This is a genomic window from Aeromonas sp. QDB18, assembly GCF_027705325.1.
GTDB lineage: Bacteria > Pseudomonadota > Gammaproteobacteria > Enterobacterales > Aeromonadaceae > Aeromonas > Aeromonas caviae.
On the sequence record NZ_JAPDBQ010000014.1, the window covers coordinates 1 to 44,383 of the forward strand.

The following is a 44,383-nucleotide window of genomic DNA, read 5'->3' on the forward strand; positions in this document are numbered from 1 at the left end:
ATCGGCTCAAACATGAAGAAATGAAATGACTGAGTCAGCCGAGAAGAATTTCCCCGCTTATTCGCACCTTCCCTAGAGTGTAGGCATCAAGATCTGTCACCCTGGAGCAATGGATATGCGCACCCAAATCATCGACAAAACCGTGGTCGTCTCTTCCGTAGAAGGCAACGTTCAGATCCTGCTTGCCGATGGCAGCAGTCGCCCTCTCCAGCCTGGCGAGATACTGCAGCCTGGCGCCAGACTCAATATCGCTGATGATGCCAAATTGATGCTGGCGCCCTACGATGACAAACCTGCAGAGGGCAATGGTGTCCCGGCAGGGACAGAGATGCCTCCAGAGGGGCAATCTTCCTCATCGGTTGCCAATCATCAGCAAGGCTCGCCTGAAGTGTCGCCAGAAATTGCGGCGTTGCAACAATCCATCCTGCAAGGGGTTGACCCGACCAAGAACTTCGAAGCCTCTGCTGCCGGTGGGGCACCTGCCGCCGGTGGTGGTGGCGGTATCGGCGGGGTCGCTGGGGCCAGTGGCAATGGTGGTTTTGTTGTCATAGATCGCATCGGAGATGCGACCATAGCCGAGGCCGGATTCGATACCGGCTATGACACGTTGATCGATCAGAATGTGCTGCAGGAAGACGATCTTCTGCCCGAGAATCAGCTCGATGATCAGGATGAGTCCGCTGTTACCCAGGAAGATCAGGCTATCAGTGGCAATGTGCTCGACAACAGCAACAATCCGGATGGTCCCCTTGATACGTCTGTCATTTCCTATAGCTGGGGCAGCAATCAGGGAATTGCTGCCGGCGTTGAGAGCACGCTGGATGGGATTGGTACGCTGATCATCAATGCCGACGGCTCCTATACCTTTACCCCTGCGCTGAACTACACAGGCCCTGTACCTGCGGTCAATTACACCGTAACGGATGGGGATGATACCAACGACTCCACTCTGACCATCACCATCACCCCTGTAGATGAGCCTGTCTCGCTGAATGGATTGCAGGTCGAGGGTGGTGAGCTTGTCCTTGAAGAAGCCGCATTGCCGGATGGCTCAGCCCCCGATGGCGCCGCCTTGACCAAGAGCAGTACCTTTACATTTAATGCGGCAGATGGAGTACAAAGCCTGACACTGGGAGGTGTGACGCTGATCAGCAATGGCCAGGTCTTGACCACCTTCCCCCAGGGGATCCCCAGTCCTTTGGGAAATCAACTGCTGGTGACCGGCGTCAGCTACAACCCGGTGACAGGGGTTGGCAGCGTGACCTACAGCTACACCCTGAACGATAACGAAACACATAACAAACCTGCAAATGATGGGGCTCTGACGGAGAGCTTCAATGTCGTGTTGACGGACCTCGATGGCGACACGACCAGTGCAGGGCTGGATGTCGTGGTGCTGGATGACGTGCCGACGGCGGTGAGCGACGTCAACCTGACGGTAGCGAGCGAGAACAACCTGGTCCTCAATGGCAACGTCATCACCAACGACGTGCAGGGGGCGGATGGCGCGGCGGTGACCGCGGGCACCCTGAGCGGGACCTACGGCAGCCTGGTGCTCAATGCCAACGGCACCTACACCTACACCCTCAACCCGAACGACGGTGACTTCAAGGCGCTGACCGGGGGCGGGGTGGGCAGCGAAGTGTTCACCTACACCCTGACGGATGCGGACGGAGACGTGAGCACGGCGACCCTGACCCTGACCATCAAGAACGACGATGACGGGGTGACCATCACCAACCTGACGCCCAAGGGCGAGGGCGGGGATGCGAAGGTGTACGAGGACGACCTGCTGGCGACCCGCGGCGCGAATGAGTCGGCGGGGTCGGACAGCAGCAAGGAGTCGACCACGGTGACAGGGGACTTCACCATCAGCGCGCCGGACGGGGTGAAGACCCTGAGCGTGGGTGGCATCAACATCGTGGTGAACGGGGTGGTGGCGGGCTTCCCGCTGAGCGGGGTGACCACGCCGCTGGGCAACACCCTGACCATCACCGGGTACAACCCGGCGACCGGGCTGGTGAGCTACAGCTACACCCTGAACGACAACGAGGCGCACCCGACGGCGAACGGCAACAACAGCCTGTTCGAAGACTTCGCGGTGAGCCTGGTGGACAGCGACGGGGATTCGGCCTCGAACACCCTGAGCGTGCAGATCGTGGATGACGTGCCGACGGCGAAGGATAACAGCGTTACGGTGACGGAAGCCGGGTTGCCTCCATTCAACCTCGTCTTGGTGATCGATACTTCGGGCAGCATGCTCTGGAAGATAGGCACGACCACTAATGGATCCCCGAATCGTCTGGAACTGGCCAAGAGTGCGTTGAACCACATGATTGACTCTTATGTGGCTCTGGGGGTTCCCCTGACCATCACAGTAATCGATTTTGCCAGTGGTGCTTTGCTGATCCCGCAGACGAGCGATCCCGACGTGGCCAAGGCCAGCATCTCCGGCCTGCCAACAGATGGCGGTGGTACCAACTACAATGCGCCTCTTGTATTAGCACAGAACCAATTGACAGCCGATCTAGCCAATCCGGCATTGGCTGGTTACGAAACCAAGGTCTACTTCCTGTCGGATGGTGCACCCAATGAGGGCAACGTTCCGGCAGGCTGGACAAGCTTTGTGAACAACAACAACGTGGAGGTCTATGCCGTTGGCCTCAACGTCAGTGGCAACGCATCGGCCATTTCGCAACTGGCCCTGGTGGAGGATAACGGTGACACCGTGACTCTGGTCGATAATATCAATGACCTGGATGCCACCTTGCAAGCCACAGTGCCGCCACCGGCAACCGGCAACGTGATCACCGACGTAGATGGCAGTGCTGGTGTGGATGTTGCGGGTGCCGATGGCCCCGTGACCGTAGTGCAGATCAGCTTTACTGTCACCAATCCGGCTGTTTATGCCGGGGTGGCCGACAGCATCAACGGCAATGTCGTGACCTTCCTGGTGCAAGGCGGCACAACGGGTCCCATCCCGACGCCGGCAGGGGGCCGACTGACCGTGAATGCGGACGGTTCCTACTCCTACTCACCCCCCAATGATGTGGCGGCTCATACCCAGGAGGTCTTCACCTACACCATCGTGGATTCGGACGGCGATACCTCCAGCGCCCAGCTGAAAATCCTGGTACTGGATACGTCCCCCATCGTCGCCTCCGTGTTTGAAGACGGCCTGCCCACAGGCTTGCCAGGCAACAATCCTCTGCTGACGACGGTCAGTGGGTCTCTGGCGCAAATGGTGGCGGATAGCGTGGGGGTTAGCTTTGGCATGGGGTCGACGGCAGGGCTGCCTGCACTGACCTCGGGGGGCGTGGCGATCACCTATAGCATCACTCATGGTGCCGGGGTCGATACGCTGGTTGCCATGGCTGGTAGCAAACCCATCTTCACCCTGCAGGTGGAGAGTGATGGGGATTACACCTTCACCCTGCAAGGCTCCATTGATCATCCCCAGGGAGATGGAAACGATCTGGAGCTGAAGGCCCTCAACCTGTCCAGCGTGATCAGCGCACATGAAGGCGTGGACAATGTCGCATTGATCCGCAACTTCATCGTCCAGGTGGAAGATGATGTGCCCTTCGTGATGACGCCCGCCATGGGGGTCATGTTGAACCAATCGGGCGTGACCGGCACCTTCTTGCTGGATGGTGATGGTACCTTGTCAAACAACTATGGTGCGGATGGTGGGAGCATCCGCTTTGACAGTGCACTTAATGGCAGCAACAGCGGACTGACGTCCGGTGGCTTGCCCATTACTTATTCATTATCCTCAAACGGAACAGTGCTCACGGCTGCCACGGCTGCAGGGACTGTCTTCATCGCGACCTTGCAGCCTGCCTCTGCCACTTACCAAGTCCAGATGATAGGAGAGGTTGATGGTGGTCAGACCACGATAGACTTTAATGGTGGTGGCTATAACTTCGTCGGTGGCAACGGTCCTTGGGCTGGATTCACCGCTGTGGCTAATGACAGCAAGGATCTGCTGTTGACGGCGATGACGGGTGGGGTGGACGGCGGTACCGTTAATACCACAGCCAATACCGGGGGGATCAGTGGTGGAGCATCTATCGGCCTCGGTGAGGCTATGCGGATCGACTTTGTTGTCGATCTTACAGGTTCTCCTGGGAGTAGTGGGTCTTATGGCGACCCAGCCACACATGCCTTTGAGGCACACTACGACGTCAATGGTGCCTCGGCTCTGTTTACCGCAATCGGCAGTAGTGGATCCAGCGTGAAGATCGTTGCCCGTCAGGATGTAGACAATGACAACGATATAGGCGATGGAAACAAGGAGTCGTTGACAGCGGTGGCCATCAGCTTCAACGGCTCGACTAAGGTTGTCAGCATAGCTGCAGGCATGTCGCAGATTGTCTCCGTGGGAGGGCGAAACTTTACGGTGAACTTCAGTGATGATGATCCCGGTGCTGGTGTGGCCTATGTCGCAACCGTGGTGGGGGTGGTGAGCAATACCAAGTTGGCTGCCTACACGGCGGATGGGCATAACAGCCTAGAATTCCACTACGCTGCGGGCAGTGACTTCAAGATAGGGGACTTTGGTTCCAGCGTTGCCACTCCTGGGATCCCGGTCAGTCTGCAACTGCCAGTCACACTGATTGACGGGGACGGCGATGCAGTCCACAGCAATATCGGACTAAGCCTGTTGCCGGAAGCCCCGTTCACAGCAGACTATGATGCCGCCGCCAGCGCTGTGAATGTGACCTTCAACAGCACGCAAGGGCATGCCATCGGCTCCGATTTTGGGGACAGCATAACAGGGAACAGTCTGGACAATATCTTGTCGGGTGGCGCCGGTGATGATCTGCTCTTAGGAGCTGGCGGCAAGGATACCTTGGTCGGGGGAACCGGAAACGACCAGCTGGATGGAGGCAGTGGTAACGATACCTTGCTCGGAGAGTCCGGCAACGACACTCTGACGGGTGGCCTTGGCAACGACATCCTGCTGGGGGGGGATGGCAATGACCTGCTGATTGGGGGTATCGGCAGTGATACCCTGACTGGTGGGGCTGGCAAGGATACCTTCAAATGGATGGCAGGTGATGCAGGAGGCACGGATACCATCAAAGACTTCACCACGGGGGCCAATGGAGATGTTCTGGACCTGAGTGAACTGCTCAGTGGTGAGCATGCCGATGCGAGCACACTGGATCACTATCTTACCTTTGCTCCTGGTCCGGGCAGTGGCAAGTCGACACTGACCATTGATCTGGATGGAGCGGGAAGTGGCACCACGACTCATACCATCCTCTTTGACAACGTGGATCTGACGGCTGGCAAATCCAATCTGCAGATCATTCAGGATCTGCTGGATCAGGGCAACCTCAAGGTCGATCCGTAAGCAGGGTATGGGGGCCGGGTGTGCCCGGCCCCTGTTATTTGATGGAGTGGGCAGATAAGATAGCTGCAGTATCAGGAGAGGGTCACCATGCAGTCATTCAACTGGGTCGACATCGACGGCATTCGCTATAGCTGGAACGGGCAGGACAATATCGTCTGCACCGGCCGCTTTGGCTATCAGGCCACGATGACGGGTGACACGCTCAACGGTCTGGAGCTGGAGAGCGAAGATGGTGAGGTGGCGGGGTTGCTGAATGTGGACTTTGCCGCTTCTCGTATCAGCTTCACGCCGGCAGAGGATGCGCCCCTGCCCCATATGATGGTGCTGGTCGGCCATGAGTGGGGGCAGCAGGAGTATTCGTTGCAGAGCCTGAGCGATACCTCCTTGCAGGGGCTGCTCAGCCACGGCGAGGAGCTTGACTGGGGTGCGCTGGCCGTCGTGACGACGTCCGAGCCGAATCTGCCATCACAAGGTCATGTTCTGTCGTGGGATTCGTTCCACTTTGAGGATGAATCGCTGTTTGGCAGCCAGGCGCCTGCTCCCGTGATGACAAGCCATGGCAATTCAGGAGGAGGGGAGATCAGCATCAATATCGACATGACCAATCAGGTGCTGGACCAGATCCCGCCGACACACGATATATGAATCCCAATCGACGACATGCATAATGACCTCCATCTAAATGATGGAGGTTTTTTTATGTGGCGTCCCCTTCTTACCCTGTCCGTGCTGGTTGTCAGTGCTCCGTTGCTTGCCATCGAGGTTCCTCAGGCCCCCCATCTGGTCGTCAGTGGCTATGCGGAGCAGAAGGCTGAACCAGACATGCTGACGCTCAATGTCGCCGTCACGGCACTGGAGAAGCAGGGCATCAAGGCCAAACAGCAGGTAGATACCAAGGTAGCAGCCTTCTTTGGCCAGCTGGAGAGCCTCGGCATCAAGCGCAGCGACGTGGAGGCTGGCAATCTGGTGATCTCCCCCGAGTACCAGTACCCCCAGAACAAGCAACCCGAAATGGTGGGTTACCGTGCCCAGCGTCAGCTGGCGGTCAAACTCTACCAGCTCGACAAGTTGAGCCAGCTGATGGACACCGCCCTCAAGGCGGGTCTGGAGTCCGTGACCCAGATAGAGTACGGCCTGAAGTCACCACAGGTCATCAAGGAGCAGGCCCGGCTTGGTGCTGTTGCTGATGCCACGAGCAAGGCGGAATCCCTGGCCAAGGCTTTCGGCATGAAGCTTGGCAAGGTGTATAGCGTTGAATACCGCAACAGTTCCCCCATGCCGGTCTATACCCGTGCCATGAAGGCTGCGGCAGCCCCTGCCGCCGACATGATGGAAAACAGCTATCAACAGCAGCAGATCAGCATCACTGACAATGTAGAAGCCGTCTTCCTGCTGGAATAACACAGCCCCTTTGTCCATCACTCAAACCCGAGGCAACCCCTCGGGTTTGTCATTGCAGGGGCTGGCAGGACAAGTGAGCCGCGAATTGGGTCAGGTGAAACGGGAATGGAATAAAAAATGCCGGTCAGTGACCGCAATGCTGTTCAGATAAGCACATTTTTGACTAATTATTCATAAATGCGACTTGAGTTGGGGGAGCAAGGCTGTTTCCAGTCGATGTTCCTTCAGCCTTTATCCAGCGTGGCTTGCAATAGAAAGAGGGAGGCATCATGCCTCCCTCATTTTTTAGCCCTGATACTACGTGGACTGGAACTCAAATTCTCTTAAGTGAACAGCATTGCGGTCAGTGACCGGCATTTTTGCTGGAGAGGGATGATGCCTAGCCCAGGTTGGTAGCCAGCTTGCGTTGGCTCTTCTGTTTGAGCAGATAGCCGATACCGAGTACCAGGACCCAGGCCGGGATCAGCTCGACCGAGATGCGGGTGCCGTCGTTCATGTACATGATCACCAGGATGGCGGCCATGAAGGCGAGGCAGAGGTAGTTTCCAAACGGGCTCCACAGTGCCTTGAACTTGGTGGTGACACCTTCTGCGGCCTTCACCTTGCGGAACTTGAGGTGCGCCAGGCTGATCATGGCCCAGTTGATGACCAGGGCGGAGACCACCAGGGACATCAGCAGACCAAAGGCCTTGCCCGGGATCAGGTAGTTGATGAGCACACACAGCAGGGTGGCCGCGGCCGAGATGGTGATGGCGGTCAGGGGCACGCCGCTCTTGTTGGTCTTGAGCAGGGCCTTGGGGCCGTTGCCCTGCTTGGCCAGGCCAAACAGCATGCGGCTGTTGCAGTAGACGCAGCTGTTGTACACCGACAGCGCGGCGGTCAGCACCACCAGGTTAAGTACATTGGCTACCAGGTTGCTGTCGAGCGCATGGAAGATCATCACGAACGGGCTGCCGCCTTCCACTACCTTGCCCCAGGGATAGAGGGAGAGCAGTACGGTGAGGGCGCCGATGTAGAAGATGAGGATGCGGTAGATCACCTGGTTGGTGGCCTTGGGGATGCTCTTCTCGGGATTGTCCGCTTCCGCTGCCGTGATGCCGACCAGCTCCAGACCGCCGAAGGAGAACATGATGAAGGCCATTGCCATCACCAGCCCGCCGACGCCGTTGGGGAAGAAGCCACCCTGGGCCCAGAGGTTGCTGACCGTGGCCTCGGGGCCGCCGCTGCCGGAGAACAGCATCCAGCCGCCGAATCCGATCATGCCGAGAATGGCGATCACCTTGATGATGGCGAACCAGAACTCCATCTCGCCGAACGCCTTGACGTTGGAGAGGTTGATGGCGTTGATCAGCACGAAGAAGAAAGCCGCCGACATCCAGGTCGGGATCTCGGGCCACCAGTACTGGACATAGATACCGACTGCCGTCAGCTCGGCCATGCTCACCAGCACATAGAGCACCCAGTAGTTCCAGCCGGAGGCGAAGCCGGCGAAGTCACCCCAGTACTTGTAGGCAAAATGGCTGAATGAGCCGGCAACCGGCTCTTCCACCACCATCTCGCCCAGCTGGCGCATGATGAGGAAGGCGATGAAGCCGCCGATGGCATAGCCCAGCAGCACCGCAGGGCCCGCCATCTTGATGGTGTCGGCAATGCCGAGGAACAGGCCTGTACCGATGGCACCGCCCAGTGCGATAAGCTGGATATGGCGGTTTTTCAGACCGCGCTTGAGCTCGTCGCCGTGTTGTTGAAGATCCATGCATCCTTCCTTACGTCGCTGAAATCACTCGGCTCGCGTCCCGTCAGCCACAGCACGTCCTCTGCCTGGCGCGGCATCTTGTGCCGAAAACGTGACGAAACCCGTATTTATATCGTTACGGTTTGCCGCTGGCTGTTTTTTGTAGCGGCTACCAACCCGAGCAGAATAGTGATAATCGACCATTCATGCACCTGTTTTCCTCATCATTGGCTGCTATTTTGTGCGACATGCAGGTTTTTCATGACCTAGAAAGGGGGTTTGAGAGTGGTTGCTGGTTTTGTGTTCTGATGGATTTCTATCTATTGACTCAGTCCGGTTTTCATGTTCTTGTTGCCCTTTGATAAAAAGGGACTCATATGATGGAGCGTATTGTGGGTGGCCTGGTGATGGTCGTGCTCTGGCTCGGGATCTGGCTATCCCCCATGTTGCTGACGATGGCGATGAGCAGCCTTGTTGTCTGGGGCTGGTTGGGAGCGGATTACCTGGTGAACCACATCGCCATGGTGCTCATCCTTGCTGCCGGGATGGGGCTGGTGCCAGCTTGCTGGCTGAGCGAGCGAGTCCGCAAGGGCAGGGGACTCATTAATTTTCACGGCATGTTGATGAACAACAAGGAACTCAACAAGCCCTGAGCCTGATTGCCCCGCGAGTGATGGGATGCCAGCGATGATGCTGGCATTATTTTTTCATCCTGTTCTTCTGTTTCGTTATCTTGCCACTCCTCTGTCTCATGGTGCGTTGTGCTGTCGCAGCCTTGCAGGTTAGCAGAGCTGGCGGCGAAGGCCGGTCGCTTCCAGGATCTTGGCGCTGATCTCCTCGACCGAGTGGGAGCTGGTATCGAGGAAGCGGATCGCCTCCTGGCGGAACAGCCTCTCGACGCTGGCCAGCTCCTGTTTGCATTGATCAAGCGAGGAGTAGCGGCTGTTGGCGCGGCGCTGGTTGCGGATCTCGTGCAGCCGCTGCGGCATGATGGTGAGGCCGAACAATTTGTGGCGATTGGCCTTGAGGGCGGCGGGCAGCTCCAGCGATCCCATGTCCTGCTCGATAAAGGGATAGTTGGCGGCGCGAATGCCAAATTGCAGTGCCAGATAGAGGCTGGTCGGTGTCTTGCCGCAACGGGAGACCCCGATGAGGATGATGTCTGCCTCGTCATACTCCCTGGTGGTGATGCCATCGTCGTTGGCCAGCGCAAAGTTGACCGCTTCGATGCGATCGTCGTACAGCTTGCGGTTTTCCATGCCATGGGTGCGATGCAACCTGGGTTCGGCCTTGATACCGAGCTCCTGTTCGAGAGGGCTCACGAAGGTGTTGAGAAAATCGTGGCTGCTGGCCTGGGCCTTGAGCACCTCTTCACGCACCATGGGGTCGACGATGGTGTGAAACAGGATGGGGCGCACCCCGGTCTGGCGAAACTGCTCGTCAATGCGTGCCCGTACCTGGCGCGCTTTTTCCTGGGTCTCGACAAAGGGGATGGTGACCTGTTCGAAGGCCAGGGGAAACTGGCTCAACACGGCGTGGCCGAAGACTTCGGCGGTGATGGCGGTGCCGTCGGATACATAGAATACGGTGTGCACTGCGGACTCCTGTGGTGCGCTCCAGGGGGCGGCGAGAAATAAGTATCTCTCGAAACCATATCGTTTTTGTCAACAGATCTGCCATGCCCAAGTTGTGAACTCGCTTGCAAACCTGAGTCGTTACCTTTTTGTGTCGCTATTGTAGAATGCCTGTGTCAAACGACCATCCCCAACTCTTGCTCGGGGATTTTTTTGACAATAAATAGAAAACGTTTTCATGGTCGTTGGCAACAGACACTAACAAAAACACACGACTTGGCACAGCAGGTGAATTGTCACCCTGGCCCCCCAACCTGGAGACATGCAAATGCAACAGTACGTACTCTGGTACGAACAGCTCGGTATGCAGGACGTTGAACGCGTCGGCGGCAAGAATGCATCCCTTGGCGAGATGATCAGCAACCTCTCGGGGGTCGGCGTGTCCGTGCCGGGCGGGTTTGCGACCACGGCCTTTGCGTTTAACGAGTTTCTGGAGTTAAGCGGCCTCAACGGCAAGATCCATGACCTGCTCGACAGTCTGGATGTGGATGACATCGCCGCCCTCAACCGGGCCGGTCAGCAGATCCGCGACTGGGTGGTGGAAGCGCCCTTCCAGCCCGCTCTGGAGCAGGCGGTGCGCGAGGCCTATGACAAGCTGAGCGCGGGGCTCGAGGCATCCTTTGCCGTGCGCTCCTCCGCCACTGCGGAAGACATGCCGGATGCGTCGTTTGCCGGTCAGCAGGAGACCTTCCTCAACGTGCGCGGTATCGATGCCGTCATGACTGCCATCAAGCATGTGTTTGCCTCGCTGTTCAACGATCGCGCCATCTCCTACCGGGTCCATCAGGGCTATGACCACAAGGGGGTCGCTCTCTCCGCCGGGGTGCAGCGCATGGTGCGCTCGGATCTCGCTGCCTCAGGCGTCATGTTTACCCTGGACACCGAATCCGGCTTCAACGACGTGGTCTTCATCACCGGCGCCCAGGGTTTGGGCGAGATGGTGGTGCAGGGGGCCGTCAACCCGGACGAGTTCTATGTGCACAAGCCGACCCTCAAGGCCGGGCGCCCTGCCGTGGTGCGCAAGACGCTGGGCTCCAAGCTCATCAAGATGACCTACTCCGGGGATGCCGGTCATGGCCGTCAGGTGAAGGTGGTCGACACCACCGATGCCGAGCGCAACCGCTTCTGCATCACGGACGAGGAAGTGATGGCCCTGGCAAAGCAGGCCCTCATCATCGAGCAGCACTACGGCCGCCCGATGGACATCGAGTGGGCCAAGGATGGTCAGGATGGCAAGCTCTACATCGTTCAGGCCCGTCCGGAAACCGTGCGTAGCCGCCAGGAAGCCAATACCCTCGAGCGCTTTGCCCTCAAGCAAACCGGCAAGGTGCTGATCGAGGGGCGCGCCATCGGCCACAAGATTGGCGCGGGTCCGGCCCGTGTCATCTCCTCCATCAGCCAGATGGATGAAGTGCAGCCCGGCGATGTGCTGGTCACCGACATGACCGATCCGGATTGGGAGCCCATCATGAAGCGCGCTTCCGCCATCGTCACCAACCGGGGTGGACGCACCTGTCACGCCGCCATCATCGCCCGGGAGCTTGGCATTCCGGCAGTGGTGGGTTGCGGCAACGCCACCGACCACATCCAGGATGGTCAGCTCATCACCGTCTCCTGTGCGGAAGGGGATACCGGCTTCATCTATGACGGCGAGCTCGACTTTGACGTGGCGGTGACCGAGGTGGGCAACATGCCGCGCCTGCCCATCAAGATCATGATGAACGTCGGCAATCCGGACCGCGCCTTCGATTTTGCCCAGTTGCCGAATGCCGGTGTGGGCCTGGCCCGCCTCGAGTTCATCATCAACCGCATGATCGGGGTCCACCCCAAGGCGCTGCTGGAGTTCGATCAGCAGACCCCGGAACTCCAGGCCACCATCACCAGGATGATCGCGGGCTACGAGAGCCCCAGGGAGTTCTACGTAGCCAAGCTGACGGAAGGGATCGCTACCCTAGCGGCCGCCTTCTGGCCTGAGCGGGTCATCGTGCGGATGTCGGACTTCAAGTCCAATGAGTACGCCAACCTGGTGGGGGGCCGTGGTTACGAACCCCATGAAGAGAACCCCATGATCGGTTTCCGTGGTGCGTCGCGCTACATCGCCGACAGCTTCCGCCCCTGCTTCGCCCTCGAGTGCGAGGCGATGAAACGGGTGCGGGATGTCATGGGGTTGACCAACGTCGAGGTGATGATCCCCTTCGTGCGTACCCTGGGTGAGGCGGAGCAGGTGGTGGAGATACTGGCTGAGAACGGCTTGCGCCGTGGCGAGCGCGGCCTGAAAGTCATCATGATGTGCGAGCTGCCCTCCAATGCGCTGCTGGCGGACAAATTCCTTGAGCACTTCGACGGCTTCTCCATCGGCTCCAATGACATGACCCAGTTGACCCTGGGGCTGGATCGGGACTCCGGGCTCATCGCCCACCTGTTCGACGAGCGCAACGAGGCGGTCAAGGCACTGCTGGCCATGGCCATCGCCGCCGCCCGCAAGGCGGGCAAGTACGTGGGGATCTGCGGCCAGGGGCCGTCCGATCACCCGGACTTCGCCGCCTGGCTGGTCGAGCAGGGGATCGATTCCGTGTCGCTCAACCCCGATACCGTGGTCGACACCTGGCTCTATCTGGCCGAGCAGCACAAGGCCGGCTAAACCCGTCCCCGCTTTTTGATGACACGGCGCCGCAATGGCGCCGTTTTTGTCTGCGCCCCCCTTTTTCTGTTACAAGGGGAAAGAGCAAGGTGCTCCGCACCCATCACAGGACGATCCCATGACCTCATTGCAGTGGCAATCCGCCACCCTGGCCCTGCGTGGCCACCACACCCTGGTTATTCCCGAACTCTGTCTCACCCCGCAGGCCTGCTGGGCCTTCGTCGGCAGCAACGGCAGCGGCAAGACGGCGCTGGCGTCGGCCCTGTGCGGCGAGCTGGTCGTGCGTGCCGGAGCGGTATCGGGTCGAGTCCGGGCCGAGCGACTCTCGTTCGAGTCGCAGCAACAGCTGGGGGAGCTGGACTGGCAGCGGCGCAATACCGACATGCTGGGGGAAGAGGAGGAGGCGGGGTATCGGGTATCGACCCTGATGCTGGAGGCAGGGGGTGAGGAGCATGAGGCCCGCGCGCTGCTGGCCCGTTTTGGCATTGAATCCCTGTGGGAGCGCCCCTATCGCTACCTCTCGAGCGGGGAGGGGCGCAAGCTGCTGCTGGCCCGGGCCCTGCTGGGGCGACCCGAACTGCTGGTGTTGGACGAACCCTTCGATGGTCTGGATCAGGGGGCCAGGGCTTCTTTGATGATGTTGCTGGCCGACCTGGTGTCAGAGGGGCTGCGCCTGGTGGTGATCGTCAACCGTTTTGACGAGATCCCCCCCTTTGCCACTCACCTCGGCCTGCTCGGCGAGTGTCGTCTGCTGCTGGCGGGGGAGCGCGAGGAGGTGCTCGGCAGCCAGGAGGTTGCCCAGCTGGCACGCGCCGAAACGGTATCCCCCCGTTTGCCGCCACCGCTGACGACCCCCGAGCCCCTGCCTCCCGGCCCTCGGGTCGTCATGAAAGCCATGCGTATCGCATACGGGGATCAGGTGATCATCGATGGGCTCGACTGGACCATTGACGAGGGGGAGCACTGGCAACTGGTGGGACCGAATGGCGCTGGCAAGTCGACCCTGCTCTCCCTCATCACCGGAGATCACCCGCAAGGTTACAACAATGAGCTCCATCTGTTCGGACGGCGGCGGGGCAGCGGCGAGAGCATCTGGGAGATCAAGCGCCACATCGGGCTCGTGAGCCCGGCGCTGCATCTGGACTATCGTGTCAGCTGCCCGGTGCAGACAGTGATCCTCTCCGGTTTCTACGACTCCATCGGGCTTTATACCCGGCCGGGGGATCGTCAGCTGGCGCTGGCCAACCAGTGGCTGGCCCTGCTGGGGCTGGCCGATCAGGGGGCGCAGCCTTTCCACTCTCTCTCTTTCGGTCAGCAGCGACTGGTGCTGATCGCCCGTGCCCTGGTCAAGCATCCGCCGCTGCTCATCCTGGACGAACCCCTGCAGGGACTGGATCCCCTCAACCGTCACCTGGTGCGGGAGATGGTAGCGCGCCTCGTGGGCGAGGGAACCCAGCTATTGTTCGTTTCCCATCATGCCGATGATGCGCCCCCCGGTCTGACCCACAGGCTGAGCTTCGTGCCAAGGGAGGGGGAAGGATACGACTATCTGCAGGAGCGTCTGGGGAGCTGAGCCGTCCGGGCGGCATGGTCAGAGAGGGGCCGGTTCGGCGAGGAGCGGCGGCATCCCAGCAGCGTCCACCACAGCCTGAAGAAGAGCATGATCCCCAGCCAGAGCCAGGCCAGATAGTGACGGGTGGCGGCCATCCCCGTCACCGTCACCATGAGTGCCGCCCCGAAGGCGATGAGGGCGAACAGAAAGGGCGCCATATTGTCCATCATGGCGGTCATTTCACCAGGGAGAGGATCTGGCGAAATGCCGGATGGCGGCAGTCCCCCATCAGCTCATAGAGGCACATCTCCACCGACGTCAGCGCAGCTCCCCTGGCCGCAAGCTGGCCGATGGCGAGATCCCGGTTGGCAGCGGAGCGAGACGACACCGCATCCACCACCAGCGAGACCCGGGTGCCGCTGGCCAGAAGTCCCAACACGCTCTGGTAGACGCAGATATGGGTCTCGATGCCACATACCAGCCAATGCTCTACCCCGCTTTCGGCCAGCGCGGTCGCCACAGTGGGCTCCCCCAGGGCGCCGAAGCTGTATTTGGGCAGCACAAGATCGCCTGCCTGCAGCGATTGCAATTCGGGCACGGTGGCACCGAGCTTGTCCGGGTTCTGCTCCAGCCAGACAACCGGCAGCCCCAGCACCCTGGCCCCTTGCACCAGCCTGGCGGTATTGGCAATCAGGGCGTCGCTCTCCTCGACCAGGCGGGCCAGCTTGCCCTGAATATCGACCACCAGCAGGCCTGGGTGATGGTGTTTGTGCATTTTTTGTCTCCTTTCTCCGTTGCGGATGAGATACAGCGCCATCCTGGGAGCCATTCTCGCGTACATCTTGATACAAATTGTGAGCTGACCGACGGCGTGGCGGGCACTAGGATGCGCGTCATGGAGCCCGTTTTCTCAGTTTTGGTGTGCATGACAAGGGGCGACGCATCAACCCGCTACTGCGTAGTTGGACGATTTTCCATTAACGATGAGAAGTACCATGAAGAAGATAATCCTGTTCGTCTCCCTGGCTGGCCTTTTGGCCGGTTGCGCCAGCCCGGCACAACGCATGGCGGAATGCCAGGCGCAAGGGATCAGCAAGGACGCCTGCTACCAGGCCGAGCAAAACCGCCAGGCGTCCATCATGAACGCCGCCGAGAAGCAGGCCTTGGAGAACGCCAGCAAGGCGGTCAAATAATCTAACCCGACTCATTACGTGTACTTCTCAGGCCCTGGATTCACCGAATGCAGGGCCTTTTGCTGGGTGGCACAGTGCTGCGATGTGTTTGCGGCGTGTGAGGACTCAATGTAGGTCATCGCCTCGATGTTGCTGCCATCGGGATCGCCCAGGAAGGCGGCGTAGTAATTGGGGGCATAGTGGGGACGCAGTCCCGGCAACCCATTGCAGGCAAAGCCTGCCTTGATCCCCGCGTGATGGAACGCATCCACCTGTGTCGCGTCGTCGGCCCTGAATGCGAGATGGCAGGAGGCGCCCTGCTGCCCCCGCTCAATCAGGAAGCCCACGTGATCGCGGCCCATCAGGCCAAAACCGGCCGCCGTCTCATCAGACTATTTGAGTTCTATCAAAAGAGGAGCCAGCACGGTGGCGTAGAAGTGCTGACAGGAGTCAAAACGCACCACCTTGATTTCAACATGATCGAACACGGTGACTCCTTGTGTTGCCTGGGTGTAGAGCAGCCCATCAGGCCCTCATGGGAACCGTTGAAATGGGTATCGAATGACCACAATAAGCCAGTTTGACGCCAGGCAGGGAGAGGGCAAGGCGCATAACTGCGTGCTCTGTCAAAGATTATTCATCCAGTTGCGGGATGCGCTTTGCTTCGTGCTGGCCAAGCTTGCCCGGTTTTGTTGCTTGGCGAAGGCTACGAGCTCTGTTATGGTGTGTTAAGTTGGCCGTTTGGATGGCTAGATGGTTGTGCGTTGACTGCATGTTCGCGCCCCCGACCGCTCACCGTTTTGATGATCATGTTGACAGGGAGTTTTTTATGCAACGTCGTTCCTTCTTCACCCTTTCCGCCCTGGCGCTGCTCGCCAGCAGCCTGCCTCTGTCCGCCTTTGCCATCGATGAGGCGAAGAAAGAGATCGTCATCGGCACCACGGTTGGCGACTTTGCCGACATGGTCACCGACGCCATCAAGCCGCAGCTCGAAGCCAAGGGCTACAAGGTCAAACTGGTGGAGTTCACCGATTACGTGACCCCCAACATCGCCCTGGCGGACGGGTCGCTTGACGTCAACTGCTTCCAGCACAAGCCCTATCTGGAGAGCTTCGCCAAAGACCGGGGTCTCTCTCTGGCGCCCATCACCCAGGTGCCGACCGGTCCCATGGGGCTCTACGCCGGCAAGCTGGGGGATCTGAAGGCGGTGAAAGAGGGAAGCACGGTCGCCATCCCGAACGATCCCACCAACCAGGCGCGGGCACTGCTGATGTTGCAGGATCTGGGCTGGCTGAGCCTCAAGGAGGGGATCAATCCCCTCAAGGCGAGCGAGTTCGACGTGGTGAAGAACCCCCACAACCTCAAGCTGGTGCTGCTGGAGGCGGCGCAGCTGCCGCGCTCCCGTGAGGATGTGGATTTCTCCGTCATCAACGGCAACTTTGCCGCCTCAAGCGGGATCCCGTTCAGCTCCGGCCTCTTCCTCGAGCGCAGCTATGACTTCATCAACTGGGTGGTGGTAAAGAGCGCCGATGCGGGCAAGCCGTTCGCCAAGGATGTGGCGGCCGCCTACAACTCCCCTGAATTCAAGGCTTATGCCGCCAAGCGCTTCGTCGGCTACAAGTATCCCGAGGGCTGGCAGCAGAAGGGGTGAGTGGCGTACAAGCGATAAAAACGGGCACCCAGGTGCCCGTTTTTTATTGGACGTCAGTAGTGGCGCAACCACCAGCGGGCGGCCAGGAGGGCGGTGAGGCTGCCAAGCAGGGCGCTTGCCAGCACATCCAGGGGCCAGTGCATGCCGATAAGGGTGCGCGAGAGGCCAATCCCGATGGCCCAGAGTGGCAGCAGCCAGGCCCCGGCGGGTGCCCGGGCCAGCCAGATCAGGCCGAAGAACTGGGCGAGGCTCATGGCGGCGATGCTGTGACCGGAGGGAAAGGCATAGTTGACCTCTGCCTGCCAGTGCTGGCCGAGCCAGGCGGGCAGCGCCAACAACTGGGTCGCGGCGTGGACCTGTTCACTGCGAAGGGCCTGGCTTCCTCCATAGAACTGGCGGATGGCGGGGATCAGCTCCTGGCTCTCCAGCCAGATGAGGTAGGGCCTGGGCTCCTCGGTCAGCAGCTTGATGAGGCTCTTGATGACCCAGTCGCTCGCCAGCACGGCAAAGAGGGCGCCAGCCAGCGCCAGCAGGGCGCGACCGTCCAGCGTCAGCTTGTGTCTTGTGAGCAGCAGCAGGGCGGCGATGGTGATGACCAGCCCCGGCAAGTCCACCATGCGGGTGAGGGCGTAGGGCCACCATAGCCAGCCCGATTGCAGGGCCTGGGTCATGAACGGCTGCCAGGGCAGGCAGACGAGCAGCAGCAGGGGGAGGAGCAGGAGGGCATTGAAATGAAGCACCTTGCGGCGTGGCAACGAAGAGGAGTGAGTCGGCATCAAGGGGTCCGGTTCGGTGGCGCGAGCGGCTAAAAAGAGGCGTCATTGTGCCAGTCAGGTTGCTCTGGTCAAGGCGAAGGGGGCGAGGGCAACAGGCTGTTACATATGATGCTGCCGGGCATCGTGCCCGCACCTGAGGCCGGAAGGCGGAAAGATGGCCGCAGAGCGGTCTGCCAACAAGCCTCTGAAAATCCGTCGCGTTTGGGCTAGAATGGCGCGCCTGTGGCCCTTGTGGACGAGATGCGTGCCGATGAAGATCGTCGTTGATGAAAATATGCCCCATGCGGTGGAGCTGTTTGCGGAATTTGGTGAAGTGGTTCCCCTGCCGGGACGAGAAATAAAGGCCGCGGATCTGCAAGAGGCGGATGTGCTGCTGGTGCGCTCCGTGACCCGGGTCAACGAAGCGCTCCTGGCGAGTTGCCCCAGGCTGGGGTTTGTCGGCACGGCCACCATCGGTACGGATCACATCGATCAGGGGCTGCTGGCGGCGCGGGGCATCCCCTTCTTCAGCGCCCCCGGCTGCAACAAGGTGTCGGTGGGGGACTACGTGCTCTCCGCCCTGCTGGTTCTGGCGGAACGCCATGAGCTGACCTTGAGCGAGATGAGCCTCGCCGTCATCGGCGCCGGCAACACCGGCGAGAGCGTGGCCGGCAAGGCCGAGGCGCTCGGGATGAAGGTGCTGCGCTGCGACCCGCCCCTGGCCCGTAGCGGCGCCGCTGGCGACTTCGTGGATTACCGCACTGCCCTGGATGCCGACATCGTCAGCTTCCATGTCCCCTATCTTCGTGAAGGGGAAGAGGCCACCTTCCACCTGCTGGGAGCCGAGGAGATCGCCGAGCGTCCGGCCGGGCAGATCCTCATCAACGCCTCCCGCGGCGAGGTGTGGGACAACCATGCCCTGCTTGTCCGCCAGCAGGGACCCCATCCCCTGCGGCTGGTGATGGACGTATGGGAAGGAGAGCCGGAGCCCCTCAAGGAACTGGTGCCCCATACCGAGCTGGCCACCCCGCACATCGCCGGTTACAGCCTGGAAGGCAAGGCCCGTGGCACCTGGATGCTCTATGAGGCGCTGTGCCGGCAACTGGGGCGCACCCCGCGCCAGGATCTGCAATCCCTGCTGCCTGCCCCAGAGGTGCGCGAGCTGACGCCGGGGCAGCCGGCGGATCAGGCGCTCATCAAGCAGCTTGTCCACCTTGTTTATGACGTGCGCCGTGACGACGCCCGTTTTCGCAACCGGATCGGGCTGCCCGGCAGCTTCGATGAGCAGCGCAAGCGCTACCCCGAGCGGCGCGAATTGGGCGCCCTGCAACTGAAAGGGCCCTTCGCCGACGACAGACTGGCCCGACTGGGCTTTGCCGTCTCGGAGCAATAAACCCGATTTCAACAAGGGGAGGGGCTTGCCCAGGCGGCGCTTCCCCCCGGCCCGGCATCATGGCGGGCCTGTCATCAAACCGATACGCGTGCCAGCCGTGGCCCTCATGCCCGGCCCCGACGGGCCGCATAACAGGAGAACAGATCAGTGAGTCAGCAATTCAACGTAGCGGTATTGGGTGCCAGCGGCGCCGTGGGTCAGGCCATGATCGAGATCCTGGAGGAGCGCGCCTTCCCGGTAGCGACCCTCTATCCGCTCGCCTCCAGTCGCAGCGCTGGGGACACGGTGCGTTTTGGCGGCAAGAACGTCGACATCCTTGATGTGGAGGCCTTTGACTGGAGCCAAGTGGAGATTGCACTCTTCTCCGCCGGTGCCGAGGTTTCGGCCAAATGGGCGCCCATCGCCGCCGAGCACGGCTGCATCGTCATCGACAACACCTCCTGCTTCCGCTACGACGAGGACATTCCCCTGGTCATTCCGGAAGTGAACCCGGACGCCCTGGCCGATTTTCGCAACCGCAACATCATCGCCAACCCCAACTGCTCCACCATCCAGATGCTGGTGGCCCTCAAGCCCCTGCACGACGAGGTGGGCATCAGTCGCATCAACGTGGCGGCCTACCAATCCGTATCCGGCTCCGGCAAGGAAGGGGTGAGCGAGCTGGCGGGCCAGACCGCCCACCTGCTTAACGGCCGTCCGGTGGAGCCGACCCTCTATCCGCAGCAGATCGCCTTCAACCTGATCCCGCAGATCGATGACTTCACCGACAACGGCTACACCCGGGAAGAGATGAAAATGGTGTGGGAGACCCAGAAGATCCTGGGGGATGCCAGCATCGCCGTGAACCCCACCTGCGTGCGGGTACCGGTCTTCTACGGTCACGCTGAGGCGGTTCATGTGGAGCTGCACCAGCCGCTGGACGCCGAGCAGGTCAAGGAGCTGTTGCGCAATGCCCCGGGCGTCACCCTGTTTGATGATGAAGGGGACTACCCGACCCCGGTGCGCGATGCCACCGGTCAGGATGACGTGATGGTCGGGCGGGTACGCCAGGATATTTCTCATCCGAATGGTATCAATATGTGGATCGTGGCCGATAACGTTCGTAAGGGCGCGGCAACCAACAGCGTGCAGATTGCCGAACTGCTGGTACGCGACTACCTCTGAGGCCGGATGTCGGCCCCGGGCGGGGAGGGAACCCCGCCTTGATGTGGGCGCCCTGGCCCCGGGATGTGACCGGGAACCCACTCTCCGGTTTTTGGAATACCGTGTGATATCAGTGGACTAGGTTTTTTTCTACACTCTGGTTCGCGTCTGGGGCTGCTTTCTGGTCGCCGCCGGGCGCGAAATATGTCGGATCGCTCGCTTGAGACCGGCGCCTGATTTATATTGAGCCGATTGTTTTGGGGTAACTATCCAGATTTTTCAATGTGATAGGGCCGTCATACGAAGGAACGAATATGGGACATTCCCGCATAACGCTGGCAACGCTACTCGCATTGGGGCTTCTGGGCACGGTTCAGGCCGAAGAGGGGGCGCGAGAACCCTTCTTTGTCGAACTCAAGGGACCGGATGGCTCACCGCCCCCCGCGGTGCAACCAGAGCCCCGGGCCCAGCCCGTGGCGCCCGTCACCCTGCCCAGAGCCCAGCCCATCGTGCGTCAGGTGCCTGCTGCGTCGGCTGGCAGTTATGGTCCCGTGCGTCCCACCGATACCCTCTGGAGTCTGGCGAGCAAGCATCGCCCGTCCAACCGGGTAAGTGTCTACCAGACCATGGTGGCCATCTATGACAAGAACCCCCGAAGCTTCGCAGACGGCAACATCAACCATATTCTGGTGGGTTCCCACATCCTGCTGCCCACCGCCGCAGAGGCGGGGCGCATCACGGATGCCGAAGCACGCCGTCGCTTCAACAGCGACAACGCGAGCTGGAAGGGGCTGAGCCCCAAATACCTGGCCAACAAGCAATCTCACGTCGCCCAGCCGGTGGTGAGCAAGCCTGCTCCGGCCAAGCCGGCTGTGGTGGCCAAGAATACACCGCCCAAGGCGGCGCCGATCCCGGCGGCACCCAAGGCGACGGCTCCTGCCCCCGAGGTGAAGGAGACCGCCAAGGCGGCTGTCTCCACCCCCGTGGTGGTGAGCGCTGCTGCGAGCAGCACCGCCAGCACGGCGCCGGCGCCCCTGCCCGCCACTGCGGTGGGCAAACCCTCCACCGAGATGGCGCTGGCCCTGGAAGATGCCAACGCCCAGCTCGGCCAGGTCACCGAGATGAACCACAGGCTCAAGCTGCGCCTGCAAGCCCTGACCGAAGAGGTGGAGACCCTCAAGGCCCAGTTGCAGGATCAAACCGTCCTGCAAAAAGAGGTGGCGGAACTCAAGGCCAATCCGACGCCTCCTGTGGTGGCGCCGGTGCCCAAACAGAGCTGGCTGATGGAGCTGCTCTCTTCGCCGCTCAATCTCGCCATGATCATCCTGCTGCCGGTACTCCTGGTGCTTGCCCTGGTCACGCTCTGGCTGCGTGCTCGTGCCCGCCGCGAGCTGGAAGAGCAGGAGAAGAGCCTCTCCGAGCCGACCTCCATGGTCATGGGAGACGAGAACAGCGAGTTTGAGCAGTTGATGACGGTGGGCATCGCGGATGACGAGCCCCTCCATGGCATGCCGGATCTCAACGAGCCGGAAGTGAGCAGGAAGCAAGATGGCGCCAGTGCTGCCGCCGATGTCATCTTCCGGGATGACGAGACGGCGCTCTCCGCTTTTGATGTGGAGCCTGCGGTGACGACGGCGAACCGGGATCCGGATCTGGTGCCCGAGCTGGATCTGGCCCACGAGGGTGACTTCGATCTGCCCGTGGTGCCGGAACTCGATCTCTCCGACGAGCCCAGCTCCTCTGCTCGTGGTCATGACGAGATCATGACCGAGGAGGAGCTGCAAGCCGCCCTGTTTGCCGAGCTGGACGCGGATCTGGAAGCGGATCTGGCCCAGGCCCAGAAGGAGAGCCGCAGCCAGCGTGACGAGACACTGGCCAACTTCGATCTGAGCGATCTAGAGACCGGGTTTGGCGAGCCGACCGACGATGAGCTTGCCGCCAAGGCGCCGCACATCGACGAGACGGGGTTTGGCAAGGACGATGTGGACGACATGCTGGCCGAGCTCGGGCTGGAGCCCACCAAGCCGGCGGCGTCCGAGTGGGATCCAAGCGAGCTGGCCCTGGCGGACTTCGAGGATGCCTTCGCCGAGGTGGAGTCCCATCAGGGGGAGGTGAAGCCCCGCGAGCAGGTGCAAGACAGCGACTTCGTTGAAATCGACAAGCTGCTGGCCGATGCCGATGCCGATGCCAGCAGCACGGAGCAGGAACCCTATCAGGGCTTCTCCCTGGATGTGGGGCTGGACGGTTTCCCTGAGGTGCTGCCGGAGTCCAACGGCTTTGATGTGGATGCCGATGACGGCGGGGTGGGAGCCAAGCTGGATCTGGCCCGGGCCTACCTCGAGATCGACGACAAGGAGAGCGCCCGCGAGCTGCTGGAAGAGGCGGTGGCCCAGGGCAGCGAGCACCAGCGCAGCGAGGCGCAGAAGCTGCTCAAGCGCCTGGGCTAGGCAGGCCCTTGTCATCCATGCACCAGAGAGGGCAGCCCGCGGGCTGCCCTCTCTCTTTGGGCGCGGCCTCGCCCGGTCTGGGACTTTTGAGCCCGAGCGCGTATAATCCGCCCCGTTTCTTTCACTGCATCCTTTCATCAGAAGACACCGTTACCCATGCGAATTGCCCTTGGTATTGAATATGACGGCAGCCGGTACTTCGGCTGGCAGCGCCAGCGCGAAGTGATCAGCGTTCAGGAGGAGCTGGAAAAAGCCCTCAGCCGCATCGCCAACCACCCCGTCTCCATCCAGTGTGCCGGTCGCACCGATGCGGGGGTGCATGCCACCGGCCAGGTGATCCACTTCGATACCGAGTCGAACCGCGCAGAAGGCGCCTGGACCCTGGGGCTCAACTCCAACCTGCCCCCTGACATCGCCGTGCGCTGGGTCAGGGAGGTGGACGAGCATTTCCATGCCCGCTTCAGCGCCACCGCCCGTCGCTACCGTTACGTCATCTACAACCACAACTACCGCCCGGCCATCCTCGGCAGTGGCGTCAGTCACTACCACGAAACCATCGATGCGGCGCTGATGCACCAGGCCGGCCAGAGCCTGCTGGGGGAGCACGACTTCAGCACCTTCAGGGCTGTCGCCTGTCAGTCCAACACCCCCTGGCGCAATGTGACCCACCTGTGTGTCAGCCGTTCCGGCCCCTACATCGTGCTCGACATCAAGGCCAACGCCTTCCTGCATCACATGGTGCGCAACATCACCGGCTCCCTGCTGCTGGTGGGGCAGGGGCTTCAACCGGTGGAGTGGATTGCCGAGGTGCTGGCGGCGAAGGATCGCAACCTGGCGGGCCCGACCGCCAAGGCGGGCGGCCTCTATCTGGTGGATGTAGATTACCCGGCCGAATTCGGGTTGCCCCGGCCGCCCCTCGGCCCGCTGTGGCTGCCGGACTCGGCACCGGGTACGACCAGTTTTTAGTAACTGGGCCCGAAAATTTGTGGTTTAATGATCCGTCGTTTATTGCCATCGAGCCGTTAAGTCATTGAACAATCAAGGCTCGATGTGTTTTGTCAGGCACAAATGCATTAAGGAATTCCATGAGCTGGCTTGAGAAGATCCTTCCCAAGAGCAAGATCACCACACCGCGTCGTCACAACATTCCGGAAGGGGTGTGGACCAAGTGTACTGCTTGCGAACAGGTGCTCTACCGGGCAGAGCTGGAGCGCAATCTCGAAGTGTGCCCCAAGTGTGACCATCATATGCGCATCAGCGCCCGTGCCCGTCTCGAGAGCTTCCTCGACGCCGAGGGACGCAGCGAAGTCGCGGCCGAGCTGGAGCCGCAAGACATCCTGAAATTCAAGGATTCCAAGCGCTACAAGGATCGTTTGTCTGCCGCCCAGAAAGAGACGGGCGAGAAGGATGCGCTGGTGGTGATGAAGGGGACCCTCAAGGGGGTACCGGTCGTCGCCTGTTCATTCGAGTTCTCCTTCATCGGGGGCTCCATGTCCTCCGTGGTCGGTGCCCGCTTTGTGCGCGCCGTCGAGGAGAGCATCAAGGAGGGCCGCGGCCTAGTCTGCTTCTCCACCTCCGGTGGTGCGCGGATGCAGGAAGCCCTGTTCTCCCTGATGCAGATGGCGAAGACCAGTGCGGCCCTAGATCGCCTCACCAAGGCGGGCCTGCCCTTCATCTCCGTGCTGACCGACCCCACCATGGGTGGCGTCTCCGCGAGCCTGGCCATGCTGGGTGACATCAACGTAGGCGAACCCAAGGCGCTGATCGGCTTTGCCGGCCCCCGCGTCATCGAGCAGACCGTGCGCGAGAAACTGCCGGAAGGCTTCCAGCGCTCCGAGTTCCTGCTGGAGAAGGGTGCCATCGATCTCATCATCGACAGGCGCGAAATGCGCAACCGCCTGGCCGGTCTGCTGGCCAAGCTGATGAACACTCAGGTCATCGAAGACTGAAGATGAGTTCACACATGCAACAATCCCAAAGCCGGTCGCTGGTCGACTGGCTTTCTTATTTGGAGCAGATCCACCCGGCCAACATCGACATGGGGCTGGAGCGGGTCGGCACGGTTGCCCGCCGCATGGGCCTCACCGAACTGCCGTTCAAGGTGATCACGGTGGCGGGCACCAACGGCAAGGGCTCCTCCTGCGCCATGGCGGCCAGCATCCTGATGGCCGCCGGCTACCGGGTCGGTGTCTACTCCTCCCCCCATCTGCTGCGCTTTACCGAGCGGGTGCGCGTCAATGGCCAGGAGCTGGCCGATGGCGATCACTGCGCGGCCTTTGCCGAGGTGGAAGCCGCCCGGGGCGACATCGTCCTCACCTTCTTCGAGTTCGCCACCCTGGCGGGTCTGTGGCTGTTTCGCCGCGCCGCGCCCGATGTGCTCTTGCTGGAAGTGGGGCTGGGGGGGCGGCTCGATGCCACCAATGTGGTGGAGTCCGACGTCGCCCTGATCACCTCCATTGCCCTGGATCACTGCGACTGGCTCGGGGATACCCGGGAGGCGGTGGCGGTGGAGAAAGTCGGCGTCTATCGCAAAGGTAAACCCGCCATCAGCGGGGAGCCCAATCCGCCGTCGACCATCGCAAGCGAAGCGGCGCGCCTCGGCGCCTGCCTGCGTCAGGTCGGCATCGATTTTCGTGGTGACGAGTATGAAGGTGACTGGGATTATCACGGCCTGCACCACTGGTCGGGATTGCCCAAACCGGCCCTGCCGCTGATGAATGCGGTCACCGTGCTGGCGGCCCTGGAGTCCCTCGGTCTGCCATTGGCGGAGTCCGCCATCCGCGACGGCCTGGCCAATGCCCGCCTGGCTGGCCGGATGCAGCAGTTGCAAACCTCGCCGCTGGTCATCGTCGACGTGGCCCACAATCCCCACTCTGCCGCCTATCTCGCCAGCCAGCTGCGTCAGCGCCCCGGCAAGGGCAAGCGCCGCGCCGTGGTTGGCATGCTCAAGGACAAGGACATGGCGGGGTCGCTGGCCGAGCTTGACGGTCTGATTGACGAGTGGTTCCTGGCAAGCCTCCACGGCCCGCGCGCGGCCACGGCCGACCAGTTGGCGACGGCCCTTGGCAGCGGCCGGGGCGTGGCGCTCACCTTTGCCTGCGTGGGGGATGCCTACGGCGCCGCCTTGGCCGCATCGAGTCCTGACGATATGGTCATTGTGTTCGGCTCGTTTTACACTGTCGCCGACGTGCTGGCTCTGAGCGCGGTCTGAGCCGTTCGCTCCCCTGGCTCCGTCATCGTGACGACGGGCCGGGTTTTGCACTGGATAATCCCCTTTCAGGCCAAGTGGGTGGCGAGGGACCCGGCTTCGCCAGCCGGCGTGAGGGGAGGCGTTCTTTGCGAAGTGTGCAAGATTGCAATGGATCCTAAGTAACATGGGTGGAAATTAACTTGGCTTCGAAGTTTCAAAACAGATTGGTGGGGACCGTCATCCTGGTCGCCCTGGTGGTCATCTTTCTGCCGGACCTGATGGACGGCAACAAGCTGGAGCAGAAGGACGAGGCCTTCGCCAAGATCCCCCTGCGTCCGGAGCTGGAGCCCGCCAAACCTGCGCTTCAGGTCTCGGCGGCGAGCACCCTGCCGGCCGAGCATCTGGCGAGTCAGCAGCAGGCCTCTGCCGCGACCCAGTGGCAGGTAGAGGAGATTGGCGATACCGTGACCCTGGCCAATCAGGCGGGAGCCAGTCAGGCTCCCATCACCCAGCAGCAGCCGGTACAGGTCGTGGCGCAATCCAAGCCCCAGCCCAAACCCGAGCCCAAGCCGGAAGTGATCGCCAAGAAACCGGTGGAGCAGCCCAAACCCAAGCCGGTGCCAACCAAGCCGGTAGAGGTGCAAAAACCGGTGGAGGCCAAGCCACAGGCGGGCCAGATCAAGACCATGGATGATCTTATCGCGAGCAAGATGGCCCAGCCGACTACGGCACCGGCAGCAGCCCCGGCTCAGGGGAGCTGGATCCTGCAGCTTGGCGCCTTCAAGAATGCAGACAGCGTCAATGCCCTGGTGAGCAAGCTGAGGGCGGCGGGCTACTCGGCCCAGACGTCGCCGAGAACCCCGGTGCAGGGGCAGATCAACCGGGTCTTCATCGGGCCGGATGTCTCCAAGGCTAAGTTGCAGGGCATGCAGAGCCGGATCAGCCAGATGACGGGCTTGAGCGGCTCCGTGGTGGCATACAACCCCTGACAGGACGATGAAATGAAAAGACCGCGCCTCATGGCAACATGGGCGCGGTCTTTTTTTGTGTCCAACACGGGGGAGGCAATGTGGCTATCGGGCTATCTGGCTGCCGAGGAGCACTAGATGCACTTCACCGGCTTGGGGAGGCCTGCGATCTTGGTGGCCTGCTTGGCGGGGCCTTCCGGGAACAACTTGTAGAGGTAGCGGCTGTTGCCCTTCTCCGGGCCGTACTGCTTTTCCATCGCCTTGACCAGGGCGCGGATGGCGGGGGAAGTGTTGAACTCCAGATAGAAGGCCCGTACGAAACGCACCACTTCCCAGTGGGGATCCTCCAGCACTATCCCCTCTTTCTCGGCCAGCACCAGGGCCAGCGCCTCGCTCCATTGCTCGCTGTGGCGCAGATAGCCCTGGGCATCGGTCTCGATGAGTTGGCCGTTGAACTGCAAATGGTGTGGCTCGGACATGACGCTTCCTCGAAAAGGCTATCTCAATGGGGCGGGCATGGTAGCGCCTTGCGTCCCGTCCGGCAACCGGGGCGGCGCTTGGCGCCTGCCTCGGGTGGGACTGGCCCGGCGGCTATGTCCGGCTAGGTTCGCCCCTGACCTGTCAGCAACTGGCCGTCGTTGGCCAGCACCAACAGCTCGTCTGCCAACTGGCTGATGAGGGAGAGCTGCTGGCTCAGCATCAGCTGCTCCTCGCTGCTCTCCGGAGCGATGGCCGGACAGGCTCCCGTGAGTGGCGTCGGCATCTGCCCCGCCAAGTGACCGGCGGCCTGCTCCAGGGTCTGGCTGATGTGGCGGCTTATCTCCTCCAGCCCCTCGATGGGCTCGAGTTTGTCGCGATGGGCCCCGAGTGCCGAGATATAGGAGAGCAGGGCATGGTTGCGCCAGGTGAGAGTGAAGCAGAGATCCAGGAAGCGGCGGCGCTTGCTCGGCTCCACCAGCATGCTCTGCCAGGCCATGGCCAGCTCGCTGTCGGCGAGGTGGGCACACTTGCGGGCCACCCGGTAGTCCAGGGATTCATCCCGTTGGCGATGCAGGCTGGCGAGTACCGCCGAGAGGTACTTCGCATTAGCGGACAGGGAGTTGGCGATAAGGGTTGGCAACCGCTTGTATTGCCAGTCGGGCCAGAGCCAGGCCACCAGGGCGTAGGAGAGCAGGCAGCCGAGCAGGGTATCGAGCAGGCGGGGTCCCAGGATGGCGAAGCCGATGCCATCCAGCAGGTTGAACGCCATCAGCACGTAGAGGGTGATGAAGCAGACGGCGGCGCTGTAGTTGCTGCGCACCTGGGTGAAAAACAGGAAGGCGGCTAGCCCCATGATCCCCAGTTGCAGGTGCAGCTCGGGGAAGAACCAGAGCACGGGCACGCCGATGAGGATACCGGCAAAGGTGCCGAGCATCCGCTGCACCAGACGACGGCGGGTGGCGCTGTAACTTGGCTGGCAGACGAACAATACGGTGAGCAGGATCCAGTACCCCTTGTCCAGGTGAAACGCCTGCAGAATGCCATAGCCCACTACCAGCCCGAGGGAGAGCCGCAGGGCATGGCGAAACACCATGGAGTTGGGGGTGAGGTGCTGCCTGAGCAATGCCAGCAAGGGCAGGGCGACCGGCCGTGCCAGGGGAGGCAGGCTGGTGGGCGGCGCGGCGGGGTTTTGCAGCTCTTCGGCGCTTTGCAGCAACTGGTTGATGCTGGCCAGGTTGCGACGCAGGAACTTCATCGGTGTCAGCAGGGTCTTGGGGTAGTGCTGCTTGAGGTGGGTGAACTCCAGCTGATCGCCGAGGGCCTCCAGGGTCCAGTGAATGCGTTTGTGGTGGGTGTAGGGCTTGTGCACCAGGATGGCGTAGCCAAGCTGCTGACAGGCGTCGGCAAGCTGTGACAGCACCTCCTGGAAGCCGTCGAGGACGATGCCCTGCTTGAGCTCCGCTTCCAGCTTGCTGTAAGGGTAGTGGCTGGAGGTGGCCCGCTCCTGGATCTCCAGGGCAAGCAGGTAAAGGCGCAGCAGGCCAGCGAGCTCGGGGGCAACCCCGTGGCGGCCGGGGGCATGAAGGCGGGCATTGAGCGCCGTCTTGGCCTGGTTCAGGGCATTGACCAGGTTGATGTTGAGCTGGGCCAGATTGTGGCGGATGGCCTGGGCGCCGTGTTCGTCGGCCGGGAAGAAGCGGGATTTCTCCTGCAAGTAGCGGGCGAGGGCGAAGTAGCTCTGGGCCAGTTGCTCGTGCAGGGTCTTGTAGGGCAGCAGCCAGAGCCAGACCAGGGACACCAGGCCGTACCAGAGGGCCCCGGCGCACAGGGCCAGCGGCTGATAGAAGAGATCCGGCGCCTTGGCGGCCCCCAGCATGGTGTAGATGGCAATCAGCAGGGAGCCGAAGCTGATGGTGGCGTAGCGTTGGCCGAGGGCACCCACCATCACGAAGAGGAAGGTGGAGCCCGCGAGCCCGATGGCAAAGAGCCAGGGGGTGGGGAAGAGATACTGTACGCACAATGAGGCAAACAGGAAGCAGAGCAGGGTCATGGCGAGGTTCTTGACCCGGCCCCAGAGGCTGTCGTCGGTCTCGGCGATGGCGCCGGCCACCACCCCAAGGGAGAGCAGCACGGTGAGCTGGATGTCACCGGTAGCCAGCGCGAAGGCGAGCAGCCCCGCGATGGCGAGCAGGACCTTGAGAGCGAAATAGATGTGGCTGTCTGTCAGCAGCCGGCGCAGCAGGCCGGAGAAATCCATCGGCATGCTAGGCACCACCCTTGAACGAGGTGAAATCGATGTGGCAGTCGGTCAGCAGACGGCGCAATAAACCTGAGAAGTCCATGGGCATGGGATGAAGGCAACCCTTGAGCGAAACGAAAGCGACAGCATAACCCGTCGACAGCGAAACGGCCCTGATTTGGATCAGGGCCACTTCGCTTCATATCCTTGATTTGCAACTTATCCTGACAGAAATGGGCGCCAATAAAAACCCCGCCGAAGCGGCAATGCTGTTCAGATAAGCACATTTTTGACTAATTATTCATAAATGCGACTTGAGTTGGGGGAGCAAGGCTGTTTCCAGTCGATGTTCCTTCAGCCTTTATCCAGCGTGGCTTGCAATAGAAAGAGGGAGGCATCATGCCTCCCTCATTTTTAGCCCTGATACTACGTGGACTGGAACTCAAATTCTCTTAAGTGAACAGCATTGCGCCGAAGCGGGGTCTTGTGCATATCAAGCATCCATCAGTTGCGGTTGCCGCCAAGCAGGCTCAGCAGGCTCAGGAAGATGTTGTAGATGGAGACATACAGGGTGACGGTGGCAGAGATGTAGTTGGTCTCGCCGCCGCGCACGATCTGCTGGGTGGTCAGCAAGATGGCGCCGGAGGAGAAGAGCATGAACATGGCGGACAGGGCCAGGCTCAGGGCGCTCATCTGCAGGAAGATGTTGGCGACCATGGCAACCAGCAGTACCCAGAACCCGACGAACAGCATGCCGCCGAGGAAGGAGAGGTCCCGCTTGGTGGTCAGGGCATAGGCAGACAGGCCGAAGAAGGTGAGCGCAGTGCCGCCCAGCGCCGTCATCACGATCTCGCCGCCGCCGTTGTTCATGTACATGTTGATGATGGGGCCGAGGCTATAGCCCAGCAGGCCGGTCAGGGCGAAGGTGAACACCAGCCCCATGCCGTTGTCACGGTTCTTTTCGGTCAGGAACATCAGGCCGTAGACACCGATGAGGAACACGGCCCAGTGCAGGGGCGGCATGTTCATGACGGTTGCTACCCCGGCTACCACGGCTGAGAAGCCAAGAGTGAGGGAGAGCAGCATGTAGGTGTTGCGCAGCACCTTGTTGGTGTCGCGCACGGCACCCTGGGTGCCAGTGTAGATAGAACGGGTATCCATCTTGATGTCCTCTTGATTTCCGGGGTGAAGCGACGAGTTGTGCTTCGTTAACGCATTGTATGCACTGAATGTGTGGATGACGAGCGCTGATTTCAAGCGCCACCCCACCTGCGTGGTGCCTACTATCCCAGAGCAAAGATGTATTGCGCATGAACAAGGAGGCTCAAGGCGTTGCAGAGGGCGCCTGCTCCTGCTCTTTACCCTGTCTGGCGATCCGCGTCGGCGAGAAGCCGAACTGCTTTCTAAACGCCGTGATGAAATTGGCCACATGGTCATAGCCGGCGTGGGCGGCGGCCCCTTGCAGAGAGAGGCTGCGCGCCTCCAGCCTGGCCCGCGCTTCTTGCAGCTTTCGCTGGCGAAGGTAGCGCTGCAGGCTCATGCCCAGCTCTTTTTTTGCGGCCCGCTGCAAGGTGGAGACGCTCATGCCGAGGGTGGCCGCGATCTCGGTCAGGGTCATCTCGTCCACTTTTTCATCCCTGAGCAGCATCTTGAGGCGCGTCGGTTGCTCGTTCTGGCGCTGGCAACAGGGGGAGGCGGCCTGCTGGAGGTTGGTCATCAGGCTCTCCCAGACACTGAGGGCAAAGGCCTTGCGCATCAGCATTTCGGAGGCGTTCTGGCTGCTGGTGAGATTGAGCGCTTCCGCAATCTGTCCAAGCGCCGCGGGCAGGGTCCAGTCGACGCGGCTCAGATGGCGGCTGAAGGTCTGTGCGAAAGCCTTGCGATGCGCCTGTGCCAGGTTGTGGGCGAGCCAGGTGTGGTCCAGGGAGAGGACGATGCTGCGGCTGCGCACCTGGGCTTTGGCCGCCCCCTGCACGATGTCGGGCTCGGTATAGAGGATGGCGGTTGCCACTATGGGGTCGGACTCGTGGAAGCGGCACCCCTTGAGCCTGTGAGTGGCGCCATAGGTCATCAGGGCCCGGCTCTCGAGGGGAATGGCGATGATCAACTGCGGCGGCAACTCCCGCTCGGTGGCGAAGTCTGCCTTGTGAACGATGTCCTTGTTGTGAAAGCGAAGACCCTCCTGGATCACCAGGTTCTCCACCCTGCCGGTGAAGCGGCCTCGCTGGCGTGCGCTGGTATCCCTTGCCACTGTGTCAGTCATGTGCAATTTGACCATGTCGAAGAGTGAAATGACCACACCGCAAAACTGCGGCGGAAGATGGAGTGATATATTAGCCCCCGGAAAATCAAATGAAAATGATTATCATCTCTATCTTGGGGTCACTCTTACTATGGTTGTCTTGAAGGATAAAGCGCGAAGCCCGCTGGCTCTGGCCATCTCTGCCGCTCTGGCCGTCACCTTTGCCGCCCCGGCAGGGGCACACACACCGGACATCAAGCCGGACGAAACCCTGGTCGTCTATGGCAATCCACTCTACGGGATGTCGCCGTCGGAGGAGACGGGAGGCTATGGGGTCGACTCGGCCACCGTTGGCACCAAGACGCCGGCGGCCCTCAAAGACATCCCCCAGTCGATCACCGTGTTGACCAACGACTACATCGAGGAGCGCAACTTCGTGGCGGTGGACGATCTGGCCAAGTTCACGCCGGGTCTGCGCACCCTGGTCAATGACAGCGGTCGCTCCTCCATCTTCTCCCGCGGCTATGAGTACGACGAGGTGAACCTCAACGGCCTGCCATCGCCCATGCAGAGCAAGTACGGCACCCTGCCGTCGCTGGCGGCGGTGGATCGGGTGGAGATCATGCGGGGCCCCTCCGGCCTCTTCAACAGCACCAGCGAGCTGGGGGGCGTGATCAACATGGTGCTCAAGCGTCCGACCGACGCCTTCAAGGGCTCGGTCACGGCGCGCTATGGCAGCTGGGACAGGCATTACCTGGAGGCGGACATGGGGGGCGCACTCAACGACGAGGGTTCCCTGCGCGGCCGCGTCGTGGTGGCCAACGCCGACATCAAGAACCAGGTGGACTACAACAACAACGACAACGGTACCTACTACGGCACCCTGGAGTTCGATCTCTCGGATCGCACCCGCCTCTCCGTCTACGCCCTGCACCAGACCAAGGACATCCTGCCCACCAACGGCCTGCCGGCGTACAAGGACGGCTCCCTGCTCGACATCGGCCGCAGCACCTACCTGGGGTCGGCTGAAGACTTCTTCGACGCCGATACCACGGATGTGGGGGCCTCGCTGCAACACGCCTTTGCCAACGGCGGAGTGGGTCAGGTCTCGGCCCGCTACATGGATCACGACATGCGGCTGGAGCAGACCTTCACCAACGGCCCCGTGGACGCGGCGGGCAACACCGGGCTGATGTTCAACGGCCAGGGGAACCAGCAGAAGAACATGGCCTTCGATGCCAACTACAGCCAGATGTTCGATCTGTTGGGGCACAAGAGCGAGTTTGTGCTGGGCTCCGACTACAAGCGCTACGAGTCGGACATCCAGACCTACACCAACCGCAACCTCGGCAAGATCAATGTGTTCGATTTCGACCCGACCCGGGTCGCCAAGCCGGACTACAGCTACACCAAGAATGACCATGAGGAGCAGTCGGAGCTCGGTCTGTATGGCAAGGTGACCTGGCGTCTGCTGGAGCCGCTGGCGGTGATCACCGGGGCCCGCGTCTCTTGGTACGATCTGGATGCCGTCAGCACGACCCTGAGTTCCGGAGCCCAGAGTGGCGAGTCCAGTGCGTTCAACGGCAAGCTCACCCCCTACGCGGGGGCCGTCTATGACCTGAGCGACGCACACGCCTGGTATGCCAGCTACTCCAAGGTGTTCAAGCCCCAGACCAGCCAGGACGAGAGCGGCAACCTGCTCAAGCCCCGGGAGGGCAGCCAGTGGGAAACCGGCATCAAGTCCTCGCTGCGTGACGGCCTGCTCAACACCCGGGCGACCCTCTTCCTGATGAAGGACGACAACATCGCGGCCCAGGCCTACGACGATCAGGGCATTGCCATCACCAACACCTACTGGGCTACCGGCAAGGTGGAGACGCAAGGGGTGGAGCTGGAGGCGAGCGGCTATCTCAGCCAGAACTGGATGGTGATGGCCGGCTATACCTTCACCGACATCGAGGAGAAGGCCGGGGATCACAACCCGAAATTCGACACCATCCCCCGTCACACCCTCTCGCTCTGGACCGACTACCACCTGGCCGACTGGGTGCAGGGGCTGCACCTCGGGGCAGGAATGACGGCGGTGAGCGACTACGGCTTCAACCAGAAGGGGGTCGAGACCCATCAGGGGGGCTATGCCCTGTTCGATGCGGCGGTGCGTTACGAGATCAACGACAGAATGCAGGCGACCCTGAACCTCTACAACCTGCTCGACCGGGAGTACTTCTACCGGGTCGGCTCCACCAGCACCTTCAACATGTACGGCGAGCCGGCGAACCTGATGGCAGGCTTCACCTACAAGCTGTAACGACCGACGACAGCAGGGCCTGCGGGCCCTGTTGTCGTCTCTGTGAGCCGCCCTACGGGGGATCCCCAAGGCTGGCGACACAATCCTGGTTCATCTCATGACAAGACTCATCACCCTGCTGCTCACCATGATCACACTCTCTTCTGCCCAGGCAGACATGCTCCACTACGCCCAGCGCTTCACCCACCATTCGGCCCTGCTGGGGGAGACGCGGCAATACAGCGTCTCCCTGCCCCAGGAATATGAACGCGAGCCCGGGGCTCGGTTCCCCGTGCTCTATCTGCTCGACGGGGAGAAGAGCCTGCTGGAGGTTGTCGGCATCACCCGGGCCCTGCGGGCCGGGCTCAATCCGGCTATCCCCCCCCTCATCATCGTCGCGGTCCACAACACCGACCGGATGCGGGATTACACCCCGAGCCACACCATGACCTTGCCAAATGGGGCACCGGCGGGGCCCGGCTATGCCGTGACGGGGGGCGGGCCCCGGTTCCTGCGCTATCTGAGTGAGGAGCTGCGCCCCCTCATCGAGGAGAGGTTTCGGACCCGGGCGCCGGCCCTGCTGGTGGGCCACTCCCTCGGCGGCCTGCTGGCGCTCGATGCACAGGCGCAAGATAGCGGCCAGTTCCAGGGAGTGATCGCCATCGACGCCAGCCTCTGGTTCGATTACCCCCGCAATTACGAGCGCATCGCGTCGGAGTTGACCGGGCCGCTCAAGCACGCCTCCTCGCTGTTCATGGCGGTGGCCAACAACCCCTTCACCCCGGGATTCGGGCGCTCGGCGTTTCACCGGGATCGCCTGCAGCAGTTTGCGCGGCAGGTAGTGGGGGCACCCGGCGCAAACCTGCACGTCACCAGCCGCTACTTCGAGGAGGAGGATCATCACAGCGTCTACCACCCCGCCGTCTATCAGGGACTCCAGTGGCTGTTTCAGGGCTACCGGATGGATCTGGCGCCCGGGCACTTCAGCCGACAGGGGGTGATCGCCCGCTTTGATGCCTTGAACCGCCACCTCGGCAGCGCACTGCGCCCGGAGCTGGGGAGCCTGCGGGACATCAGGGAGAAGGCCGCGCGCTGGCCGCAGATGGCGATCCCCGTGGACGAGGCCGATGCCCTGCTGGCCCACTACTACGGGTCGAAGCCGTGAAAAGCCGATATTTTTGCCTGTGTCTGGAATCGTCACAACGGCGCCGGAGACGGGTGGCGGTCCGGCGCCATCCCTGGGTAGACTGCCGAAACGAGGGGCGCCGGGTCGGTGCCCCGACAGAGGCAGGGAGTGAGCGATGGCGGTTGCAGGAAAGAGGGGAGGCATGCTGGCCCTGTGGTGCAGTGCACTCCTGATGTCGGGGTGCAGTGGGTTTGCGCCTGCGCCCATTCCCGTCACCTATCTGAGTCAGGATCCGCCCCCAGGCAGGCTGCCCCTTGGGGAGACCGCCTATGTGGATGACGGTCGCTGCCCACTAGGGCAGGTCAAGCGTCTCATCGGCGGGGACGCGAAGCACAATGTGCCAAGAAAGGTGGAGTGTGTGGCAAGACCGCAATGATGATGTGATTTTCACAGCCTGAAACATCCAAAAAAGAGCCCTGAGGCAGTCGCCTTGGGGCTCTTTTCGTCTGGCTGGCCTGGTCGGTGTGATGCCGCAGCGGGCTAGAAGGCATCTCCAGGGACCCGCACCCAGCCTTCCATCAGGATGCGGGCGGAGCGGGACATCACCGCCTTGGTGACCGTCCACTGTCCCGCGACCTGCTCTGCCTGGGCACCGACTCTCAGGGTGCCGGAGGGGTGACCAACGCGCACCGCTTCGCGCTCGCCGCCCCCGGCGGCCAGATTGACGAGGGTGCCGGGAATGGCCGCCGCCGTGCCGATAGCCACGGCGCAGGTGCCCATCATGGCGTGGTGCAGCTTGCCCATGGAGAGGGCCCGCACCAGCAGATCGATCTCGCCGGCAATAATCTCCTTGCCGCTGGCGGTGCGGTAATCCTTGGCGGGTGCGACGAAGGCAATTTTCGGGGTGTGCTGGCGAGTGGCCGCCTCTTCGGGGCGCTTGATGAGCCCCATGCGCAGGGCACCGGCAACCCGGATCGCCTCGAAACGGGCGAGCGCTTGCGGATCTGTGTTGATCGCCTCGCGCAGCTCGGTGCCCTCATAACCGATGTCCTCGGCGTTGACGAACACCGTGGGGATGCCGGCGCTGATCAGGGTGGCTTTCAGTACGCCGCTCTTTACAACAGACGCGGGTACCTCCAGATCGTCCACCAGATTGCCGGTGGGGAAGAGGGCGCCGCCGTCTTCACCCTCGTCGGACGGGTCGAGAAACTCCAGCACGATCTCGGCGGCGGGGAAGGTCACCCCGTCCAGCTCGAAATCGCCTGTCTCCTGCACCTGGCCGTTTGTCACCGGCACGTGGGCGAGGATGGTCTTGCCGATATTGGCCTGCCAGATCCGCACCTCACAGGTGCCGTGCTCCGGGATGCGGGACGGGTCCACCAGGCCGGCGTGGATGGCGAAGGCCCCGGCGCCGGTGGAGAGGTTGCCGCAGTTGCCGCTCCAGTCCACGAATGCCTTGTCGATGGCGACCTGGCCGTAGAGGTAGTCCACATCGTGATCGGGTTGCTGGCTTTTGGAGAGGATCACGCACTTGGCTGTGGAGGAGGTGGCCCCCCCCATGCCGTCCATGTGGGCGCCGTAGGGGTCGGGGCTGCCGATGACCCGCAGGAAGAAGGCATCCCGTGCCGGGCCCGGCTGCTGGCAGCGCTCGGGCAGGTCAGATAAGCGAAAGAAGACCCCCTTGCTGGTGCCGCCGCGAAGGTAGGTGGCCGGGATTTTGACTTGTGGTTGGTGGGCCATAGAGAGTGTCCTGAAAAGAGTCATAGATCCTGCTCCCTCTGGGAGAAGGTGCCCGAAGGGCGGATGAGGGGGATTTCCCCTCACCCCAACCCTCTCTCAAAGGGAGAGGGTGCTTTATGCCTTCCCCTTTTTCAAAGGGGCGGAGCGGGGTTGCGATTTAGCTCACGGCCTTTTGCGCGGTCGACGCCAGGAAGTCCTGGGCGAAGCGTTGCAGCACGCCGCCCGCCTCATAGACCGAGACCTCCTCGGCGGTGTCGAGGCGGCAGGTCATGGGCACCTGGATCACTTCGCCGCTGCGACGGCGGATCACCAGAGTGAGATCGGTGCGCGGCTGGCGTGCTCCCACCACGTCATAGGTCTCGGTGCCATCGAGGCCCAGCGTGAGGCGGGTGGTGCCCGGTTTGAACTCGAGCGGCAGCACCCCCATGCCGATGAGGTTGGTGCGGTGAATGCGCTCGAAGCCTTCCGCCGCGATCACCTCCACCCCGGCAAGGCGTACCCCCTTGGCCGCCCAGTCCCGGGACGAGCCCTGACCGTAGTCGGCACCGGCCACGATGATGAGGGGCTGCTTGCGTGCCATGTAGGTCTTGATGGCTTCCCACATCCGCATCACTTTGCCGTCCGGCTCGACGCGGGCGAGGGACCCCTTCTGCACCACGCCGTTCACTACCGCCATCTCGTTGACCAGCTGGGGGTTGGCGAAGGTGGCGCGCTGGGCGGTCAGGTGATCGCCGCGGTGGGTGGCGTAGGAGTTGAAGTCCTCCTCCGGCAGGCCCATCTTCGCCAGGTATTCCCCCGCCGCGCTGCCGGGCAGGATGGCGTTGGAAGGGGAGAGGTGGTCTGTGGTGATGTTGTCCGGCAACAGCGCCAGGGGCCGCATGCCGCGCAGGGTGCGCTCGCCCGCCAATGCCCCCTCCCAGTAGGGCGGGCGACGGATATAGGTGCTTTGAGAGCGCCAGTCGTACAGGGGCGTCACCTTGGGACCCTGATCCTCTTCTTGGGTGAACATGGGGATATAGACCTGGCGGAACTGGGACGGCTTGACCGACGCCTTGACCACGGCGTCGATCTCTTCATCAGACGGCCAGATATCCCTGAGGCGAATCTCCTGACCGTCCACTACCCCCAGCACATCTTTCTCGATGTCGAAGCGGATGGTGCCCGCGATGGCGTAGGCCACCACCAGGGGGGGCGAGGCGAGAAACGCCTGCTTGGCATAGGGGTGGATGCGGCCGTCGAAGTTGCGATTGCCCGACAGCACCGCCGTGGCGTAGAGGTCCCGCTCGATGATCTCCTGCTGGATGGCGGGATCCAGGGCACCGGACATGCCGTTGCAGGTGGTGCAGGCAAACGCCACGACGCCGAAGCCGAGCTGTGCCAGCTCATCCATCAGCCCCGCCTCTTTCAGGTAAAGCGCGACCGTCTTGGAGCCGGGGGCGAGGGAGGATTTGACCCAGGGCTTGCGCATCAGGCCGAGCCGGTTGGCGTTGCGGGCCAGGAGGCCTGCGGCAATCACGTTGCGCGGGTTGCTGGTGTTGGTGCAACTGGTGATGGCGGCGATGATGACGGCGCCATCGGGCAAGAGGCCGTCAGCCTCCTGGGCACGAGCCTTGTCCAGGTCCACCGCGATTCCGCGCTCGGCCAATGCCGATACCGGCAGGCGGCGATGGGGGTTGGAGGGGCCGGCCAGGGTGCGCACCACGCTCGACAAGTCAAAGTGCAGCACCCGCTCGTACTGGGCGCCCGCCAGGGCATCGGCCCAGAGACCGGCCTCCCTGGCATAGGTTTCCACCAGCCTGACCTGCTCGTCGTCACGGCCGGTGAGCTTGAGATAGTCGAGGGTCTGCTGGTCGATGAAGAACATGGCCGCGGTAGCACCATACTCCGGCGCCATGTTGGAGATGGTGGCCCGATCGCCGAGGGTGAGGGCGGCGGCGCCCTCGCCACGAAACTCCAGGTAGGCGCCGACTACCTTCTGCTGGCGCAGGAATTCGGTGAGCGACAGCACCAGATCCGTGCCGGTGATGCCGGGCTGCGGCTTGCCGGAGAGCTCGACGCCGACGATCGAAGGCAGCCGCATCCAGGAGGCGCGCCCCAGCATCACGTTCTCGGCTTCCAGCCCGCCCACCCCCACCGCGATGACGCCGAGGGCATCCACGTGGGGGGTGTGGCTGTCGGTACCGACGCAGGTATCCGGGTAGGCCAAACCGCGATCGGCGTGGATGACGGGGGACATCTTCTCCAGGTTGATCTGGTGCATGATGCCGTTGCCAGGCGGGATCACCTCGATGTTCTTGAACGCCTGCTTGGTCCAGTCGATGAAGTGGAAGCGATCCTCGTTGCGGCGATCCTCGATGGCGCGGTTCTTCTCGAACGCCTGGGGGTCAAAGCCGCCACATTCAACGGCCAGGGAATGGTCGACGATGAGTTGCACCGGCACGACCGGGTTCACCTGGGCGGGATCTCCCCCCTGCTCGGCGATGGCGTCGCGAAGGCCCGCGAGGTCCACCAGGGCGGTCTGTCCCAGGATGTCGTGGCACACCACCCGCGCCGGGAACCAGGGAAAGTCGCGATCGCGCTTGTTGTGCACTATCTGGCCGAGGCACTCGCCGAGGATGGCCGGATCGCATTTGCGAACCAGGTTCTCGGCGTGGACGCGGGCGGTGTAGGAGAGCCTGTCCCAGGCGCCGGGGGCGATGGCGTTGACCGCCTCCCGGGCGTCGAAGTAGTCAAGCTGTGTGCCGGGCAGGGGCTTGCGATATTGCGTGTTGATCATCACTTGCGCTCCTTGAGCGGCACGAAGGTCAGATCGGCCGGACCGACGTAGTTGGCGCTCGGGCGGATGATCTTGCCGTCGATGCGCTGCTCGATGACATGGGCCGACCAGCCTGAGGTGCGGGCGATGACGAACAGCGGGGTGAACATGGCGGTGGGCACCCCCATCATGTGGTAGCTGACGGCGCTGAACCAGTCGAGGTTCGGGAACATCTTCTTGACTTCCCACATGGTGGATTCCAGCCGCTCGGCGATATCGAACATCTTGGTGTTGTGCTGCTCCTGGCTGAGGGCGCGCGCCACCTCCTTGATCACCTTGTTGCGCGGATCGGAGACGGTGTAGACCGGGTGGCCGAAGCCGATGACCACTTCTTTTCTCTCGACCCGGGCGCGAATGTCGGCCTCCGCCTCGTCCAGATTCTCGTAGCGCTTCTGGATCTCGAAGGCCACCTCGTTGGCGCCCCCGTGCTTGGGCCCGCGCAGGGCACCGATGGCTCCCGTGATGCAGGAGTACATGTCCGATCCGGTACCGGCGATGACGCGGCCGGTGAAGGTGGAGGCGTTGAACTCGTGCTCGGCGTAGAGGATGAGAGAGGTGTGCATGGCGCGTACCCAGGAGTCGCGTGGCTTGTGCCCGTGCAGCAGGTGGAGGAAGTGGCCGCCGATGGAGTCGTCGTCGGTCTCCACATGGATGCGTTTGCCGTTGTGGCTGAAGTGGTACCAGTAGAGCAGCACCGAGCCCAAGCAGGCCATCAGCTTGTCGGCGATGTCCCGGGCGCCCGGGTGGTTGTGATCGTCCTTCTCCGGCGACAGGCACCCCAGCACGGAGACGGCGGTGCGCATCACGTCCATGGGGTGGGCGGAGGGAGGCAACTGCTCCAGGGCGGTCCTCACTCCGGTGGGCAGGCCGCGCAGGGCCTTGAGCTTGGCCTTGTAGGCGGCGAGCTCCGCCACATTGGGCAGATGGCCGTGCACCAGCAGGTGGGCTATCTCTTCAAACTCGCAGCTGGTGGCCACGTCCAGGATGTCGTAGCCACGGTAGTGCAGATCGTTGCCGCTGAGGCCCACGATGCACAGGGCGGTATTGCCGGCGGCGGTGCCGGAGAGGGCGACGGATTTCTTCGGCTTGAAGCCGGTGGTTTCGGGCAGGGCGCTCATCACATGTTTCCTCATTCAGTCCGTTGATGCGCCAGCCGCCAGCATAAGGCGGCCGGTCGCCGTCTTATTCCTTGGTCGACAAGTCCTGGGTGAACAGCCTGTCCAGGGTCTGCTCGTAGTGGTGGTAACCGAGAAAATCGTAGAGGGACTCCCGGGTCTGCATGGTGTCGACCACGGCGCGTTGGTGGCCGTCACGGCGAAGCGTCTGATAAACATTGAGGGCGGCCTGGTTGGCGGCGCGGGCGGCGCTCAGGGGGTAGAGCACCATGTCGACGCCATGCAAGGCGAGCGCCTCCTTGTCAAACAGCTCGGTCTTGCCGAACTCGGTCATGTTGGCGAGGATGGGCACCCCGGCCGCCTGCTTGAAGCGATCGTACTGATCCAGCTCGGTGACCGCCTCGGCGAAGATCATGTCGGCACCGGCCTCCACATAGGCGGCGGCCCGCTCCAGGGCCGAGCCCAGTCCTTCCACCGCCAGGGCGTCGGTGCGGGCCATGATGACGAAGTGCTCGTCCTGGCGGGCATCCACCGCGGCCTTGATCCTGTCCACCATCTCCGAGACCGTGACCACCGCCTTGTTCGGCCTGTGACCGCAGCGCTTCTGGGCCACCTGATCTTCCATGTGGACGGCGGCCACACCGCCACGCTCGAAGGCGCGGATGGTGCGGGCGATGTTGAAGGCGCCCCCCCAGCCGGTGTCGATGTCCACCAGGAGTGGCACTTGCGTGGCAGCCGTGATGCGTTCGGCATCGATGAGCACGTCATTCATGGAAGTCATGCCGAGATCCGGCAGGCCATAGGAGGCGTTCGCCACCCCGGCGCCGGAGAGATAGAGGGCCTGGAAGCCGCTGCGCTCGGCCATCAGCGCCATGTAGGCATTGATGGTACCGACAATCTGCAGAGGCTTTTCGTTGGCCAGGGCCGTGCGAAAACGCTTGCCGGCCGAGGGGGAGAGGTTGGACATGGTGACTCCTTTCATGGGGTGCGTGTCTGCTGTATGTGTAGGGTGAACGGTATCATCTCACACTACGTTTACGTTAACGTCAATCATGCTTAGGTCCAAGGTCGTATCAAGTGTGCTCTCCCCTGACGGCCCCCTGGCAACGCCAGTGCCACAGACTCGTTAGAACCATTTTTTGCTGTGATGCATTGTGCGGGAGAGCGGTGAACCTGGGAAAATACCGGGCATTTTTTGGCCAAATCTGGGCTTTTGGGGCCAAAATCTTGCGCGGCGTCAAACAGGATGCAAATTGTGTCTCAGCCATCCTCCCCGACTGGGTCTCTGCGTTGCTTGCCCGTAGGCGTTTGGCTACGCTCATTGGGTGATCAAACAAGGGGTGTGCGCCATGAAGAAAACCCAGGTTCATCTCATCGACGAAGAGGTGGATTTTCCTGCCAATGAACAGCTGGTCTCCACCACGGACCTGCAGGGTGTGATCACCTACGCCAATGATCACTTCTGCCGGGTAGCGGGGTACAGCCGGGCCGAGCTCATCGGCCAGCACCACAACATGGTTCGCCACCCGGACATGCCCAAGGCCGCCTTTGCTGCAATGCTGTTCACTTAAGAGAATTTGAGTTCCAGTCCACGTAGTATCAGGGCTAAAAATGAGGGAGGCATGATGCCTCCCTCTTTCTATTGCAAGCCACGCTGGATAAAGGCTGAAGGAACATCGACTGGAAACAGCCTTGCTCCCCCAACTCAAGTCGCATTTATGAATAATTAGTCAAAAATGTGCTTATCTGAACAGCATTGCGCCTTTGCTGACCTCTGGGGCAAGCTCAAGCAGGGCAAACCCTGGCGCGGCATGGTGAAAAACCGCTGCAAGGATGGGCGTTACTATTGGGTGGATGCCTATGTCACCCCTATCTTCGAGCAGGGGCGGATCAATGGCTACCAGTCGGTCCGCAGTCGCGCCGCGCCGGAGATGAAAGCCGTGGCCGGGCGCACCTATGCCAGATTGAAGAGCGTGGAGCGGGGGGAGCGAAAGAGCGGATTGAGCCTGCGCCCGATGCGCCACGGGCTGGCCATCGTCGGTGTCTTGCTGATGCTGGCGGGGGGGGGGGGCTATCTAATGGGGCCCTGGGGGCCGTTGTTCACCCTGTTGCCTCTCTTGTGGCTGGCCCTGATCTATCGTGACACCCTCATCACTACCCCCCGTTATCTGCGACAGCTCGCGGACGAATATGACAGCCTGACCCGGCTCATCTATTCGGGGGAGGATGCCAGTGCCATTGCAGACTTCCACATCAAGCTGTTGCAGGCCAGGATCCGCACCGTCCTTGGGCGAGTGGACGATGCGACCCTCTCCCTGCAGGATCTCGCGGTGCATCTGAAAACAGCCTCCAGCGAGGCAAGCGCCGACATCGCCGAACAGGATGTCCAGACCCAACAGGTGGCGACGGCCATCACCGAGATGGCGGCGACAGCCCACGAGATTGCCCGCAATATCCTAGAGACGGACAACCAGATAGCCCAGGCCAAGGCGCACTGCCAACACACCGATCAGCAGCTGGAAGATACCCAGCACAGGGTGACGGAGCTGGCCACCCAGGCAGAGCATGCCTTCACGGCCGCCGTGGCACTGGCGGAGGAGTCGGACCGCATCGGTGTGCTGATGAGCGAGATCCAGGGCATTGCGGATCAGACCAATCTGCTGGCGCTCAACGCCGCCATCGAGGCGGCGCGTGCAGGGGAGCAGGGGCGAGGCTTTGCGGTGGTGGCGGACGAGGTGCGAACCCTCTCCACGCGCACCCACAAGGCGACCGAGCAGATCCAGAGCAGCATAGGCCAGATCCAGCGTACCCTGAACGGCTGGAAGGGAATGATGCAGCAGAACCTGCAACAGACCCAATCCTGCGTGACCCTGACCCGCCAGGGATCAGAGAGTCTGCATCAGGTGCTGACGGAAATAGAACGGGTGGTGGACCTCTCGGCCCAGATCTCGACGGCGGCAGAGGAGCAGCAGGCGGTGGTGGAGGACATCAGCCGCAACGTCAACGCCATCTCCCAGCACTCCCACACCAACAGCAACAAGATGCAGGACATGGACGCTTCGAGCGACATCCTGCTCACCAAGGCTCGCCAGCTCAAATCCCTGGGGCAGACCTTCGGGTAAGAGCGGTCAGACTCATGCAATGCAGAAAGGCCACCCCTGGGGTCAATGCTGTTCACTTAAGAGAATTTGAGTTCCAGTCCACGTAGTATCAGGGCTAAAAAAAGGTTCATCGCGGCTTTCCGGGGAAGGCCGCCTTGATTTTCAGAAAAAAGTATTCTGAGTCCCTAAATCCA

The 44,383-nt window shown here is 61.8% G+C and carries 34 protein-coding genes and 1 pseudogene; 20 read left to right on the forward strand and 15 right to left on the reverse strand.

Annotated features, from left to right (window positions below; genetic code table 11):
• The first annotated feature begins 115 nt into the window (after nt 1-115).
• The 3 genes from OKC30_RS04195 (at nt 116) to OKC30_RS04205 (ending at nt 6,763) form a co-directional block, all read left to right on the forward strand.
• A complete protein-coding gene (locus tag OKC30_RS04195) occupies nt 116-5,362 on the forward strand; it encodes a retention module-containing protein (RefSeq protein ID WP_270809563.1) in 5,247 nt (1,748 codons plus the stop codon).
• Nucleotides 5,363-5,449: 87 nt separating this feature from the next.
• On the forward strand, nt 5,450-6,007 hold the full coding sequence (locus tag OKC30_RS04200) for a hypothetical protein (protein ID WP_010675157.1): 558 nt from the start codon (nt 5,450-5,452) through the stop codon (nt 6,005-6,007).
• A gap of 54 nt (nt 6,008-6,061) precedes the next feature.
• Nucleotides 6,062-6,763 (forward strand): SIMPL domain-containing protein, encoded by a 702-nt coding sequence (locus OKC30_RS04205; protein WP_160837078.1) that lies wholly within the window; start codon nt 6,062-6,064, stop codon nt 6,761-6,763.
• A 379-nt stretch (nt 6,764-7,142) separates the two neighbouring features.
• Here the strand turns inward: OKC30_RS04205 and OKC30_RS04210 are convergent, their stop codons facing one another.
• Nucleotides 7,143-8,519: an amino acid permease gene (locus tag OKC30_RS04210; RefSeq protein ID WP_160837080.1), complete on the reverse strand. Its 1,377-nt coding sequence runs from the start codon at nt 8,517-8,519 to the stop codon at nt 7,143-7,145.
• A gap of 356 nt (nt 8,520-8,875) precedes the next feature.
• On the opposite strand from OKC30_RS04210, the gene OKC30_RS04215 reads away from it, so the two are divergent.
• Nucleotides 8,876-9,151, forward strand: a complete 276-nt coding sequence (locus OKC30_RS04215) for a hypothetical protein (protein WP_081000923.1) — start codon at nt 8,876-8,878, stop codon at nt 9,149-9,151.
• Between the two features lie 129 nt (nt 9,152-9,280).
• Here OKC30_RS04215 and ppsR read toward each other — a convergent pair whose 3' ends face one another.
• A complete protein-coding gene (ppsR, locus tag OKC30_RS04220) occupies nt 9,281-10,093 on the reverse strand; it encodes a posphoenolpyruvate synthetase regulatory kinase/phosphorylase PpsR (RefSeq protein ID WP_010675153.1) in 813 nt (270 codons plus the stop codon).
• A gap of 307 nt (nt 10,094-10,400) precedes the next feature.
• On the opposite strand from ppsR, the gene ppsA reads away from it, so the two are divergent.
• Together ppsA and modF are read left to right on the forward strand one after the other, a co-directional pair.
• Nucleotides 10,401-12,773, forward strand: a complete 2,373-nt coding sequence (ppsA, locus tag OKC30_RS04225; RefSeq protein ID WP_039041363.1) for a phosphoenolpyruvate synthase — start codon at nt 10,401-10,403, stop codon at nt 12,771-12,773.
• Between the two features lie 118 nt (nt 12,774-12,891).
• Nucleotides 12,892-14,346 (forward strand): molybdate ABC transporter ATP-binding protein ModF, encoded by a 1,455-nt coding sequence (gene modF / locus OKC30_RS04230; RefSeq protein WP_160837082.1) that lies wholly within the window; start codon nt 12,892-12,894, stop codon nt 14,344-14,346.
• On the opposite strand, the gene OKC30_RS04235 is transcribed toward modF, so the two are convergent.
• Together OKC30_RS04235 and OKC30_RS04240 are read right to left on the reverse strand one after the other, a co-directional pair.
• The gene (locus OKC30_RS04235) at nt 14,319-14,555 is read right to left on the reverse strand and encodes a hypothetical protein (RefSeq protein WP_202395051.1); all 237 of its coding nucleotides are present in this window, start codon (nt 14,553-14,555) and stop codon (nt 14,319-14,321) included. The genes modF and OKC30_RS04235 overlap by 28 nt on opposite strands.
• A gap of 5 nt (nt 14,556-14,560) precedes the next feature.
• Complete coding sequence (locus tag OKC30_RS04240) at nt 14,561-15,100, reverse strand: hydrolase (RefSeq protein WP_160837084.1); 540 nt, start codon at nt 15,098-15,100, stop codon at nt 14,561-14,563.
• 220 nt (nt 15,101-15,320) lie between these two features.
• Between OKC30_RS04240 and OKC30_RS04245 the strand changes: the two genes are divergently transcribed.
• Nucleotides 15,321-15,518, forward strand: coding sequence for a hypothetical protein (locus OKC30_RS04245; protein WP_010675148.1), 198 nt, complete (start codon nt 15,321-15,323; stop codon nt 15,516-15,518).
• A gap of 14 nt (nt 15,519-15,532) precedes the next feature.
• On the opposite strand, the gene OKC30_RS04250 is transcribed toward OKC30_RS04245, so the two are convergent.
• Entirely contained in the window at nt 15,533-15,859 is a 327-nt protein-coding gene (locus OKC30_RS04250; RefSeq protein WP_270809564.1) for a VOC family protein, read from the reverse strand.
• A 467-nt stretch (nt 15,860-16,326) separates the two neighbouring features.
• Between OKC30_RS04250 and OKC30_RS04255 the strand changes: the two genes are divergently transcribed.
• Nucleotides 16,327-17,148: a MetQ/NlpA family ABC transporter substrate-binding protein gene (locus OKC30_RS04255; RefSeq protein WP_010675145.1), complete on the forward strand. Its 822-nt coding sequence runs from the start codon at nt 16,327-16,329 to the stop codon at nt 17,146-17,148.
• Nucleotides 17,149-17,201: 53 nt separating this feature from the next.
• On the opposite strand, the gene OKC30_RS04260 is transcribed toward OKC30_RS04255, so the two are convergent.
• Nucleotides 17,202-17,924: a phosphatase PAP2 family protein gene (locus OKC30_RS04260; RefSeq protein ID WP_160837086.1), complete on the reverse strand. Its 723-nt coding sequence runs from the start codon at nt 17,922-17,924 to the stop codon at nt 17,202-17,204.
• Nucleotides 17,925-18,174: 250 nt separating this feature from the next.
• Between OKC30_RS04260 and OKC30_RS04265 the strand changes: the two genes are divergently transcribed.
• The 7 genes from OKC30_RS04265 to dedD all read left to right on the forward strand — a co-directional run bounded on the left by OKC30_RS04265 (nt 18,175) and on the right by dedD (nt 27,065).
• The gene (locus OKC30_RS04265; protein WP_160837088.1) at nt 18,175-19,296 is read left to right on the forward strand and encodes a 4-phosphoerythronate dehydrogenase; all 1,122 of its coding nucleotides are present in this window, start codon (nt 18,175-18,177) and stop codon (nt 19,294-19,296) included.
• A gap of 147 nt (nt 19,297-19,443) precedes the next feature.
• On the forward strand, nt 19,444-20,460 hold the full coding sequence (locus tag OKC30_RS04270; RefSeq protein WP_270809565.1) for an aspartate-semialdehyde dehydrogenase: 1,017 nt from the start codon (nt 19,444-19,446) through the stop codon (nt 20,458-20,460).
• A 293-nt stretch (nt 20,461-20,753) separates the two neighbouring features.
• Complete coding sequence (locus OKC30_RS04275) at nt 20,754-22,886, forward strand: FimV/HubP family polar landmark protein (RefSeq protein WP_270809567.1); 2,133 nt, start codon at nt 20,754-20,756, stop codon at nt 22,884-22,886.
• Nucleotides 22,887-23,042: 156 nt separating this feature from the next.
• Nucleotides 23,043-23,852, forward strand: coding sequence for a tRNA pseudouridine(38-40) synthase TruA (gene truA / locus OKC30_RS04280; RefSeq protein WP_103858300.1), 810 nt, complete (start codon nt 23,043-23,045; stop codon nt 23,850-23,852).
• A gap of 119 nt (nt 23,853-23,971) precedes the next feature.
• Nucleotides 23,972-24,835, forward strand: coding sequence for an acetyl-CoA carboxylase, carboxyltransferase subunit beta (accD, locus tag OKC30_RS04285; protein WP_010675139.1), 864 nt, complete (start codon nt 23,972-23,974; stop codon nt 24,833-24,835).
• A gap of 2 nt (nt 24,836-24,837) precedes the next feature.
• The gene (gene folC / locus OKC30_RS04290; RefSeq protein ID WP_270809568.1) at nt 24,838-26,097 is read left to right on the forward strand and encodes a bifunctional tetrahydrofolate synthase/dihydrofolate synthase; all 1,260 of its coding nucleotides are present in this window, start codon (nt 24,838-24,840) and stop codon (nt 26,095-26,097) included.
• 179 nt (nt 26,098-26,276) lie between these two features.
• A complete protein-coding gene (dedD, locus tag OKC30_RS04295) occupies nt 26,277-27,065 on the forward strand; it encodes a cell division protein DedD (protein WP_160837096.1) in 789 nt (262 codons plus the stop codon).
• A gap of 113 nt (nt 27,066-27,178) precedes the next feature.
• Here dedD and OKC30_RS04300 read toward each other — a convergent pair whose 3' ends face one another.
• The 5 genes from OKC30_RS04300 to OKC30_RS04320 all read right to left on the reverse strand — a co-directional run bounded on the left by OKC30_RS04300 (nt 27,179) and on the right by OKC30_RS04320 (nt 32,026).
• Nucleotides 27,179-27,523: a TusE/DsrC/DsvC family sulfur relay protein gene (locus OKC30_RS04300; RefSeq protein ID WP_039038798.1), complete on the reverse strand. Its 345-nt coding sequence runs from the start codon at nt 27,521-27,523 to the stop codon at nt 27,179-27,181.
• A gap of 122 nt (nt 27,524-27,645) precedes the next feature.
• Entirely contained in the window at nt 27,646-29,787 is a 2,142-nt protein-coding gene (gene yccS / locus OKC30_RS04305; RefSeq protein ID WP_160837098.1) for a YccS family putative transporter, read from the reverse strand.
• Between the two features lies 1 nt (nt 29,788).
• Complete coding sequence (locus OKC30_RS04310; RefSeq protein WP_158657330.1) at nt 29,789-29,956, reverse strand: hypothetical protein; 168 nt, start codon at nt 29,954-29,956, stop codon at nt 29,789-29,791.
• Between the two features lie 311 nt (nt 29,957-30,267).
• Nucleotides 30,268-30,924 (reverse strand): Bax inhibitor-1/YccA family protein, encoded by a 657-nt coding sequence (locus OKC30_RS04315; protein WP_010675134.1) that lies wholly within the window; start codon nt 30,922-30,924, stop codon nt 30,268-30,270.
• A 163-nt stretch (nt 30,925-31,087) separates the two neighbouring features.
• Complete coding sequence (locus tag OKC30_RS04320; RefSeq protein WP_202395052.1) at nt 31,088-32,026, reverse strand: helix-turn-helix transcriptional regulator; 939 nt, start codon at nt 32,024-32,026, stop codon at nt 31,088-31,090.
• 130 nt (nt 32,027-32,156) lie between these two features.
• On the opposite strand from OKC30_RS04320, the gene OKC30_RS04325 reads away from it, so the two are divergent.
• The 3 genes from OKC30_RS04325 to OKC30_RS04335 all read left to right on the forward strand — a co-directional run bounded on the left by OKC30_RS04325 (nt 32,157) and on the right by OKC30_RS04335 (nt 35,854).
• On the forward strand, nt 32,157-34,313 hold the full coding sequence (locus OKC30_RS04325) for a TonB-dependent siderophore receptor (protein WP_160837100.1): 2,157 nt from the start codon (nt 32,157-32,159) through the stop codon (nt 34,311-34,313).
• Nucleotides 34,314-34,410: 97 nt separating this feature from the next.
• Nucleotides 34,411-35,457, forward strand: a complete 1,047-nt coding sequence (locus tag OKC30_RS04330) for an alpha/beta hydrolase (protein WP_160837102.1) — start codon at nt 34,411-34,413, stop codon at nt 35,455-35,457.
• A gap of 163 nt (nt 35,458-35,620) precedes the next feature.
• A complete protein-coding gene (locus tag OKC30_RS04335; protein WP_160837104.1) occupies nt 35,621-35,854 on the forward strand; it encodes a DUF6719 family protein in 234 nt (77 codons plus the stop codon).
• Nucleotides 35,855-35,958: 104 nt separating this feature from the next.
• Here OKC30_RS04335 and prpF read toward each other — a convergent pair whose 3' ends face one another.
• From prpF to prpB, 4 genes are all read right to left on the reverse strand, one after another.
• Nucleotides 35,959-37,158, reverse strand: a complete 1,200-nt coding sequence (prpF, locus tag OKC30_RS04340) for a 2-methylaconitate cis-trans isomerase PrpF (RefSeq protein ID WP_160837106.1) — start codon at nt 37,156-37,158, stop codon at nt 35,959-35,961.
• A 157-nt stretch (nt 37,159-37,315) separates the two neighbouring features.
• On the reverse strand, nt 37,316-39,934 hold the full coding sequence (gene acnD / locus OKC30_RS04345; RefSeq protein ID WP_202395053.1) for a Fe/S-dependent 2-methylisocitrate dehydratase AcnD: 2,619 nt from the start codon (nt 39,932-39,934) through the stop codon (nt 37,316-37,318).
• A complete protein-coding gene (prpC, locus tag OKC30_RS04350) occupies nt 39,934-41,091 on the reverse strand; it encodes a bifunctional 2-methylcitrate synthase/citrate synthase (protein WP_160837108.1) in 1,158 nt (385 codons plus the stop codon). The genes acnD and prpC overlap by 1 nt, the downstream gene beginning before the upstream one ends.
• Nucleotides 41,092-41,155: 64 nt before the next feature.
• Nucleotides 41,156-42,055, reverse strand: a complete 900-nt coding sequence (prpB, locus tag OKC30_RS04355; RefSeq protein WP_160837110.1) for a methylisocitrate lyase — start codon at nt 42,053-42,055, stop codon at nt 41,156-41,158.
• A gap of 382 nt (nt 42,056-42,437) precedes the next feature.
• Between prpB and OKC30_RS04360 the strand changes: the two are divergent.
• Nucleotides 42,438-42,632 (forward strand): annotated as a pseudogene (locus OKC30_RS04360) (PAS domain S-box protein); the annotation flags it as partial.
• Between the two features lie 192 nt (nt 42,633-42,824).
• Complete coding sequence (locus tag OKC30_RS04365) at nt 42,825-44,210, forward strand: methyl-accepting chemotaxis protein (RefSeq protein WP_270662218.1); 1,386 nt, start codon at nt 42,825-42,827, stop codon at nt 44,208-44,210.
• Nucleotides 44,211-44,383 lie beyond the last annotated feature (173 nt).

Coding starts and splice junctions, on each gene's coding strand:
- prpF (WP_160837106.1), bottom strand. CDS start 37,158: ATGGCCCACCAACCACAAGTCAAAATCCCGGCCACCTACCTTCGCGGC.
- accD (WP_010675139.1), top strand. CDS start 23,972: ATGAGCTGGCTTGAGAAGATCCTTCCCAAGAGCAAGATCACCACACCG.
- OKC30_RS04335 (WP_160837104.1), top strand. CDS start 35,621: ATGCTGGCCCTGTGGTGCAGTGCACTCCTGATGTCGGGGTGCAGTGGG.
- OKC30_RS04215 (WP_081000923.1), top strand. CDS start 8,876: ATGATGGAGCGTATTGTGGGTGGCCTGGTGATGGTCGTGCTCTGGCTC.
- prpC (WP_160837108.1), bottom strand. CDS start 41,091: ATGAGCGCCCTGCCCGAAACCACCGGCTTCAAGCCGAAGAAATCCGTC.
- prpB (WP_160837110.1), bottom strand. CDS start 42,055: ATGTCCAACCTCTCCCCCTCGGCCGGCAAGCGTTTTCGCACGGCCCTG.
- OKC30_RS04325 (WP_160837100.1), top strand. CDS start 32,157: ATGGTTGTCTTGAAGGATAAAGCGCGAAGCCCGCTGGCTCTGGCCATC.
- OKC30_RS04205 (WP_160837078.1), top strand. CDS start 6,062: ATGTGGCGTCCCCTTCTTACCCTGTCCGTGCTGGTTGTCAGTGCTCCG.
- ppsA (WP_039041363.1), top strand. CDS start 10,401: ATGCAACAGTACGTACTCTGGTACGAACAGCTCGGTATGCAGGACGTT.
- OKC30_RS04260 (WP_160837086.1), bottom strand. CDS start 17,924: ATGCCGACTCACTCCTCTTCGTTGCCACGCCGCAAGGTGCTTCATTTC.
- OKC30_RS04250 (WP_270809564.1), bottom strand. CDS start 15,859: ATGGGCCGCGATCACGTGGGCTTCCTGATTGAGCGGGGGCAGCAGGGC.
- yccS (WP_160837098.1), bottom strand. CDS start 29,787: ATGCCGATGGATTTCTCCGGCCTGCTGCGCCGGCTGCTGACAGACAGC.
- OKC30_RS04195 (WP_270809563.1), top strand. CDS start 116: ATGCGCACCCAAATCATCGACAAAACCGTGGTCGTCTCTTCCGTAGAA.
- OKC30_RS04240 (WP_160837084.1), bottom strand. CDS start 15,100: ATGCACAAACACCATCACCCAGGCCTGCTGGTGGTCGATATTCAGGGC.
- folC (WP_270809568.1), top strand. CDS start 24,838: ATGAGTTCACACATGCAACAATCCCAAAGCCGGTCGCTGGTCGACTGG.
- truA (WP_103858300.1), top strand. CDS start 23,043: ATGCGAATTGCCCTTGGTATTGAATATGACGGCAGCCGGTACTTCGGC.
- OKC30_RS04235 (WP_202395051.1), bottom strand. CDS start 14,555: ATGATGGACAATATGGCGCCCTTTCTGTTCGCCCTCATCGCCTTCGGG.
- OKC30_RS04200 (WP_010675157.1), top strand. CDS start 5,450: ATGCAGTCATTCAACTGGGTCGACATCGACGGCATTCGCTATAGCTGG.
- modF (WP_160837082.1), top strand. CDS start 12,892: ATGACCTCATTGCAGTGGCAATCCGCCACCCTGGCCCTGCGTGGCCAC.
- OKC30_RS04245 (WP_010675148.1), top strand. CDS start 15,321: ATGAAGAAGATAATCCTGTTCGTCTCCCTGGCTGGCCTTTTGGCCGGT.
- OKC30_RS04320 (WP_202395052.1), bottom strand. CDS start 32,026: ATGACTGACACAGTGGCAAGGGATACCAGCGCACGCCAGCGAGGCCGC.
- OKC30_RS04210 (WP_160837080.1), bottom strand. CDS start 8,519: ATGGATCTTCAACAACACGGCGACGAGCTCAAGCGCGGTCTGAAAAAC.
- OKC30_RS04255 (WP_010675145.1), top strand. CDS start 16,327: ATGCAACGTCGTTCCTTCTTCACCCTTTCCGCCCTGGCGCTGCTCGCC.
- OKC30_RS04365 (WP_270662218.1), top strand. CDS start 42,825: ATGTGCTTATCTGAACAGCATTGCGCCTTTGCTGACCTCTGGGGCAAG.
- OKC30_RS04265 (WP_160837088.1), top strand. CDS start 18,175: ATGAAGATCGTCGTTGATGAAAATATGCCCCATGCGGTGGAGCTGTTT.
- OKC30_RS04275 (WP_270809567.1), top strand. CDS start 20,754: ATGGGACATTCCCGCATAACGCTGGCAACGCTACTCGCATTGGGGCTT.
- OKC30_RS04300 (WP_039038798.1), bottom strand. CDS start 27,523: ATGTCCGAGCCACACCATTTGCAGTTCAACGGCCAACTCATCGAGACC.
- OKC30_RS04315 (WP_010675134.1), bottom strand. CDS start 30,924: ATGGATACCCGTTCTATCTACACTGGCACCCAGGGTGCCGTGCGCGAC.
- acnD (WP_202395053.1), bottom strand. CDS start 39,934: ATGATCAACACGCAATATCGCAAGCCCCTGCCCGGCACACAGCTTGAC.
- OKC30_RS04330 (WP_160837102.1), top strand. CDS start 34,411: ATGACAAGACTCATCACCCTGCTGCTCACCATGATCACACTCTCTTCT.